The 57,671-nt window shown below is 53.4% G+C and carries 55 protein-coding genes, 1 tRNA gene and 2 pseudogenes (2 of these 58 cut by a window edge); 28 read left to right on the top strand and 30 right to left on the bottom strand.

Features of this window, described 5'->3' with window-relative positions:
- From REH59_RS10040 to REH59_RS10020, 5 genes are all read right to left on the bottom strand, one after another.
- Positions 1–977, bottom strand: partial view of a restriction endonuclease gene (locus tag REH59_RS10040; protein ID WP_320450499.1) — the 5' portion only. Its footprint begins 199 nt before the window's first position; only the first 977 of its 1,176 coding nucleotides appear in the window; its start codon is at positions 975–977; its stop codon lies beyond the left edge, outside the window.
- Positions 978–997: 20 nt separating this feature from the next.
- A complete protein-coding gene (locus tag REH59_RS10035; RefSeq protein ID WP_320450498.1) occupies positions 998–2,356 on the bottom strand; it encodes a DUF4041 domain-containing protein in 1,359 nt (452 codons plus the stop codon).
- A 100-nt stretch (positions 2,357–2,456) separates the two neighbouring features.
- A complete protein-coding gene (locus REH59_RS10030) occupies positions 2,457–2,732 on the bottom strand; it encodes a hypothetical protein (protein ID WP_320450497.1) in 276 nt (91 codons plus the stop codon).
- Between the two features lie 1,669 nt (positions 2,733–4,401).
- Positions 4,402–4,767 (bottom strand): histone-like nucleoid-structuring protein, MvaT/MvaU family, encoded by a 366-nt coding sequence (locus REH59_RS10025; RefSeq protein WP_121161486.1) that lies wholly within the window; start codon positions 4,765–4,767, stop codon positions 4,402–4,404.
- A gap of 112 nt (positions 4,768–4,879) precedes the next feature.
- Complete coding sequence (locus REH59_RS10020) at positions 4,880–5,368, bottom strand: hypothetical protein (RefSeq protein ID WP_181097923.1); 489 nt, start codon at positions 5,366–5,368, stop codon at positions 4,880–4,882.
- Between the two features lie 9 nt (positions 5,369–5,377).
- Here REH59_RS10020 and REH59_RS10015 point away from each other — a divergent pair.
- Together REH59_RS10015 and REH59_RS10010 are read left to right on the top strand one after the other, a co-directional pair.
- Positions 5,378–5,800, top strand: a pseudogene (locus REH59_RS10015) (IS66 family transposase); the annotation flags it as partial.
- Between the two features lie 139 nt (positions 5,801–5,939).
- Positions 5,940–7,043, top strand: coding sequence for an alkene reductase (locus REH59_RS10010; protein ID WP_320450590.1), 1,104 nt, complete (start codon positions 5,940–5,942; stop codon positions 7,041–7,043).
- 42 nt (positions 7,044–7,085) lie between these two features.
- Here the strand turns inward: REH59_RS10010 and REH59_RS10005 are convergent, their stop codons facing one another.
- Positions 7,086–7,400 (bottom strand): LysR substrate-binding domain-containing protein, encoded by a 315-nt coding sequence (locus tag REH59_RS10005; RefSeq protein ID WP_320450496.1) that lies wholly within the window; start codon positions 7,398–7,400, stop codon positions 7,086–7,088.
- Between the two features lie 370 nt (positions 7,401–7,770).
- Between REH59_RS10005 and REH59_RS10000 the strand changes: the two genes are divergently transcribed.
- A complete protein-coding gene (locus REH59_RS10000) occupies positions 7,771–8,232 on the top strand; it encodes a MaoC/PaaZ C-terminal domain-containing protein (RefSeq protein WP_181097921.1) in 462 nt (153 codons plus the stop codon).
- Positions 8,233–8,376: 144 nt separating this feature from the next.
- Here REH59_RS10000 and REH59_RS09995 read toward each other — a convergent pair whose 3' ends face one another.
- From REH59_RS09995 to REH59_RS09975, 5 genes are all read right to left on the bottom strand, one after another.
- On the bottom strand, positions 8,377–9,315 hold the full coding sequence (locus tag REH59_RS09995) for a SphA family protein (RefSeq protein ID WP_181097920.1): 939 nt from the start codon (positions 9,313–9,315) through the stop codon (positions 8,377–8,379).
- Positions 9,316–9,376: 61 nt separating this feature from the next.
- Complete coding sequence (locus REH59_RS09990; RefSeq protein WP_181097919.1) at positions 9,377–10,570, bottom strand: acetyl-CoA C-acyltransferase; 1,194 nt, start codon at positions 10,568–10,570, stop codon at positions 9,377–9,379.
- Positions 10,571–10,612: 42 nt separating this feature from the next.
- Positions 10,613–11,383, bottom strand: coding sequence for a crotonase/enoyl-CoA hydratase family protein (locus REH59_RS09985; RefSeq protein WP_181097918.1), 771 nt, complete (start codon positions 11,381–11,383; stop codon positions 10,613–10,615).
- Between the two features lies 1 nt (position 11,384).
- Positions 11,385–13,034, bottom strand: a complete 1,650-nt coding sequence (locus REH59_RS09980; RefSeq protein WP_181097917.1) for a (2,3-dihydroxybenzoyl)adenylate synthase — start codon at positions 13,032–13,034, stop codon at positions 11,385–11,387.
- 79 nt (positions 13,035–13,113) lie between these two features.
- On the bottom strand, positions 13,114–13,878 hold the full coding sequence (locus REH59_RS09975; protein WP_181097916.1) for an SDR family NAD(P)-dependent oxidoreductase: 765 nt from the start codon (positions 13,876–13,878) through the stop codon (positions 13,114–13,116).
- Between the two features lie 133 nt (positions 13,879–14,011).
- Between REH59_RS09975 and REH59_RS09970 the strand changes: the two genes are divergently transcribed.
- Positions 14,012–14,641 (top strand): TetR/AcrR family transcriptional regulator, encoded by a 630-nt coding sequence (locus tag REH59_RS09970; RefSeq protein WP_181097915.1) that lies wholly within the window; start codon positions 14,012–14,014, stop codon positions 14,639–14,641.
- On the opposite strand, the gene REH59_RS09965 is transcribed toward REH59_RS09970, so the two are convergent.
- The 3 genes from REH59_RS09965 to REH59_RS09955 all read right to left on the bottom strand — a co-directional run bounded on the left by REH59_RS09965 (position 14,586) and on the right by REH59_RS09955 (position 17,618).
- Positions 14,586–15,890 (bottom strand): MFS transporter, encoded by a 1,305-nt coding sequence (locus REH59_RS09965; protein WP_181097914.1) that lies wholly within the window; start codon positions 15,888–15,890, stop codon positions 14,586–14,588. The two genes, REH59_RS09970 and REH59_RS09965, sit on opposite strands and share 56 nt — an antisense overlap.
- Before the next feature lie 83 nt (positions 15,891–15,973).
- Complete coding sequence (locus tag REH59_RS09960) at positions 15,974–16,777, bottom strand: enoyl-CoA hydratase-related protein (RefSeq protein WP_219859628.1); 804 nt, start codon at positions 16,775–16,777, stop codon at positions 15,974–15,976.
- A gap of 1 nt (position 16,778) precedes the next feature.
- Complete coding sequence (locus REH59_RS09955; RefSeq protein WP_181097912.1) at positions 16,779–17,618, bottom strand: amidohydrolase family protein; 840 nt, start codon at positions 17,616–17,618, stop codon at positions 16,779–16,781.
- Positions 17,619–18,611: 993 nt separating this feature from the next.
- Here REH59_RS09955 and REH59_RS09950 point away from each other — a divergent pair.
- Positions 18,612–19,361 carry an SIR2 family NAD-dependent protein deacylase gene (locus REH59_RS09950; RefSeq protein WP_181097911.1) on the top strand — a complete coding sequence of 250 codons (750 nt, stop codon included), beginning with the start codon at positions 18,612–18,614 and terminating at the stop codon, positions 19,359–19,361.
- A 258-nt stretch (positions 19,362–19,619) separates the two neighbouring features.
- On the opposite strand, the gene REH59_RS09945 is transcribed toward REH59_RS09950, so the two are convergent.
- Positions 19,620–19,829, bottom strand: coding sequence for a hypothetical protein (locus REH59_RS09945; protein WP_320450495.1), 210 nt, complete (start codon positions 19,827–19,829; stop codon positions 19,620–19,622).
- 160 nt (positions 19,830–19,989) lie between these two features.
- Positions 19,990–20,541, bottom strand: a pseudogene (locus REH59_RS09940) (PAS domain-containing protein); the annotation flags it as partial.
- A 1,042-nt stretch (positions 20,542–21,583) separates the two neighbouring features.
- Between REH59_RS09940 and REH59_RS09935 the strand changes: the two are divergent.
- From REH59_RS09935 to REH59_RS09915, 6 genes are all read left to right on the top strand, one after another.
- Positions 21,584–22,336, top strand: coding sequence for an alpha/beta hydrolase family protein (locus REH59_RS09935; RefSeq protein ID WP_121161193.1), 753 nt, complete (start codon positions 21,584–21,586; stop codon positions 22,334–22,336).
- Between the two features lie 683 nt (positions 22,337–23,019).
- Entirely contained in the window at positions 23,020–23,352 is a 333-nt protein-coding gene (locus REH59_RS09930) for a carboxymuconolactone decarboxylase family protein (protein ID WP_014860742.1), read from the top strand.
- 94 nt (positions 23,353–23,446) lie between these two features.
- Positions 23,447–24,142 carry a DsbA family oxidoreductase gene (locus tag REH59_RS09925; protein ID WP_181097909.1) on the top strand — a complete coding sequence of 232 codons (696 nt, stop codon included), beginning with the start codon at positions 23,447–23,449 and terminating at the stop codon, positions 24,140–24,142.
- A gap of 51 nt (positions 24,143–24,193) precedes the next feature.
- The gene (locus REH59_RS09920; RefSeq protein ID WP_181097908.1) at positions 24,194–24,742 is read left to right on the top strand and encodes an OsmC family protein; all 549 of its coding nucleotides are present in this window, start codon (positions 24,194–24,196) and stop codon (positions 24,740–24,742) included.
- 81 nt (positions 24,743–24,823) lie between these two features.
- Complete coding sequence (locus REH59_RS28745; RefSeq protein WP_420715407.1) at positions 24,824–25,159, top strand: thioredoxin family protein; 336 nt, start codon at positions 24,824–24,826, stop codon at positions 25,157–25,159.
- 149 nt (positions 25,160–25,308) lie between these two features.
- Positions 25,309–26,130, top strand: coding sequence for a DMT family transporter (locus REH59_RS09915; protein WP_320450589.1), 822 nt, complete (start codon positions 25,309–25,311; stop codon positions 26,128–26,130).
- Positions 26,131–26,221: 91 nt separating this feature from the next.
- On the opposite strand, the gene REH59_RS09910 is transcribed toward REH59_RS09915, so the two are convergent.
- Positions 26,222–26,680, bottom strand: a complete 459-nt coding sequence (locus tag REH59_RS09910; protein ID WP_099429028.1) for an Lrp/AsnC family transcriptional regulator — start codon at positions 26,678–26,680, stop codon at positions 26,222–26,224.
- Positions 26,681–26,832: 152 nt separating this feature from the next.
- Between REH59_RS09910 and metC (REH59_RS09905) the strand changes: the two genes are divergently transcribed.
- The 4 genes from metC (REH59_RS09905) to REH59_RS09890 all read left to right on the top strand — a co-directional run bounded on the left by metC (REH59_RS09905) (position 26,833) and on the right by REH59_RS09890 (position 31,342).
- Positions 26,833–28,041 (top strand): cystathionine beta-lyase, encoded by a 1,209-nt coding sequence (metC, locus tag REH59_RS09905; RefSeq protein WP_420715406.1) that lies wholly within the window; start codon positions 26,833–26,835, stop codon positions 28,039–28,041.
- A 122-nt stretch (positions 28,042–28,163) separates the two neighbouring features.
- Entirely contained in the window at positions 28,164–29,594 is a 1,431-nt protein-coding gene (locus tag REH59_RS09900; protein WP_320450493.1) for an amino acid permease, read from the top strand.
- Positions 29,595–29,671: 77 nt separating this feature from the next.
- Positions 29,672–30,862 (top strand): NAD(P)/FAD-dependent oxidoreductase, encoded by a 1,191-nt coding sequence (locus tag REH59_RS09895; RefSeq protein ID WP_121161181.1) that lies wholly within the window; start codon positions 29,672–29,674, stop codon positions 30,860–30,862.
- A 30-nt stretch (positions 30,863–30,892) separates the two neighbouring features.
- Complete coding sequence (locus REH59_RS09890) at positions 30,893–31,342, top strand: DUF1641 domain-containing protein (protein ID WP_181097904.1); 450 nt, start codon at positions 30,893–30,895, stop codon at positions 31,340–31,342.
- 83 nt (positions 31,343–31,425) lie between these two features.
- Here REH59_RS09890 and REH59_RS09885 read toward each other — a convergent pair whose 3' ends face one another.
- Both REH59_RS09885 and REH59_RS09880 read right to left on the bottom strand, forming a co-directional pair.
- Positions 31,426–31,626, bottom strand: coding sequence for a YbdD/YjiX family protein (locus tag REH59_RS09885; protein WP_014860748.1), 201 nt, complete (start codon positions 31,624–31,626; stop codon positions 31,426–31,428).
- 14 nt (positions 31,627–31,640) lie between these two features.
- Positions 31,641–33,698, bottom strand: a complete 2,058-nt coding sequence (locus REH59_RS09880; protein WP_121161176.1) for a carbon starvation CstA family protein — start codon at positions 33,696–33,698, stop codon at positions 31,641–31,643.
- Between the two features lie 295 nt (positions 33,699–33,993).
- Here REH59_RS09880 and REH59_RS09875 point away from each other — a divergent pair, with 295 nt between their 5' ends.
- The 7 genes from REH59_RS09875 to REH59_RS09845 all read left to right on the top strand — a co-directional run bounded on the left by REH59_RS09875 (position 33,994) and on the right by REH59_RS09845 (position 40,169).
- Positions 33,994–35,355 (top strand): cache domain-containing protein, encoded by a 1,362-nt coding sequence (locus REH59_RS09875; RefSeq protein WP_181097902.1) that lies wholly within the window; start codon positions 33,994–33,996, stop codon positions 35,353–35,355.
- 31 nt (positions 35,356–35,386) lie between these two features.
- Positions 35,387–36,037, top strand: a complete 651-nt coding sequence (locus REH59_RS09870) for a response regulator transcription factor (RefSeq protein ID WP_320450492.1) — start codon at positions 35,387–35,389, stop codon at positions 36,035–36,037.
- Between the two features lie 934 nt (positions 36,038–36,971).
- Positions 36,972–37,526, top strand: a complete 555-nt coding sequence (locus tag REH59_RS09865; protein WP_014860752.1) for an OsmC family protein — start codon at positions 36,972–36,974, stop codon at positions 37,524–37,526.
- 91 nt (positions 37,527–37,617) lie between these two features.
- Positions 37,618–38,391, top strand: coding sequence for an SDR family NAD(P)-dependent oxidoreductase (locus REH59_RS09860; protein WP_063427211.1), 774 nt, complete (start codon positions 37,618–37,620; stop codon positions 38,389–38,391).
- 92 nt (positions 38,392–38,483) lie between these two features.
- On the top strand, positions 38,484–39,074 hold the full coding sequence (locus REH59_RS09855) for a TetR/AcrR family transcriptional regulator (RefSeq protein ID WP_181097900.1): 591 nt from the start codon (positions 38,484–38,486) through the stop codon (positions 39,072–39,074).
- A gap of 3 nt (positions 39,075–39,077) precedes the next feature.
- Positions 39,078–39,776, top strand: a complete 699-nt coding sequence (locus REH59_RS09850; RefSeq protein WP_181097899.1) for a DsbA family oxidoreductase — start codon at positions 39,078–39,080, stop codon at positions 39,774–39,776.
- 63 nt (positions 39,777–39,839) lie between these two features.
- Positions 39,840–40,169: a thioredoxin family protein gene (locus REH59_RS09845; RefSeq protein ID WP_063427272.1), complete on the top strand. Its 330-nt coding sequence runs from the start codon at positions 39,840–39,842 to the stop codon at positions 40,167–40,169.
- Between the two features lie 21 nt (positions 40,170–40,190).
- Here REH59_RS09845 and kefC read toward each other — a convergent pair whose 3' ends face one another.
- From kefC to REH59_RS09810, 7 genes are all read right to left on the bottom strand, one after another.
- Positions 40,191–42,026 (bottom strand): glutathione-regulated potassium-efflux system protein KefC, encoded by a 1,836-nt coding sequence (gene kefC / locus REH59_RS09840; RefSeq protein ID WP_014860755.1) that lies wholly within the window; start codon positions 42,024–42,026, stop codon positions 40,191–40,193.
- Complete coding sequence (kefF, locus tag REH59_RS09835; RefSeq protein ID WP_121161166.1) at positions 42,027–42,548, bottom strand: glutathione-regulated potassium-efflux system oxidoreductase KefF; 522 nt, start codon at positions 42,546–42,548, stop codon at positions 42,027–42,029.
- A gap of 109 nt (positions 42,549–42,657) precedes the next feature.
- Positions 42,658–42,876, bottom strand: a complete 219-nt coding sequence (locus REH59_RS09830) for a tautomerase family protein (RefSeq protein WP_014860756.1) — start codon at positions 42,874–42,876, stop codon at positions 42,658–42,660.
- Positions 42,877–42,906: 30 nt separating this feature from the next.
- The gene (locus REH59_RS09825; protein ID WP_320450491.1) at positions 42,907–44,013 is read right to left on the bottom strand and encodes an alkene reductase; all 1,107 of its coding nucleotides are present in this window, start codon (positions 44,011–44,013) and stop codon (positions 42,907–42,909) included.
- A gap of 43 nt (positions 44,014–44,056) precedes the next feature.
- The gene (locus REH59_RS09820) at positions 44,057–44,389 is read right to left on the bottom strand and encodes a carboxymuconolactone decarboxylase family protein (RefSeq protein ID WP_014860758.1); all 333 of its coding nucleotides are present in this window, start codon (positions 44,387–44,389) and stop codon (positions 44,057–44,059) included.
- 721 nt (positions 44,390–45,110) lie between these two features.
- Complete coding sequence (locus REH59_RS09815) at positions 45,111–45,671, bottom strand: TetR/AcrR family transcriptional regulator (protein WP_063427219.1); 561 nt, start codon at positions 45,669–45,671, stop codon at positions 45,111–45,113.
- A 113-nt stretch (positions 45,672–45,784) separates the two neighbouring features.
- Entirely contained in the window at positions 45,785–47,263 is a 1,479-nt protein-coding gene (locus REH59_RS09810) for an amino acid permease (RefSeq protein WP_063427221.1), read from the bottom strand.
- 348 nt (positions 47,264–47,611) lie between these two features.
- On the opposite strand from REH59_RS09810, the gene metC (REH59_RS09805) reads away from it, so the two are divergent.
- Positions 47,612–48,781: a cystathionine beta-lyase gene (gene metC / locus REH59_RS09805; protein WP_014860761.1), complete on the top strand. Its 1,170-nt coding sequence runs from the start codon at positions 47,612–47,614 to the stop codon at positions 48,779–48,781.
- 1,858 nt (positions 48,782–50,639) lie between these two features.
- Here the strand turns inward: metC (REH59_RS09805) and REH59_RS09800 are convergent.
- A complete protein-coding gene (locus REH59_RS09800) occupies positions 50,640–51,191 on the bottom strand; it encodes an HAD domain-containing protein (RefSeq protein WP_320450490.1) in 552 nt (183 codons plus the stop codon).
- 148 nt (positions 51,192–51,339) lie between these two features.
- Positions 51,340–51,762, bottom strand: a complete 423-nt coding sequence (locus REH59_RS09795; protein ID WP_320450489.1) for a hypothetical protein — start codon at positions 51,760–51,762, stop codon at positions 51,340–51,342.
- A 310-nt stretch (positions 51,763–52,072) separates the two neighbouring features.
- Here REH59_RS09795 and REH59_RS09790 point away from each other — a divergent pair, with 310 nt between their 5' ends.
- Positions 52,073–52,537 carry a winged helix-turn-helix transcriptional regulator gene (locus REH59_RS09790; protein ID WP_320450488.1) on the top strand — a complete coding sequence of 155 codons (465 nt, stop codon included), beginning with the start codon at positions 52,073–52,075 and terminating at the stop codon, positions 52,535–52,537.
- Positions 52,538–53,303: 766 nt separating this feature from the next.
- Here REH59_RS09790 and REH59_RS09785 read toward each other — a convergent pair.
- Positions 53,304–53,393 (bottom strand) — tRNA-Ser (locus REH59_RS09785).
- A 254-nt stretch (positions 53,394–53,647) separates the two neighbouring features.
- Between REH59_RS09785 and REH59_RS09780 the strand changes: the two genes are divergently transcribed.
- Positions 53,648–54,319 carry a Bax inhibitor-1/YccA family protein gene (locus tag REH59_RS09780; RefSeq protein ID WP_003251184.1) on the top strand — a complete coding sequence of 224 codons (672 nt, stop codon included), beginning with the start codon at positions 53,648–53,650 and terminating at the stop codon, positions 54,317–54,319.
- A gap of 105 nt (positions 54,320–54,424) precedes the next feature.
- Positions 54,425–55,644 (top strand): IS3 family transposase gene (locus REH59_RS09775; RefSeq protein ID WP_143496094.1). Its coding sequence is split into 2 segments (ribosomal slippage): positions 54,425–54,773 and positions 54,773–55,644, totalling 1,221 coding nucleotides; the frame shifts between segments, so codons are not numbered across the junction.
- Between the two features lie 148 nt (positions 55,645–55,792).
- Here the strand turns inward: REH59_RS09775 and REH59_RS09770 are convergent.
- Entirely contained in the window at positions 55,793–55,969 is a 177-nt protein-coding gene (locus REH59_RS09770; RefSeq protein WP_162996115.1) for a hypothetical protein, read from the bottom strand.
- Here REH59_RS09770 and REH59_RS09765 point away from each other — a divergent pair.
- Both REH59_RS09765 and tusD read left to right on the top strand, forming a co-directional pair.
- A complete protein-coding gene (locus REH59_RS09765; RefSeq protein ID WP_014859306.1) occupies positions 55,960–57,339 on the top strand; it encodes a nucleobase:cation symporter-2 family protein in 1,380 nt (459 codons plus the stop codon). The two genes, REH59_RS09770 and REH59_RS09765, sit on opposite strands and share 10 nt — an antisense overlap.
- 95 nt (positions 57,340–57,434) lie before the next feature.
- Positions 57,435–57,671 carry the 5' portion of a sulfurtransferase complex subunit TusD gene (tusD, locus tag REH59_RS09760; RefSeq protein ID WP_003251188.1) on the top strand. 156 nt of this gene lie beyond the right edge of the window, so the window shows 237 of its 393 coding nt (coding positions 1–237); it begins with the start codon at positions 57,435–57,437; the stop codon falls past the right edge of the window.

Genomic DNA, 57,671 nt, shown 5'->3' with positions numbered 1-57,671 from the left:
GCTTGCTGCACAGCAGCGTTGCCCACCGAGCCGCTGTAGTTTTTGGCTTGGATTACCATCGTCTTACCGAAACGACTAACGAACAGATCCGCGCCTTGATCAGCGGTCTTCTGTGTCTCCCGGACGTCGTATCCGATAGTCTGGAAAATCTCGACTAGGAACGCTTCAAACTGGAATCCATCCATCGCATCGACCAGATACATGGTGATGAAGCGATTCGGGTTGAAGTGCTCAAGCTGGCTTCCCAAGCGCTCAACCAGGATGTCGAAGTAGATTTCTTCGCACAACCCCAACCCGGACTGGAAAGTCTGAAGCGGCAGCAAAGGAACGCCGGTCGTGCTGGCAGCCTGAGGGTTGAATTGCAGTCCCGGGAAGGAAGCATCGCTCTCCCACAGGTAGTAGTAAAACAACGCTAGGTCAGCCCGGAATGTAGTACCAGCCTCTTCGATCCACGACCTCAGTGAGCTGGCCAGGTCGGATCGGATGTGGCGTGTGACCTCGCGAGAAAAGCCTGCATACACAGAGTTGAATGCAGTCGTGAGGAGTAGCTTGTCTAGCAAGGTAGGCAGCTGCTCAAGCTCGTCAAAGCCCCTGCGAATCAGTACCTCCCTGAAAAGCTCACGTTCGGAGTAAACGCCATTCATCCGTGCGCCTGGCACCGCTGCATCATCCCCACCTCCCCCTACAGGATCGCGGGTGGTATGAATGAAGTTGGTGAAATACGGCTGCTTCAGCTCTGCGTACTTTCTGAGAACGCTGTTCAGCAGCTCATTGAGCTGAGCCTGTTCCTTCTTCTTGCCCCATATGTCTTTCAGAAACCCCTTCGACTGGTACTGAAAATCGGGATAGAAGGATGGGTCAAGCGGCGTCATACCTTGCTGAACAAGCTGAGCCTGGGAGGCAGGCTCTGAAGCCCCGCACTGAGGGCAATGGGTCTCAAAGGTCGAGCGATGACAATGATTACATTGATAGATCACGGTATGTCGTCCCTGTGTCTTTAGCCTCGCGCGGCCACTCGCTCTGCTTGCTGAATTGCTAGTTTGGGCAATGCCATACGAAGGCTTTCACGATACTGCTCCGCCGGCGCCTCATGGGTGACCTCGACGACCGCATCATAATTTTCCCGGATGATTCTCTCGATCTCAGCAATGTCAGCTCGGAAGAATTCTTTGCGCCCGTTGACCTTGTTGAGGCGACCAGAAGCGAAGTGGTCGTGGAGCTTTGCTTCCAACGCAGGCGCATTGTTCGAGAAGACCATGGCATGCACGTCGAACCAGAATGGCACTGATGCATCACCCAGCTCGTCTACTCGATCCATTGGCTCCAGGCGGCGCGTCATGCCGATCTTGTAAATGCCCTCACCGAATGCGCCGAGATTAGAGATCACATACACATACCCGGCTTTGGCATTCTGCTCGCGATAATCAATGAGCTTTTCTTCGCTCTCGAGCTCGGCTCGACCTGCCTCAACTTCGGCTAGCTTCACCAACAGCGCCGAGCGCTCCTCATCAGATTGCACTTGCTCAAGGCGAGCCTGCAGGTCACGCATAGCAGTCGTGAAGTGCTTCCGCTCCTTGGCAATTTTCTCTCGCGCCGCACGAATTTCCTGCTCGAGCTTCTGCTGCTCTCGAAGCTCCTCTCGGGCGCGTTTTGCCTCTTCCTTTTCTTCTTGCTTCTTGATCTGGAATTCATGAGCAAGGTGCAGTTCATCGAGCTTGAGATCCAGGTAGATACCGGAAATCTCTACGCTCATAACCTTGCCCAGTCGATTGCAGGCTTCGTACGATTTGAGGATTCGTTTCTCGCCGAGCTCGACGTTGTCGAATTTCACATTGGCTACGCAAGCATCGGCCTCGTTGTTGAACGAGCGGATCACCAGCTTGATCATGTCGTTCACAAGCTTGCGGCCTTGGGCCTGGCTGTTGTTGACCGTCCAGTGCATGTTGCCGGTTGCGGCCTGCCCATTCTTGATCAGGATTTTCTGACGATCACGGACGTGATCCAGTCGAGCCTTGTACTCCTGGCTGCTGGTTAGTTTGAACTTGGGCTCATAGAGGGCGAAGCTTTCCAGGAGCAACGTCTCTTCCCAGACCAATATCTGTCCCTGCAGATCAGTCGAGCGCTGTGCGAGAACAGCCAACTCCCTCTGCGCACGTTGGGTCTCCTCGCGTATGCCCGAGAGCCTGGATTGCTCTTGCGCAATCAGCTGCTGGATATTCACTACGTCCATGGCGCCGATCTTCGTAATGAGCTCTTGCAGTTGCGAATGCTGCAGCTGAAGCTCCGCAAGCTGTGCTTCAAGAGCTTCAGCGCGCTGTCGGTGAGCTGGGCCTTTCAGATAGTCACTAAACGACATGGGTTCCTTCCTCGTTATGAGTCGAATGCATAGCGCGGCTAGCTCATTGCATCTCTTCCCTGCTGCGAATGAGCGTAACCGGAGTGAAATCAGAAAGCCATCACGAGGGCAGCAAGGGTGAAAGGGTTAACAAGCGTCCGGTGGTGCTGGTATCAAGCTGATGCCTTGCCTGCCGCAACTCCAACTCTGCCTGGCGAAGCTCGTTTTTGATGCCCGTCCACATCAAAACCAATGTCGCGATTTTTTCGCGAGAGGCTGACAACTCCTCCCCCATCACGACTAGCTCGTTTTCAAGCAAAACACACTGCTGCTCCAGCAGTTCCACCCGCGAAAAGAAAGCGAAGCGGTCGTCGACGGTCTCATCTGAGTGATTCATCACGCTTGTCACCACCAAGAGTACAAATGTTCTCAGACCGAGCTTAGCTAGCTATACTGTACGCATCAACAGTATTTCGACGGAGTGGAGCCCACCCACCCGCCGCCTAGCCCAGCTTGATAGCGCAGCTTTTGAGGTGGACAGCGGTTGCAGTGTCGAGGTCACTGAGGAAAGTCATACGGAGGAGCCGTACATGTCACTGAAGTCATCATTCGCCATCGTCCTTCGGGCGCTTCGCTGTAAGCGGAATCTGTCGCAGCGTGACTTTGGTGATACGAGTCGGACTTTCCTCTCCAAATTGGAAGGCGCTCGATCAAGCCTCACGTTGGACAAGCTCGAACAGGTGAGCCAGCGTCTTGAGTTGAGCCCCTTGACGTTGCTGACTTTCACTTTGAGCCAGGAGTCCGGCAAATCAGTAGTCGAACTCATCGATGACCTCCGCTCGGAGATTGAAGGCCTAGAGTGCGATGGGGGTATACCGGGTTTGGAGCAGACCACCCATTGCATAACTGCTCGTAAGCCTCGCAAACACCAGGCGTCGCTAGCCCTCTAAACCCAGCTCTGCTTTCAAGCTTCCTGAACTACAGACAGCATTCGAGCAGCCGCTCGTTGGAAGTGACATGAGCTTAATCGAGCTCGGGCTTCGATGGTGATGAGATCGTTGGCCACGGTTCATCGCCGCTCCAGGTTTCTTCCAGAATGGTTCTGAACACACCGCTGAGCCCGGGGTGCTTACCCGTTGCTTGGAGCTCTTGAACAAGCGCCTGCAGATCCCTGGCCTCTTGAGCTGTCAGGATCAAGTCACAGTAGTGCAGCCCTTCTGTGGCTTTTGTGAGCTGAGCTTTGTAGTCGTCCTGCTTGAAAAGGCCTCTATATGCGCCGGCGGCTACCCGTTTGCATGCTGGGTAGAAGAACCTCAAAGCTGTTCAGGATCTATGCGAGTAACCGACTTGTGTTCGTGCGACCCACTTCTTTTCAGCGCCGCCTGCATATCGCAACCTGCCTGGTCTCAGCTCAAAAAAATTGGGGGCAGCTCTAAATTTGTTCACGAGGGCAAAGCTAGCCGGCCTGACGGCCGAAGAAAGCGACTTTTTCACCAAGCATCCTACCCAAAGTCAGGTGATCAACGCGTGCTGATGGTCAAAAAATAGACAGGATTTTCAGAGCGTAAAGGAATGGCAACAGCGGAAGCGGTAGGAGTGAAGCCTGATTTGGCGAGGGAGCCCGAGAGCTCGCTGCTTTTTGTTGATTACAAAATATATACTCCGTCTCGCAAAAAAAATTTCAAGGGGGTGTTTTGAAATTATTTTTCGTGATCCCTTTTCTAATCCCCTGTCATCCACGCAAAAATGTCTGCTCTGCTGGGCGAACCAGCTCTAGCCGCACACGATCAGGCATCGCTCACATCCCGCCTTGGCGGGCTCAAAAGGCTCTGAACTGATGGCGCTTTCGAAACCGGCATCGAGTCAGTACGTCCATCCACTTGAAGAGGGTGGAGTCATTGATCGTCTGGAGCCTCTTCTATTCGCCCTACCGAAAGCAGACTCGCGATCCTGCATAGCAGCGGGGCTACGCATGTGGTGCCGTTACTGATGGGCTCAGCAGATAAGACCTCGTTCTCAAGCCATAAAAAACCTCCGAAAGCGGAGGTTTCTTCAGTCCTTACGACTTACTTAGAGAGCCAGCTTTCTACTTCATCAGAACCGTATTCAGCTTTCCAGGATTTCAACTTCGAGTGGTTGCCGCCTTTAGTCTCAATAACTTCGCCCGTGTGGGGGTTCTTATATTGCTTGACCTGGCGAGCGCGACGCGGAGCTTTCTCAACCACTGCAGGCGCAGCACGGCGACCAGATTGCGGATCCAGTAGGTTGATGATGTCACGCAAGCTGAAGCCGTACTTGGCCAGCAAATCGCGCAGTTTAGTCTCAAACTCGATTTCTTTCTGAAGCTCGCTGCTGCCCTTCATAGCTTCCAGCTCAGCCAATTGGGCTGCCAATTTTTGCTCAAGCTGACGAAATTCGGCCAATCGCGACATGTGCATCACTCCGTAATGTGTAGTTGGTCTTAAGAGAATCCTAACGCAGGTTAAGTTCAAACCCAAGTGAAAATCAGGGCCACCAGTCCTCGACTCACTTACTGCTGCTCCATTAGCCGCATTCTGAGCTCGGCAAGTCCACGGATAGGTCTATAACTTCACGGATATCTACTTTTAATGGATCAAGCAGCTCGATTTGTTGTCTAGCCCAGCTAACCCACATTCCCATTGCCATTTGAGTTGCTTCATCCTTATGAAAAGCTTCGACTGTCGCCTGGATGAATGCTCGCAGCCGCTTAGCGCGCTCCCAGCTTTCCAGATTTCTCATCAGATTTTGACGCAGCTTGTCCAACCGACGCTGCTGGTCAATTCTCTCTGTGCGCACTCGCTCCTCCTCTTCTCGTCGACGGCGACTAGCCTCATCGGATGATCGTTGGGCCTTCACGGAAACGGCAATACGAACAAAGCCCGTAAGGATCTGACCAAGCTTCGATTCGAGCTTCCCTATTTTGCTGTCAGTCCATGTTTTTTTAATCAGTGCTTCTGATCGTGCGTCAAGCAAGCTACCTTGGTCAGGGCTTAGCTGTTCGCTGAACGTCAAGCTTAGGACATGAGCGATGAGGATCGTTGGCGAATACGGCCGGAAAAGGCAGCCCCGATCATCAACACGCTGCATGACTGGATGCTGGCCCAGCGTGATCTGGTGCCCAACGGATCGGCAACAGCCCGAGCCCTGGATTACAGCCTTAAACGCTGGGTAGCGCTGATGCATTACCTAGACGAAGGGGCTGTGCCCATTGACAACAACCAGGTCGAGAACCAGATCCGGCCGTGGGCACTAGGACGCTCAAACTGGTTGTCTGCTGGATCATTGCGCAGCGGTAAACGCGCGGCGGCGATCATGAGTTTGATCCAGTCGGTGCGGCTCAACGGGCATTCTTATGCCGATCTAAAGGATGTGCTGACTCGTCTATCGACACAACGCGCGGGTAAAGTTCATGAACTGTTGCCTCACGTATGGCGGCCTGCTTAATCTGAAGCCAAAGTTGACCACCTAACTCTTGGATTGTCCGGATCGACCGTAATATGTTTTCCGTTTCTGGCTGATTTTCAGAAATCCTCGTCAGGCTACTCTGTGCCCAGAAGATTCACTGACGCTATACGAGGAGATGCTGATGTCCACATTGTTTACCCCGGGTTCCGTTGGCAAATTGAACACCCCTAACCGTGTGGTCATGGCGCCAATGACGCGTTCGCGCAGTACACAACCTGGCGATGTCCCGAACGCCATGAACGCGGTGTATTACGCACAGCGCGCATCGGCTGCGTTTATCGTCACCGAAGCCACGCAGATCTCCCCGCAGGGTAAGGGCTATTCCTATACCCCTGGCATTTACAGCGACGAACAGGTCGCTGGCTGGCGTTTGGTGACCGATGCGGTACACGCCGCTGGTGGTCGTATTTTTCTGCAACTGTGGCACGTGGGTCGGATGTCGCATCCGGACTTCCACAATGGGGAGTTACCCGTTGCGCCGTCTGCAATCTCGTTTGACGGCAGCATCTGGAAAGTAGATCCATCAACGGGTGTGGGGAGCATGGTCAAATGCCCGACACCGCTTGCATTGAGCCGTGACCAAATACACGACGTCATGAACGACTTTTGCAAAGCAGCGCGTAACGCCATGGCGGCAGGTTTCGATGGCGTGGAAGTGCATGGTGCCAACGGTTACCTCATTGACCAATTCATGCGCACCACCTCTAACGTGCGCACGGATAAATACGGCGGCTCGCGGGAAAACCGCCTGCGTTTTCTTAAAGAGGTCATGGATGCCGTGATCGATGAAGTGGGTGCCGACCGCACAGCGATTCGTGTTGCTCCATTTCTGACCGCGCGTGGCATGGCTTGCCCGGACATTCTGCCGACAATTCTGGAAGCGGCTACCTACTTGCAGGAGAAAGGAATTGCGTACCTGCATCTGGTCGAGGCGGACTGGGATGATGCCCCCAAATTTCCAGAAGAGTTTCGTCAGGCTGTGCGTGAGCGCTTTCGCAACCCCATTGTGGTTGCCGGCAAATATGACCTGGAATTGGCAGACTGGGTGCTGAGGAAAGGCTATGCCGACTTTGTCGCTTTCGGTCGAAAATTCGTTGCCAACCCAGATCTGCCCCTGAGGCTGGAGAAGGGCTACCCATTAGCCGGCCTGGAAGGTGCTGAGTTGTTTGGTGGTACCGAGCGCGGTTACTCCGATTTTCCTGCCTGGTCTAAGCAGGGCTGAAGCATCACGCTCGGCGACTCGGATAAATCTCCTTGAAGCGGCTCAAACCTGCAGCTTCGAGGAGATGTCGTCCATCAGCAGTTTGACGCGTCGCGGCAGCGCATGGCCGGACGGGTAAACAATTTGCAAGTCCACACCTTGTAAAGAGTAGGTCTCCAGCACCTCTATCAGTCGACCCGCTTCCAAGTCATCGCGCACATCGATATACGACTTGATGCAAATACCATGACCTGCCAGACACCACTGGCGCACCTGATCGCCGTCATTGGCGATACGTCTACCCGAAACCAAAACCTTGAAAGAGCGACCATCAGCGCGGAACTGCCATTCACGATGGATGTTGACGCCGAAGCGCATCAGAATGCATTGCTGCTGGGCCAGCTCAGATGGATGTTGCGGCGTTCCATGAACACTCAGATACCCCTCTCACAGAAATGCGCGTTGGCTACTGTCATCGCGGATGGGCGGATCATTAAACGCAACGGGCGGGTCTTGAGTGTCGATCTCATGGCGTTATCTGCCAAAGCATCTGAAGGGGCTCGGGAGCTACTAGGCTGATTCCCTAACATACGGTGATCTATTGACTCCGCTTAAAGTGGCGTAGAAGGTAATTTTGACCGTCCGGGGGAGGCTCTAGCGCGATCGCGCCAGCTTCGCCAACGGGACGGTCGCGGCGACGTTATCCAGAGTTCAAAAGCGTTGATCATCAAGGAAGGCTCAGCCCCTCATGAACGATAAAATTTATGGCTGGGAAGACTTTTCGAACGGTCAGACTTGGCAGAATCAGCGGTCAATGGCTCTCCAGCAAGATGAGATCATTGCGTTTGCCAAGAAGTTTGACCCTCTGATAGTTCACACAGACCCTGAACTTGCCTTGAACGAGCCATTGGGTATGCACTGCGCGAGCGGTGTTCACACTTTCGCCCTTTCGCAGCGGATGCTGTGCGACGCTTTGTTCACAAGAACGAAGGTCGTAGCCGGACACAGGATAGATTGTTTCGTTATGCGAAAGCCCGTGGTGGCGGGTGATGTACTGAGCATTACTGCCGAGGTCTTGGAAACAAAAGCCCATCATCGTCGAGAGGACTGCGGCTGGGTGACGTTCACGGTAAAGGTGTACGTGGAGGGGGTAACGGTGCTGAGTTACGACGTCACAGTCCTAATCGGACGTAGGCATCGAGCAGGCTAGTTTCTCCAGGGCCTGTGCTTCAAGGAGTGCAAGATCTAACCGAGCCATTGCTCGGCTAGATCTGACCTCACGAGAGAGACTACATCATCTAACTGCCGCGGCCCTTGTTGTGTTTGAGCCGCCGAGGTGTGGCGCGATCATGGCTCAGAATGGCAGTCGAGCTTGCAGCCAGATGCGTGTACCTTCAGCCTTGTTCTTTGCCCCGAACTCTTCCTGCAGCTTGGCCACTACAGCGAAGTCCTTGGTGAAACGGTACATCGCATACGGCCCGAGGGCGTTGACCGAGCCGCGATTGCCGTTGCCATTGACTGCATCGCCATTAAGCTTGTCGTCGGTGGTCTGTCGGTACAGATAGCCGTTGATGCCCGCACTGAACGCCTGGCTGAAGCGATACCCTCCGCTGAACTCCAATGTCAACTCATCCCCAGAGCGGTAGTCCGTTTGTTCATTCCGGGTGTTGATCCCGTAGCGCAGTTTAGCGCTGGCTTCCCACTTCTCCGACGGTAGCCACGTGACGGCGTAGAAAGGTGCAAACTGGTAGTAGTTGCGCCCCGTGTTCACCGGCTCGTCCTTGTCGTAGTCGCCGGTGGGCAAGAATGTTTCGATGCCTGCTGTTTGGTGCAAGGTTTTGGCATGCCAACCAAGCAGAACTGGAGCGAAGCTGAGGTCGCCCAGGTTTGTAGACGTGCCGCCTTTGTCCAATGGGGCCAAGGGCGCTGGACGCGCGACGTCCAAGGTCAAGTCGATTGTTGGTACAGCGAGCGCCGCTCGGGTTTCGACGTTTGCGCCCAACCATTTCACCCCGGGCCATACATAGCTCAGGCGCAAGGACACGACGTCTGACTTAAGGCGATATCGAGCAATATTGGGATTGTCACGACCGTCGTTGGCTTTGACGTGTGTGGCTTCGTAGTGGGTGTAATACAACAGGGTATTGAGGCCTTCAGGCAGCATCATCCCAGACATGTTGGTCTCCACACCCAACGGGTAGGAGTTGCCATTTCCCTCGGTTGCGCTGGCAGTGCCTTGTAGACAGATCAGCAAACCGGCGGCCTGCATAACACGAACGTGTACAGCATTCATTGGTAGTCCCTCTTTTTGTTGTTGTAGAGACACAGCGATGAGTGATGCCTATTGTTAGCCGTCAGTCATGACACACCTCAAAGAGCGCTGCGGCACCCTGCCCGCCTCCGACGCACATGGTCACCACGACGTACCGAGACCCGCGCCGGCGCCCCTCGAGCAGCAGATGCCCCGCCATGCGCGCACCCGACATGCCGTATGGATGTCCCAGCGCGATGGCACCGCCGTTGACGTTTAGCCGCTCCAATGGAATGCCCAACTGGCGCTGGCAATACAGCACCTGAGACGCAAACGCTTCGTTCAACTCCCATAAGTCGATGTCGCCGATACCCAGCCCATGACGAGCCAACAGCCGGGGTACGGCTAAGACCGGGCCTATCCCCATCTCATTCGGGGCGCAGCCAGCGCTGGCAAATCCCCTGAAGATTCCCAACGGCTTGAGGCCGCGGTCGCGTGCGTGATCGGCGCTCATCAATGCGCACCCTGCAACGCCATCACTGAGTTGTGACGCATTGCCAGCTGTGACCGAGCGTTGTGCGCCGTCAAACACCGGCGCCAGCGCAGCCAACTGATCCGCCTGCGTTCCTGGGCGGTTGCATTCGTCTTTGTCCATACGCACAGGCTTGTCGTAATACTCGTATGAGGCCTTGTCCAAGGCGCGAGTGACCACATCCAACGGCACGATTTCCTGCGCAAATAGGTCATCACGCTGTGCCTGGGCGACCCTTTGCTGGCTGATCAGTGCGTATTCATCCTGGTCAGCACGCGTTACGCCGTAGCGCAGAGCGACTCGCTCTGCCGTCTCAAGCATGCTGATGTACGCGTCAGACCTGTGCTGCAACAACCAAGGATCTTGGCCGTAGTGCTCATTGGTATGCGCGTTCTGCACCAGACTGATGGATTCGCCACCCAGCGCCAGCATGATTGAGCACTCGCCGAGCTGAATGCGCTGGGCTGCACTGGCGATCGCCTGAAGACCAGACGCGCAATGTCGACTGACTGTCTGCGCGGCCACGCTGTCCGGCAATCCAGCACGCAGCGCACTGAGCCGCGCAACGTTCTTGCCCTGGGTGCCCTCGGGTCGACCGCAGCCCATCACCAGCTCTTCCACCTCGTCACCCTTCAACTGAGAACGTTCGAGAATGGCTTGGATGATCGGCGCGGCCAGGCTGGGCATTGGCGTGTGATTGAAAGCACCTCGATACGCCTTGCCGATGGCAGACCGGGCGTATGCAACGATTACCGCGTCTTGCATGGGGTTCTCCTGCCGGGTGCTGTTGCCAACACCCGGCCATGATCAAAGCGCCTGGACGATAGCCTGGTGAGCTTCGGTGTGATGAGAAAGTGCCTGATAGGCTGCCGACAGTTCGAGTAAGGGTTCCAGGCGAGTGTGTTGCCCTTCACGCAGCAGCTTCTTGGTCAACCTCAAGGCATGGCCAGGATTGGCGGCAATGCGTCGGGCAAGATCGAGTGCGGTGGCCGTCAGAGCGTCCGGTTCGACTACTCGCGACACCAAGCCGTACTCGAACGCCTGCTGCGCCGAGATCGTCTCGCCGGTGAACGACAGTTCGTAAGCGCGGGAAAGGTTGTTCAGCGCTCGGGGTAGCAGCCAGGCGCCACCGTCACCGGGAACGATGCCAAGGCGGACGAAGCTTTCGGCAAAGCGGGCCTGCTGCGAAGCGATTCGGATATCGCACATCAGGGCCAGATCGCAACCGGCACCGATCGCGGCACCGTTCACCGCCGCGATGGTCGGCACCTCCAGGTGATAGACCGCCAGAGGAATCTGCTGGATGCCATGCCGATAGCCGTCGCGCAGCTCGTAAGGACTGCCAGCGAAGAGCCCCGTTCGCGCCTTCATGTCCTTGACGTTGCCGCCGGCGCAGAACGATTTGCCGGCGCCGGTGAGTATGACCACTGAAACGCGAGGGTCGCGATTGATCCGCCCACATACGTCAGCGAAAGCATCGAACTGCGTCTGATGGCTCAATGCGTTGTGCTGATCAGGCGCGGACAGGGTCAAGGTGACAATGCCCTCGTCGAAGCTGTACTCAATAAAGTCGCTCATATCAGGCAGCCTCTTCCTTGAGTTTTGCACTGACGCGCTCCACCAAGTCTTTCTTGGACACCTTGCCGAAGGTCGACAAAGGGAAACTGTCTACCAGCTCGAGGCGTTCAGGGAGCTTGAAACGGGCAATTTCCTGGGTCTGCAGATAGCTGACCAGCTCCTCAAGGTTGAGCTTCGCTGCCGGTTTGAGGATGACAAAGGCGCACATTTTCTCGCCCAGCACCGGGTCAGGCATGGCCACGCAGGCAACATTGGTCACCGCAGGGTGCGCTAGCACCAGGTTTTCGATCTCCTCGGCAGAGATCTTCTCACCCCCTCGGTTGATCAGATCCTTCTTGCGGCCCTCGACCACGTAGTTGCCGGAGGGCAGTTCACGCATCATGTCGCCGGATCGGTAGAACCCATCCGGGGTGAAGGCCCGTGCGTTATGCTCGGGCGCATTGAAATAGCCGCGCAGGGTGTAAGGGCCGCGACAGCACAGCTCTCCAGGCATTCCCAACGGCACGGGTTGGTCGTCCTCCCCCAGCAACATGATCTCATCGTCTTCGCACACCGGTCGCCCCACCGATTCACGACGCACATCCAGCGGGTCATCAAGTCGGACGAACATCAGAAGCCCTTCGGCCATGCCGAAGTTCTCCTGCACTGTGCAATTGCGCAGCACATGCTCGGTCAGCGCGCGTGTTTCTGGTTGCAGTCGCTGACCACCGGACTGGATCACCCGAACGCTGTCCAGGTTGAATTCGTTTACCTGTGGGTCGTTCATCCACATGATCAGCAGCGCTGGCACGACATGGATGTGCGTCACCTTGAATCGCTCGATCAGTGCGAACACCTCGCCGGCGCGGGTACTGCCATGCAGCACTACCTTGGCGCCACAGAGCATGAAGCCCTGCAGGCCCGGGCAGGCCAGCGGCAGGTTGTGGGCGATAGGCAATACGTCGAGCAGTACGGAGTTCTCGGTGATGCCTGTGTAGCGCGAAGCCAATCGCGAGTTGCAGGCGTAGTCATTGTGCGAACGAGGGATCATCTTCGGGATACCGGTGGTGCCTCCCGAAAGCAGGAACAGCGCTGGACTACAAGGGTCAATCGCCGCCTGAATGGCATCGATCTCAGCGGCATCACGCTCAGGTTCACGCGCCAGCAGCTCACTCAGTGAGACAAATCCTGGGGCAACGTCACCTAGCACGAACTTGCTACGAATGCTGCCAGTGTCGGCTTCGACGCGATTGATGATGTCGATGAAGTCGCAGTCCTTGGAGCGATCTGCAGTAATGGTTGCAGTGGCACCGGACAGCTCGACGAACTGGCGTAGCTCGCGATAACGATGTGTGTGCAACGCCAGAATGGGGCGCACGCCAATCTTCTGCAGGGCGAGGTAAACGAAAACAAACTCCAGCACGTTCCCTAATTGAAGCACCACGATGTCGCCTGGTACCAGGCCGGCATCCAGCAGGTTCAGGCCTAGACGCGTAGCGATCCGATCGAGTTCGGCGTAGCTGACTTCCCGACTTGCGTCACATACAGCAATGCGGTCGGCGTACTGACGGCACACTTCGCTAAACACGTCGGCCAGGGTCTGGTCTTGCCAGTAACCTTTTGAGCGGTAGTGTGCAGCGAAGCTTTCTGGAAACGGCACGAATCCCATCATGGAGAAATCCTCGATATTGTCGTTATTGTTGGAAGGATCACGCGAGGCCGGCGCGCAGCGACGGCCTTGAAGGCAGAGGTCAGGTGGTCTTGGCGAAGCCGCCATCGATTACGATGGTTTCACCTGTCACGAAGTGCATGTGCTCGATCAGCGTCAGCACCACTTCGGCGACGTCAGGCATGGTTACGCAGCGTTGCAACGGTGTGGCACGAGCACGGCGGGTCATCAGCTTGTCGTAGTTGTCGCCAAGCATCCATTCCATCCACGCCCCTTCCATCCAGCCTGGCGCGATCGCATTGACCCGCACCTTCGGCCCCATGGCATTGGCGAGAGTCTGAGTCATGCTGATCACCGCCGCTTTGGAAGCGGAGTACGGCAGCGGTTGAGCACCGGGGCGCATGCCAACAATCGAGGCGGTATTAACCATGCAAGGGCGTGGTGCTTCAAACAACAGGGCTTTGGTGTGCTTGGCAATGAGGAACAGCCCACGCACGTTCACAGCAAACACGCGATCCCAATCTTCAACATCGATCAGATCGAATTTCTTTGGCGGCGTGTCGACCGATACGCCGGCATTGCTGCACACCACATCCAGGTGGCTGTAGCGTTCACTGATTGCCGCCACCATAGCTTTGACACTGGCTTCGTCCGACACATCGCACTGCAGGAGCATGGTCTGCGCCCCAGCTGCTTCGCAGGCCTCGACAGTGGCCCTGGCCGAGGCTTCGCTGCGGCTGTAATTGATGATCACGTCGTAGCCGGCGTTGGCCAGCGCCACGGCAACCGTAGCGCCTATGCCAGAGGCGGAGCCGGTGACCAGTGCGACTTTTTGAGCTGTGGACATGTTCTACCTCGTTTTTGTTTTTAAAAGAACGTGTTCATTTTTAGACCTGATCAGAATGTTTGTCAACATGGGGTGCATCACTTAAGATGAGACCTACAAAGCGCAAGAAAACCAGAACAATCAAAGGTCTGATATGAACGAGAAACCGCCTGCGCCGTTGGGTTTGCGTGAACGCAACAAGCTCGACAAATTTTTGCGGATCCGTGCCGCCTCAAAAAAACTCTTCACCGAAAATGGTTTCGAACCGACGACGACGCGGCAGATTGCTCAGGAAGCAGACGTGGGCCTGTCGACCCTGTTCCTCTATGCAACCGACAAGCGCGACCTGCTGTTTCTGGTGTTCAACGACGACCTGGACGACCTTACTACCCGCGCCTTCGCTGATTGCCGGGCCGATGCCCCACTCCTGGACAACCTGCGCCAGGCCCTGCGGCATTTCTTCGTGTTTTACGGGCAGGACAAAGTGATCGCGCGCGACCTGACTCGCGAGATCACCTTCTATACGACCGGGATGCAGAGCGAACGCTTTCAGGCGACCCGAGCACGTACCATCGACTCTATCGCCACCCTCCTCGCCTACGCGCGCGCCCAAGGAGAGGTACGCTGCCAGGAGGACGATGCCATGATCGCAAAGACCATGTTCTACCTGCTGGCAGCGGAGATCCGGATGTGGTTGGCCAGTGACTCTGAGTCACCGGAAGATGGCGTCAATGAGTTGATGATGCGCCTGAACCTGATAATGCATGGTCTGCAGGCGGGTTGACCTCAGGCGCCTTCCCCTGTGCAAACAGGTTCGGATAGCGCCCCACCCCCAGCATCAGAACGCATGCCAGCACCATGCACCCAGCGAACAACAGCAGCACGCTGTCATAGCTGCCCTGTAAGGTTTGACCTACACCCATGAGCAGTGGGCCGAAGGCCGTACCCAAGCAGAACAACCCGAACAGGTAACCATAGATCTCACCAAATGCTCGCAAGCCGAAGTACCGTGCAATCAAGTAGGCGATCAAATCTACTTCCGCACCGACACCAAGGCCGATCAGCGCCGCACAGAACATCGCTGTGGTACCCGTGGCGCCACTGTAGAGCAGGAGGATGCCAATCACTGGGCCGATAAAGAAGAAGACCGTCACGAACGGCGCAAACAGATAGTCAAGCAGGTAGCCTGCCCCCACTCGCCCAACGATCAACGCAATCCCGATGATAGATGCAATCTGCGCTGCTTCAGCGGCTGGTACTCCCCGGTCGGTTAGCAAGGGCACAAAGTGCACTGAGCAGCCGTTGATGGCCAAGGCTGCCAGGAAGAATGCGCTGCCTATCAACCAGAACGACCGGCTCCGTATGGCTTGGCTAACGCTCATGCCGATCCTGTCTGGAGAATGCGGCAGACCATCAGCAGTAGGCTGGTTATCGGGGAAAAGTCCAAGATCTGAAGGCTTGTTCTTGAGTCGCATCGCCACAATCGCCGCGCCCAGCACAATTACCAGGCCCATCACTACATAGGCCCAACGCCAGCCCAAGGACGCCACGGCATGCTGCGCCAGCATGGGCATCAAGGCCGCCCCCACGCCGATCCCGGCCATGCTCAAGCCCAACGCCAATCCACGACGACGTACAAACCAGCAACTCACTGCCATGGCGTAAGCCGTCGGGGTGCCACCGGTCGACAGTAATCCAATCACACAGAACGCCAGGTAAAACAGCACGAGGTTGGCAGGTAAAAGCCCTAACGCCATGACCCCCACACCAAAGAGCAGCAGCGCTGGAATCGCCACCTGCCGAGCACCTTTACGATCAATGAGTCGACCTATCCAGGGCGTGCATAGCGCCGCAGATAGGATTGCAACGGTCAGTCCGAGCGACACCTGAGAACGGCTCCAGCCAAACTCGGCAGTCAGCGGCTTCATGAAGATGCCGAATGTAAATACCAGGACAGGGCCTTGGCTAACGATCATTCCAACGATCGAAGCCAACACGACCCACCAGCCGTAAAACATGCGCGACGTATTCATTGCCTGTTACCTGTGATTATTTTTATTCAGGTACCGGTACCCGTTGTGAGGGTACCGTATCGGGTGAAAGCCGGTGTAGCGGTTCAACATCCTCGCCAATGGGGGCGCCGTTTCTCAGCGAAGGCTCGGGGCCCCTCAAGGCTGTCCGCGCTGAGCTTGCGACGTTCTTCAGCCTCGTAGCGTTGGCTGACCGCCTGGGCAAGTGGCAAGCCCAGGCCTTGCATGGCACAGGCCTTGGTGGCGCGCACCGCTAGCGGTGCGCAGGCGAGGATATCTGCCACCCACTGCTCCACGGTCTCATCAAGCAGATGCGCAGGCACTACTTCATTGATCAGCCCCAACTCGTAGCCGCGCTGTGCAGTCATCGCTCGTCCAGTCAGCAGATAGCCCATTGCAGCCTTCAGACCGATCTGCCGAGGCAGACGATGTACTCCGCCCGCAGTCGCTATAAGCCCGCGACGGGGTTCTGGCAGACTCAATTGAGCATGCTCGGCGGCAACGATGATGTCGCACGCCAAGGCAAGCTCCAGCCCTCCTCCGTGAGCGGAGCCGTTGAGACGCGCAATCAAAGGCTTGGTGAAGTTAAAACGGTCAGTCAGGCGCGTGGTGCGCTGCCATAATGCGGCCTCGGCATCCAGCTCTTCTTGTGATGCCGTGCTGGTTGCAGCCAGTTGCTTAAGATCGCGACCGGCGCTGAACGCATGCTCGCCTTCACCTGTTAAGACCCCGAGCCAGAGCTCTGGGTCAGCTTCGAGCTCATCGCAGGCCAGGCTCAACTGATGGTAAGCCAAGGGATCGAGCGCGTTACGCACCTCGGGGCGGTTGATTCGTATATGGAGCACATGCCCGCGCCGCTCTGTCAGCACATGCTTCTGCTCGCGGCCCACGTCAGAGCCCCAGCACACGTTCGGCGTTTTTGTGGAAGAACAGTTCGAGGACTTCTTCGGAGTAACCCAACTCGTTCCATTCCTTGAATAGCCGCTCATGGGGGATGCTGGGGTAGTCACTGCCGAACATCACCTTGTGCTTGAGACGACCTCTGATATCACGCTTCAGTGCTTCGGGCAGGTATTTGGGTGCCCAGCCGGACATCTCCCAGAACACATTGCCCTTATGCAGCGCGCAGACGGTGGTTTCGTCAATCCATGGATAACCTGGGTGGGCCATGATGATCGTCAGGTCAGGAAAATCTGCCGCCAGGTTATCGATGGAAGAAGGATGTGCATGGCGAGTCTTGGCACCCATTCCACCTGGCATGCCGGCCCCCATACCAGTCATACCAACATCGATCATCACCGGGACTTTGAGCGCGTTGATCTCCTCCCACAGTGGGTAGTAACGCTGATCGTCGACGCTGAAGTGCTGCATGATGGGATGGAAGTGGAAGCCGAGCATGTCCAGGTCTCGGATCGCATGTTTCGCTTCATCGATTGCGACCTGCCCCAGTGCCGGCTCGACAGCGCCCCACGCCTGAATGATGCAGTCATGACGGTCGCGCATCCCGGCAACGTAGTCGTTGTCACATGGCACGGTGTTGATAGTGGTACGAAGATCCAATGCTACCAACACCGCTTCGATGCCAGCGCTTTGAAACTCACGCACTACTTCTTCTTCGGTCTTGGCCTTCCACTCACGATGCCAGTACTTGGCCAAAGCCTCTACATAGGGGCCCTGGCAGTCGATCCAACGCTGAGTGTTCGGGTAGCAGTGCAAGTCTATACGTCGCATATGATCATAGCCTTTTTGTTGTTGATCATTTATGAACATGTTCTTTATAGGGGCGTTTATGACTGCTGTCAAATGCTCGGCTTTGATCGGCGTGAGTGAGGGGGGTCAATGGTTGGAGGTGGGCAAGCAGGAATCTGTACGGGGCATACATGGATTCCGCGGCTTCTGAGGTTAGGCAACGCGCTGGCGCTGGATGTCACCGGCGGCGCCGACGGTTCGCTGGCCATCTACAGCATTCAGGAAGACAGAATCTTCATTGGTAGTGTTGCTACGTCGATCGACAGGCTGAGTGCTTGAGCGAGCAACTCCAGGAGCTTGAGCACCGTGCAGTTGCTCTCAAGACGACAGTGAACATTAATAAGCTCATCGAAACACAGGCTCTGGCTGCGGAGCTGGAGTCAGTTGCGCGCTCCGCTTGCTCGCGGTACCCCTGTTGGGTTCAAGGATTACTATCTAGACTGGATTGCTGTATATCCATACAGACAATGCTTTGATATCGGCAACTTCAGTACCCACAGCAGACCCCAGTCCCATAACTGTCCAGAAAAGGCAGCCTGACTAGCCTGGAAGGCACGTAATTCGGGGCTTCGTAGAAATGCATGGCTCTAAAGGATCATCCGATCCGTACTGCCCCGTCAGCGCCAGCGGAGCGAAATTTGCCCCAAGGGGTATGCGTTTCTCCGCAGTGAATTTGGTAACTGTATGGATGCACAGCTATCTGTACCGCCTTTCGACTTGGGAGGAGGCCTGGATGCACTCCATGACATCAGCGCTTTGATCTCTTGAGGTCTCTGCAGGCAGCGTACGCATTTTGCGATTAATGGAGTGTGCCGCCCCCTTTTCGCGCTATGGCCGCGTTCATAGCGCCAGCTTCGTTTTCTTGACAGTTATGTGACTCTTCCTGAGCGCTGCTGCTCGCCCCCTCACTGCCGCGCGATGACCAAACAGGCGGGCTCAGGTAACCTCAAGGGAACGAAAATCCAGGACATCTCAATGCCCCTCACTACCATCGCTAAGCTGTTGCAGGAGGCAAGGCACGTTGTCGTTTTCACCGGCGCCGGCGTATCCGCCGAGAGTGGAATCCCAACGTTCAGAGATGCATTGACTGGTCTCTGGTCTCGGTTCGATCCTGCCAAACTGGCAACTGCCGAAGCACTCCGAGAGGATCCCAGCCTGTGCTGGGGGTGGTATGAGTCTCGTAGGCAGAAAGTGCTGCAATCGCAGCCGAATGCAGCTCATCTTGCGATCGCAGAACTCGCTAAGCGCGTTTCTAAGCTGACAGTCGTGACCCAGAACGTGGATGACCTGCACGAGCGAGCTGGTAGCCAAGACGTGATCCACCTTCACGGCAGCCTTCACTCACCTAGGTGCATTGACTGCGGCAATGCTCACATGATGCCCTTTCCTTCTGATCAATTACCCGTGGAAGGTTGCCGTCTTGAGCCACCTCGGTGCGATGAATGTAATGGGTGCATCAGGGCTGGAGTCGTTTGGTTCGGAGAAATGCTTCCGGAAGCAGCCTGGAGCGCAGGCCTTACGGCTGCGGGTGACTGTGACCTATTTTTCTCGATCGGTACGTCCGGTGTCGTTTATCCAGCCGCGGAACTGCCCTTGCGTGCCCTAGGGGCTGGTGCCACAGTTGTTCATGTCAACCCGGTACGGTTTGAGGTCAGCAGCCAGGAGAAATTTTTGCAGGGGCCTGCCTCTGTCATGCAAGCACTTGTCAGAAAAGCTTTCAGCTGATTCACCAGGGCGCAAATGCGGGCGCCAGGTCGACTACATGCCCAAGTCATCTCAAGCCTTAAGCCTCTCAACTCTCTGGGAGGCCGCTTCGTAAGTACGATTGGGAAATGTTTTGTGAACTCGCGTACAAGGAAGGTAAGTGGCTGCAAAACGTGTATCCGTCGCCCACCAACGCGCTCACCCTCGAGCCGCAGAACGACGGATCAGACCTCCCTCATCATGCCTTGCTAGATGCTCGGATTATCGCAGGTATGTTTGTCACTTAGGCTGCTGAGTGGGCGCCAGCAATGTCTCGTCATCCAAAGCCGTTGGCATGCCGCTGCCGATTTTGATCAGGTCGCCAGCATGGTCGCGGGCAATGGAATCAAGCATTTCCTGATTCAAGAAAGCTGGGCGCTCACGAGCCATTTTGAGTTCGTAAGCATCGGGTGTTGGATTCTGCTCTTCAGCAGGCTTTTCGGGTGTCATTCAGATTGCCAATGGCTTGATTAGATCGATGCTACCGGTGCAGTAGCCTCTGAGTGCCGGAACTATACCCTACGACAGAAGCGAAGCAATCTACCCTGGTGATCGCGCAATAACCATTAAAAAAACGAGGCTATTTACATGTTTTTTGGAGGCAAAAAATAACCACACTCGCAAATTTCACGACCTTAGCTAGCTTGCCCTCGGTGTCATGCACAGGGTTGTAGGTTGCCTCCAGCCAAATATCGTTGCCATGCCCGTCGACTCGCTTGAAGCGATTCGCGACGTACTCACCACGGTTGAGTGTCTTCCAGAAATTTACGTACTCATCGGATGCCGCTTCTTGCGCGGAACAGAACATGCGATGGTGTTTGCCTACGATCTGGCCCAGTGAGTAGCCCATGGCATCAAGGAACTGTTTGTTCGCCGTGATTACGGTGCCATCCAGTTTAAATTCAATGACAGCCGTTGACCTAACCAGCGCTTCAATCAGAGCCTGGTTCTCCTTGGCCTCCTCAACGGTACGAGTAATCTCACTGCCGTAGCCCTGGACATGAGCCAAGCTCCCGTCTTGGTTTCGAACAGGAAGCCAGTAGATTTTCAACCATGCAAGAGTACCGTCAGCCCGGAGGTAGCGATATTCGTCATTGACAGGTTCGAATCGCGCCACAGCTTGATTGAAGGCGTGGAAGCAAGGGAGATTTTTGACGTAAGGTCGTCAACTCCCCCCCATTACGACAAGCTCGCTTTCAAGAAGGAGGCACTGCTGCTCCAACAGCTCCTTAACGCGAAACAAAGCGAAGCGGTCGTCGACGGTCTCATATGAGTTCTTCATAACGCTCGTCACAGCCAAGAGTACAAATGTTCTCCAATCGAACTTAGCGAGATATACTGTACGCATCAACAGTGTTTGGGCGGAGTGGCTTGCCCCCACCAACAACCTAGCTCAGCTAGTCGCGAAGCTCAGGGGGAGCAGCGGTTGCTGCGTGAAGGTCACTGAGGAAAGGCGTATTCGAAGGAGCCGCACATGTCATTGAAATCATCATTCGCCATCGTCCTTCGAGCGCTTCGCTGCAAGCGCAAACTCTCGCAACGCGACTTTGGTGATACGAGTCGGACGTTCCTTTCCAAATTGGAGGGCGCTCGATCTAGCCTGACGCTGGATAAGCTCGAACAAGTGAGCCAACGGCTTGAGCTGAGCCCTTTGACGTTGCTGACTCTCACTCTGAGCCAAGAGTCAGGCAGACCAGCTGCCGAGCTTATCCACGACCTTCGTTCAGAAATTGAGGGCCTGGGATGCGATGGGGGCGTGCCGGGATTGGAAAACGCCATCCATTGCATCGCTGCTCGCAAGCCTCGCAAACCCCAATCCTCCCAGGCTCTGTGCCCCCCTACTTTCTAGTGCCTTGACTACAAAGAGCATTCGGCCGATCCGCCCGCTGGAAAATTGGCATCAGCTCAATCGAGCCTAGGCTTCGATCCTGATTTGGTTGTTGGCCACGGTTCATCACTGCTCCAGGTCTCTTCCAGGATCGTACTAACACGTCACTGAGCACTGGGTGTTTACCCGTTCACTCCCGTCCTAACCGCTATATGCATTGCATAGGGCTTAGTCACCAAAGACGATGCAGAGCAGCCAAGATTGCCAGCATACCTACTAGGTGGTAGGCTTCTGATGCCTCACGGTTTGGAGCTTGCATTGCTATGCAGCCACAGTGAGAACCTAACGCCAGTTAATGCTTCCCATGGAATTCATCATGAGCAAACAGAAGATCACGTTCCTAAACGCTGAGGGTACGAGCCTTTCAGGACTGCTTGAAGCCCCTGAGTCACCCAGTGCTTACGCATTGTTCGCACATTGCTTCACCTGTGGCAAAGATATTAAAGCAGCTGCGCGTATTGCGAAAGCGCTGGTCGACAACAATATCGCTGTACTTCGTTTTGATTTCACGGGTCTGGGCGGGAGTGGCGGAGACTTCTCCAATACCAATTTTTCATCAAACGTTGCTGACTTGGTATCTGCGGCGGATTATTTACGCAACACGTATCAGGCTCCATCCCTTTTGATTGGCCACAGCTTGGGGGGCGCTGCAGTCATCGCAGCAGCTAAGCACATCCCTGAGGGAAAAGGCGTTGTGACAATCGGAGCTCCTGCTGATGCGACCCATGTTATGAAGCAGTTCAAGGGTCAAGTAGAAGCTATCAGAGACATTGGTGAATATAGAGTTACGCTTGGAGGAAGGGAGTTCACTATAAAAAATCAGTTCCTCGAGGATATTGAAAGTCAGCAGCAGGATAAAAGCATCGCGAACCTCCGACGCGCACTGCTTGTTTTTCACTCACCTACCGACAATGTTGTATCCATAGAACAAGCACAGAAGATTTACCAGACAGCTAAACACCCGAAGAGCTTCATATCGCTGGACTCTGCCGACCATTTACTTACAAACAGCCGAGACGCAGAGTATGTTGCCTCATGCATTACCGCCTGGAGTTCCAGATACTTATAGCCTTATAGAATCATCACATAAAGGAATACCTATATGAGGTACTGCTCAATTTTGATCCTAAAGCAGGCGAGAGAAAAAAGAAGAGTATGTCCTACTTTTTGCGACAGTGAGTCGGCAAAGCGACAAGAAAAAGCAAATGCCGGAAGTAGCTCTCTATCAATAATACTCTTGATAATTTTGGTGACATTTTTCGCGCTAGCTCTAATCGGAGCTAGCTAATTCCTGCGGAAGCTGGATACGAGAAGCTGGCGCACCGGCTACTAATATTGCGTCCATTCATTATAAGCCCAGCCCCGAAGTCTAATCGTGAAGCCCTAGTGCTCTACTGCTGGCCACTCACCTACCCGTCAGACCAACCGCAACAGCCTAAGCGCTTACCTGAAATGCCGGCTCCACTCACATCCGTTACAGGAGCCGCCTAACCTACCGACAGAGCTGAGAGCAAAGATAGCTTGATCCCAGGGGAGCAGCTACGCACCTGAAATGCATTGAAATCGAGATGTGGAGCCGCTTGCAGATCTCAGGCTCAGCGTCGCATGGGCTGCTCCTGCCTGCTGACCGGACGAATGCAGGTTGAAAAGGGCATTGCGACTTCTACCTACTAGTTGGTAGGCTAAGCCTGCACGCAAGAATCCATACTCAACATTTTCATTTCTACGCCTTGGCGTAGCTGCGAGGATCACATGCAAGACTGGAAAAAAGCACGACAAGACATTAATGCTCGCGTTATGCAGCTCGGCTCGCTTTCACCGGAAACCATCAAGGGCGTGATGGCGCTGGGCGGGGCCGGCGCGAAAACCAACCACCTCGATGCGAAGACCCGCGAACTGATTTCACTTGCAGTGGCGGTAACCACTCGCTGCGACGGCTGCATTGCTTTCCACGTCGCCGAAGCCAAGAAGCTTGGTGTCACAGTTGAGGAGGTCTCAGAAGCTCTCGGAGTCGCAATCAACATGAACGCAGGCGCAGCCTTGGTTTATAGCACTCACGTGCTAGACGCCTTCGACAAGGAATGACCTGAGGAGGCTGCTCCCCTAACGAGCAGCCCATTTTTTCGAGTTCGTCCCGCACACTCATAGCGAGAGTGCTGAGCATCTTAAGGTGATACAAATGAGCGCAGAATCCAAATTAATCACGATTGACGTTTGGTCGGACTTCGTCTGCCCTTGGTGCTGGATTGCGAAGCGCCGGTTCGAAAGTGCTCTCGCCGATTTTGAACACAAAGACGTGGTTCAGGTTAACTACAAGGCCTTTCGGCTCGCTGTTGGCCAAAAAGCCGCACCGATAAAGCAAGTTCTTGTGCAAAAGTTTGGCAATGAACAATCTGCAAACGGGATGATCGAAGCTGTCACTTCTAATGCCAGAGAAGTCGGCCTTGTTTACAGCTTTGACACGATGCTATTTGGAGACACTACTAAGGCACACGCTCTTGTCAAAGCGGTCGACGATAACGATATCAAGAAGGCTCTCAGCGAACGCCTTTATGAGGCCTGCACCACAGATGGACGCTCCATCTTCGAAGAGAACTCGTTGTCGGAAATTGCGGCAGAAGTGGGTATCTCAGCAAGCTTCGTACAGCACGCTTGGAATGATCAGACGCTGCCCAATCTAATTGCTAAGGATGAGAAAGAGGCTCGCGAGGTCGCGAACGGCGTTCCTCTGTTTGTCTTCAACAACGGTTTCTACATCTCGGGAGCTCAAACCGTTGACGCGTTCAAACTGGCGCTACAACGAATGTATTCGAGTGCCACCGAAGGTGAGTCCTTCCAAGGGCAAACCTGCGGCCTTAACGGATGCGACAGCTGATCAACATGTCCGCACGTTAACGATAAGTATTAATTTCTGTAGGCCGTCAGTATGAGCAACATTGTGAATGGTATCAACGTTACTAATCTAGAAAACTTCGCTCGCGACGTAGCAGCGGATCACACAAACGCTGAAGTCCGCTTCAATGTCCAGACTAAATGGATGGGCCAAACCAAAAGCGTTACAAATGTTACTCAATGCAGTCTCGCCGGTCGGCAAATGGAGCGAAACTTCCAGATAGTCTCGGACGAGCCTGTTGAGCTACTAGGTGAAAATACAGCGCCTGGCCCAATGGAGTTGTTACTTGCTGCCTTGAATGCATGTATGTCGGTAGGCTACGTAACAGGCGCTGCGGCGAGGGGCATCAAGATTAAAGGTCTTGAGATTGAAACGGACACTGATCTCGACCTGGCTGGTTTCTTAGGACTTGATGAAAATCTTAATCCTGGGGTCAACGAAGTACGTTACAATGTAAAAATTTGCGCAGACGCCTCACAGGATCAAATCGAAGAGCTTCATGCACACGTCATGAAAACCTCACCAAACTTCCATAATATGGCGAGAGAAATTAAAGTATCGCCAAAACTGGAGATCATATAAATCTGGCAGCATCACAGATGAAGGGTCGCCGAAGCTCTGGCGACCTTGCGCTGCACTTTGAAAAAACTGGTACATATATCCATGAATGAAAGTTACGAATTAGACACTAATGGACTCCATAGAGAACTCAGTGCACCCAATAGAATTCATCTTATTTGCTTTTCTTCCCCTTGGTGCGGCCCTTGCACCGGGATGAGGCCAGTTTTCGAAAAACTCGCTGATGCATACTCTCAACTCGCGACATTTAGACACGTTGATGTCTCACAGTGTCCGACGGTCGCGAAAGCAATGAATATCAATGGTGTTCCGTCAATCGCAGTATTTAGAGACGGGATTCTCTCTAAGCTGATCATGGGTGCGAGCTCATACAGCGAACTGCAGAAAACTCTGGAAATCGAACTAAAGCACATAGATTGAGTCGTCCTGAAAGTTCTGAGGCACGTTCAACGGATGCTCATTTAGGAAATCTCACCCTACCCAGTGGAAGAATTCTCTTGAATACCCCTCTATCTCCAGCTTTGACCACCAAACAAGTACATCGCGTTGTGTTCCTGACGGCCATCGCGATGATAGCGTTTGCAGCGAACTCAGTTCTGTGTCGGGTCGCATTGCGGCACAGCGCCATCGATCCGATTAGCTTCAGTGTCATACGTTTGGTGAGTGGTGCACTGATCCTATGGATGATTCTCAAATTTCAGCGACCAGCAAAAAAGAGCGCAGGCTCTTGGGGAGGCGCCGTATCACTCTATGTCTATGCCTTCGCTTTTTCCTACGCGTATTTGAAATTGGATACCGGTACCGGCGCGCTTGTTCTGTTCGGCGCGGTGCAGCTAACCATGCTTGGGTACGGATTTCTCCAGGGAGAGCGCATGGGCGCCTTGGCATTGCTAGGCTTACTGCTGGCGATTGCAGGCCTTGTCATACTCCTTCTTCCAGGATCCAGCGCCCCGCCCCTGGCAAGCGCAGTGATGATGCTCGCGTCAGGGGTGGCATGGGGAGTCTACTCAATCCTAGGAAAAGCCTTAGCTGATCCGTTAGCGGCTACAGGTGGCAACTTCATGATGTCTGTTCCGCTAATCGTGCTTACCGCACTGCCCTTCATGTCCTCTTTCCATGCAGACGTTGTCGGTATTACTTATGCCATCGCATCAGGCACCATCGCATCAGGCGCGGGGTACGCTATCTGGTACGCGGCGGTTCGACATCTCTCATCTTTCCGAGCAGCCACTGTGCAGCTTACAGTCCCAGTGATTGCCTCCATTGCCGGAGTTCTACTGCTGGGGGAAACCTTCACCACTCGCCTTGGCCTGAGCTCACTGACAGTACTAGGTGGCATAGCTCTGGTATTGTCGGCTAAGCAAACACCTTCGCTAAAGCCGCGAGACTGAAAGCATCGAAACGTGCAACTCATTCGATTTTGAGCTGCACGCACTGCATCAATTGCTGGGACAAGTTACACACTGCGCGTCACATTGGCACTTACAAAGGAAGCGTCGGACATCTTTTTATCTCTTTGAGAGAAAAGCCCGTATACATCTCCTTAATATTCCCCAAACGGCGTATCTTGTACATAGCCAGCTGATGGAAATCGTCCATATCTTTAACCACCACCTGCAGTAAATAGTCATACTTCCCAGATATATTATGACAAGAAAGCACACTCGGCAGGGAATTTATCCCCTTCTCAAAGTTATCCATCGCCTCCTCTGAGTGTGTATCCAACGTAATACTGATGAAAGCAAAAACATTCAAACCAATAGCTTTTCGGTTAAGCGAAGCGTGATACCCCTCGATCACCTCCTCTTCAAGTCGCTTCAATCGCTTCCAGCTTGCCGGGGCGGAAAGCGAGACGCGAGCTGCGATCTCAGCGTTGGTGAGACGACCGTTCAACTGAACGATCTCAAGGATCATACGATCCACCTTATCCAGCTCAATCATCGGGATGTCTCGGGCAATGGCAGAAAAATCTGGGTTAATGGGACAAGAAGCCACACTAGAAACGCCTAATAATATTCACCAAAAAACCGCTTAGCAAGAAATATACGAAAGAAAATTTCTCTATAGAACAAATATAATTAGCTGATCTAATCATGTATCGATCAGAGAGAAAAGCCTTGAATAACAATAAGTTAACTGCATCAAGCGCGACGGTCATTGCTCACGCAGGTAGCCACCCCGAAGACCACTATGGGTTCGTCAACCCTCCTATCTACCGAGGTTCGACAGTCGTATTCCCAAACGTCGACTGTATGCAGAATGGCGACCAGCGCTATCAGTACGGGCGGTGGAACAATCCATCGACCGAGGCCCTTTGTGAAGCTATATCAGCGCTAGAAGGCGCTACTGGGACTGTTCTGTGCCCTTCCGGCCTGTCCGCATGCGTTACCGCGATACTGTCCGTGGTGGGATCAGGCGAACATATCCTGGTACCTGACAGCGTTTACGCCCCGACACGCCATTTCTTGGATACCGCAGGAAAACGGCTGGGCATTCAGACAACCTACTACGACCCTCAAATTGGAGCAGGCATTTCTGAGCTTTTCCAATTTAATACTGAGGCAGTGTTTACTGAGTCGCCTGGCTCACATACCTTCGAGATTCAAGACATCCCAGCAATCGCCAAGGCCGCACACGCCCATGGCGCGCTGGTTCTGCTCGATAACACCTGGGCGACACCGCTGTATTTCAAAGCGATCGATCATGGCGTTGATCTCTCGATTATGGCCGCCACCAAGTATATCGTAGGTCACTCTGATGCTCTTATCGGCACTATCGCAGCATCATCACGCGCATGGCCTCAACTAAAAGCCTACCATTTCCAATCGGGCACATATGTAAGCCCAGACGACGCGAATCTGGCTCTACGAGGACTCCGGACATTGGACGTCCGTCTGGAGCGCCATCAACGCAGTGCGCTATGTGTGGCCAAGTGGCTGGAAGAACAAGACCAAGTTTCTCGCGTCATTTACCCTGGTCTGCCATCCCACAAAAATCACTCGCTATGGCGCCGAGATTTTACCGGAGCAACCGGCCTCTTATCGTTTGTTACCAAATCCGCCCCCATTGAAGCAGTCAAAGCCCTTCTTGATGATCTGAATCTTTTCGGACTCGGCTATTCATGGGGTGGCTTTGAAAGCCTAGCGATGACAGTAGATCCACGAAAAATTCGTACTACAACGCTTTGGGAGGAAGAAGGTCACCTCATTAGACTTCATGTCGGTTTGGAGAGCCCAGAAGATCTTATCGCCGACCTAAAACTTGGCTTTGATAGATTCGACCTAATTCGCCATCAGTCTTAAGAATGATCTATCACTAGTTAAACGGGCATGAGAACGAACCTTGGCACATATTACGACCAGGGACGCCGGCAGTTTACACCCGTCATCACGCACTGCCGCAAATAATAAAACTGGAGGCAAATGTGAGCATTTTTAGAACAAAAAGCTTAGAAGAAATAAGCAAATTACAGCACTCCAAAGCATCTCTGAAAAAAGTACTCGGGCCAGTCGATTTGATTTTTATCGGTGTGGGCGCCATTGTAGGAACAGGTATTTTTGTGTTAACGGGCACAGGAGCTCTAACAGCTGGGCCCGCATTAACAATTTCATTTATCATCGCTGCTTTAGCATGTGGGCTTGCAGCACTCTGCTATTCAGAGTTTGCATCAAGCATTCCAGTAGCAGGCTCCGTCTATACGTACAGCTATTTCACACTTGGGGAGATTGTTGCATGGATGATCGGCTGGGATCTTATGCTCGAATACGGCCTGGCGAGCGCAGCAGTCTCTGTTGGTTGGTCTGGTTACTTTCAATCCCTGCTAAGCGGGTTCGGATTATCGTTACCCACTGCGTTGACTGCAGCACCTGGGGCGCTACCGGACGTTAGCACATTCTTCAATCTGCCTGCGTTTATCATCATGATGGTAATCACCTGGCTGCTTTCTATTGGAATACGTGAATCTATTAAAATCAACAACATTATGGTGGCACTCAAAATTGCAGTAGTGCTTTTGTTCATTATCGTCGGCGCCCGACACATAAAGCCCGAGAACTGGCAGCCCTTCGCGCCTTTTGGGTTCAATGGAATTATGAGCGCAGCAGCGTTAGTGTTCTTTGCGTTCATTGGTTTTGACGCAGTATCTTCTGCAGCTGAGGAAGTCAAAAGACCTGGGCGTGATTTGCCTATCGGGATTATCGGTTCACTGGGCATATGCGCGATATTGTACGTAGTTGTATCCATGATCATGACAGGTATCGTTCCATTCCGGGAGTTCCTCGGCATCGACCATCCCGTCTCGCTCGCCCTCCAGTATGCAGGTGAGAACTGGGTAGCGGGCTTCGTCGACCTAGGTGCTATTTTGGGTATGACAACGGGTGTGCTTGTAATGCTCTATGGGCAATCCAGAATTATCTTCGCTATGTCTCGCGATGGACTGGCACCCTCTAAGTTCTCCGAAGTACATCCTAAATATGGCACACCATTCTTCACTACTTGGGCGATCGGCATCATTTTTGGTCTTATCGCAGCAGTAGTCCCACTGAATGTACTTGCCGAACTTATGAATATAGGCACGCTAGCTGCATTCTGCCTAGTTTCGTTTGCTGTAATCGTGCTTAGGAAGAAGCGCCCCGATCTGCCACGCGCCTTCAAGTGCCCGCTCGTACCGCTCGTACCAGCACTCGCAATTATTGCCTGCATTACGCTGATGTCGTATCTAAAACTGCACACATGGATTGCATTCGGCGCATGGCTGCTCGTTGGAGCCGCAATTTACTTCCTATATTCCAAAAAACACTCAAAGCTCAATACTTCTGCGGACGGCGCATTGAAAGGAGGCATTCGCTCGATCTAATTCACTAGCGCCCCATTTTGGCCAGTCTCGTTGAATACGCGACTGGCCCTTCATTTAGCTCAGACTATGGAGAGCACATGCCACATCGGATAATTATTGTCGGCGGCGGTATTGGCGGCACAATGACTGCTAATCATCTTGCCACCAAACTCTACCCTGAGATACGCAGTGGCAAGGTGGAAATCTTGATGCTGTCCAACTCTCCCTGGCACTATTACAAACCTGCGTTCATGTACATTGCCTTTGACAGTTTCTTCAAAAATGAGCTCCGGCGGCCTCAGCGCAGCCTACTCCGCCCTGAGATCGACTTCCTTATAGAAGAGGTCGAGGAATTCCAATACAACCAGAACCGCGTGAAATGTAAAAGCGGAAAAGTATACGGATATGACCAACTCGTCATCTCCACAGGCTGTGTACCAAGCCCCGAGCGAATCGATGGCCTAAAAGAAGGCGGTGATCATTTTTATCAATATGAGCCTGCGCGGCAGCTTGCAGATAAATTGAAGTCCATAGAAAAAGGCAGAATTCTAGTCACCGTAACATTCCCCAAGACCCCCAATGTACCTCACCAATGTGGTATTGCACCCATTGAGACTACGCTAATGCTTGACGACCTGCTACGTAAACGCGGCGTTAGAGACAAAGTGGAAATCGTCTATACATACCCTACCGTAGCTCAACTGTTACGAAACTGTCTTTTTTTGCAGAAGGACACCTGCGAAGTATTACCCAGTATATTTGAACAGAGGGGCATTAAGCACCAGAGAAGCTTTACGCTTAACCGAGTTGATCCGGGAAGCAATATCGCGTTTTCAGAAGAAGGCGGAGCGGAAGATTTCGACATTCTTATGGCCACTCCACCTATCCGCGCAGTAGACGCAGTTAGAAACTCCGGACTGTCGCAAGCTCAAGATGATGAAGGGTGGCTCCCTACAAACTATCAAACCATGAAAGTATATGGGTTAGAGAACGTATATGTTCTGGGCGATACCGTTGATCTTCCCGTGAGCAAGGCCGGGGGCGCGTGCCATAGCCAGTCCCCTGTTGTAGTAAATAACATAGCCTCCGAGCTTCGTTTCGGGCGGACTTGCGACAGTTATGAGGGTAAGGTTGCTGCAATTGCGCAAATGGGATTAGAGGCAGGAATGCCGCTCTGGTACGACTATGAAAATGATGTAAAGCCTACGCCCCCCACCAAGATTGGCGGACTTATGAGGAAAAGCTTCAATAGAGGCATATATTGGGCGGTCGCGCGCGGCCTGGTGTAACACGATCAATAATTTTACAGGACACCTCAGATGAGCTCACTCCCTGAACAAGGAAGCCTCTCGAAAAATAAACCGGGAGCGCCCTCGATTTCGGAATCGTTGGAACTTAGCGAGGCTGCGCTCGAAGGGCTCAGGTCGCTTGTCGTAAAGCTTGAGCCCCTCTTGGCCGGAGATCGACTCTCAAGACTGGTCGACCTAATGTCAGTTGCGACCGACATCGTCGACATGAGCGATTCTTACATGGTCGAAAAGCTAGCAAATGTCTTCGAAGAAGGCTCGTCTGCTGCATGGTTAGCGGGTAACGCGGCTCGCGTTGCGAGCGCCCAGGTAAGCAAGCTTTCGGAACCCCCCTCTTTAGTCCGTTTGCTTCGAATGACCTCTGATCCGGATGTCAGACGGGGACTAGCATTTGCGTTGGAATTTTCGGGAGCACTCGGAAAGCAACTCAACCATGGCGTTACTAACCATCTAGAAGACTGACACCGTTTTCGCAGACCAAGACGCAAAGCGCCCGATGCATTGCATCGGGCGCGATTGACTACGCAGAAAAATACCTCAAGGTACTAACAGCAACGTGGCTGACCGTTGCCGCCGCCGTATCGAGCTTCCTGTCTCTCCCGAAAGAATTCCTCATATGACATCAGAGGTTTGTCAGGGTGCTTGTTTTGCATGTGCTCGACGTAAGTGTCGTAGTCAGGCATGCCCACCATCAGACGCGCTGCCTGACCCAGGTATTTACCGAGGCGACTCAGGTCATTGAACACGTTACACCCCTCCTTTACGCATCAGGCAGTGCTAGGTAAGGCGACTCTTTATCCGTACGCTCCTTGCTACCCCACGCTGCAATCCCGACCTTGAGCGCGTAGAACAAAATGCTAAACATAACAAGCAAGAACAGGGCTGTGAGCGTAGCGTTCGTATAGGCGTTGAAGATCACATGCTGCATCTGCGAAATGTCCTTCGCCGGCGCCAAAATCTGACCATTGGCCTGCGCATCACTGTACTTACGCGCCAACGCCAGGAAGCCCATAGCAGGGTTAGCATCGAACAGTTTGATGAATCCTGCAGCTGTAGTGCAAATCAGCAGCCAGATCGCTGGTAGCAGGGTCACCCAGACATACCGATGACGCTTCATTTTGATAAGCACGACGGTACTGAGCATCAAAGCGATGCCTGCCAACATCTGGTTGGAAATGCCGAACAGCGGCCAAAGCGTATTAATACCACCCAACGGATCGATCACGCCCTGATAGAGCAGATAGCCCCACAATGCCACGCAGCCAGCGGTGGCAATAAGGTTTGCAGTCCAGGACTCTGTACGGCGCAGGGCAGGCACAAAGGAACCTAACAAATCCTGCAGCATGAAGCGGCCTGCCCTGGTGCCAGCATCCACAGCGGTCAAGATGAATAACGCTTCGAACAAGATTGCAAAGTGGTACCAGAACGCCATGGTGTTCTCGCCCGGCAGGACGTGGTGCAAAATTTGGGCAATGCCCACAGCCAGCGTTGGTGCCCCTCCTGCGCGAGCGAGGATGGTAGTTTCACCTATATCTTTAGCTACCGACTCTAGCTGATCTGGGGAAATGGTGAACCCCCAACTGCTAACCGTCTGCGCTACGGACACTGCATCACCACCAACGATAGCTGCAGGGCTGTTCATGGCGAAGTACACACCAGGCTCAATCACCGACGCAGCCACCATAGCCATGATTGCTACGAAGGACTCCATCAACATGCCACCGTAGCCGATGTAACGGGCGTGGCCTTCGCTCGCAAGCAATTTAGGTGTTGTGCCCGAGGCTATCAGCGCATGGAATCCCGAGACGGCACCGCAGGCAATGGTAATAAAGAGGAACGGAAACAAGCCGCCTTTCCACACCGGCCCTGTACCATCGGTGAACTGAGTCAACGCCGGCATTTTCAGCTCGGGCATAGTGACGAGAATTCCGACAGCAAGCGCGAGAATCGTGCCAATTTTGAGGAACGTGGACAGGTAGTCACGCGGAGCCAAGATGAGCCAGACGGGTAGCACCGCAGCAACGAAGCCGTAGCCAATGAGCATCCAGGTGATTTGAATACCGGTGAAGGTAAAAGCCTTGGCCCAAACTGGATCGGCAGCAATCTGCCCCCCCAACCAAATCGAGCCCAACAGCAGCAACACCCCAATTACCGAGATCTCTCCGATGCGCCCAGGACGAACATAGCGCATGTAGACGCCCATAAACATGGCGATCGGAATGGTGGCCATGACGGTGAAGATACCCCAAGGGCTCTCGGCCAGCGCCTTGACCACGATCAGCGCTAATACGGCAAGGATGATGATCATGATCAGGAAGCAGCCGAACAGCGCAATCGTTCCTGGAACTCTGCCCATCTCCTCTCGCACTATGTCCCCCAAAGAGCGACCGTTGCGGCGGGTAGACAGAAATAGCACCATGAAGTCTTGTACCGCGCCGGCAAGCACCACGCCGGCTATCAGCCAAAGCGTTCCAGGCAAATAGCCCATCTGGGCAGCGAGTACCGGCCCAACCAAAGGCCCCGCACCAGCGATGGCAGCGAAGTGATGCCCGAAGAGCACGTGTTTGTTGGTCGGCACATAATCCAGGCCGTCGTTGTTGACTACGGCGGGAGTGGCTCGACGAGGGTCTAGCTGCATCACTTTCTGGGCGATGAACAGACTGTAGTATCGGTATGCGACAAGATAGATGGCGACTGCTGCGACTACGATCCAGAGAGCATTGATAGCTTCGCCGCGGCGCAAGGCCACGACGCTAAGCGCGAATGCTCCCAGAACAGCCACGGCAAACCAGGCAATGTGTTTGGCCATATGGGTCATTACGTGTCTCCTGTCGACAGCCTGTAGGTCGTCGACCGTGATTTTTATATTTGTGTCCGCTTCGCGGCAGCGGCCAATATCCGCGTATACCCACTACAAATAAATCCGCAGAACTACGCCCACAAGCCTACGTAGTTCTACTGAGCTACCGGCTATGCGATCGGGTCTTTCGACCGCTAGCCGCTTTCGGCTACTCGGTGCATCGGGGATTGACATAAGATGCTGAAGTCCCAGTGGCCTCTGATCGCAGCGTCCAAGACTGCTGGTCGCGTACAAGGTCTGGACAGGAGTAGGAATGCAGCTCAAACACAAAATTGTCGCCCTGGGGATCTTGCCACTTGTACTGGCTATTGCCGCTATCTGCGCGCTTGTCATCTCCCTGAACAACCAGCTGGGTGACCAGCAAGCACAACTGATCGAAGACAGTATTTTGGTCAGTAAGCGCGCAGAGCTTGAAAACTACGTAGCGATGGCGAGGAGCTTGATCGCCCCCCTCTACAACGATGGCCATGGCGATGACCATGCTAAGCAAAAAGTCCTAGACGAGCTGAGGAAGCTGAGCTTTGGCATCAATGGTTATTTTTTCGTCTACGATCGCCAAGGCCGTAGTCTCATGCATGCACGGCAGGCAGAGCTGGTCGGCAAAGACCTCATGGATATGAGGGATCCACACGGTCTCCTAGTGATTCAAGCGTTGCTCCAGAGTGCCAAGTCTGGTGAGGGCTTCCAACGCTATGCGTGGAGCAAGCCTTCCTCCGGGAGAGTGACCGAAAAGCTCGCCTACGTCGTAATGTTGGAACAATGGGGGTGGATGATCGGTACGGGCATCTACCTTGAAGACGTTGAAAAAGCCACTCAGCAAGCTCGTGATGAAGTGGCTCATGGCATCCGCAAAACGATGTTGTCAATTGCTGTCGTAGCCCTTGTGGCAGTCTTGTTAGTATTTGCAAGCGGAATGACGTTGAACCTGAGTGAGCATCGGCTAGCCGACACCAAGCTACAACGCTTGAACCAGCGAATTGTGAGCCTTCAGGAAGAGGAGCGTTCGCGCGTTTCTCGCGAGCTGCATGATGGAATTAGCCAAGTCCTCGTGTCCATAAAATACAAACTTGAGCTAGCAAGCTTTCTGCTCGAAAACGGAGAAAGCCCAGGTGCAGTTATCTTGAAAGAGGCTACCGAGCGGCTTGGAGAGGCCATTGGTGAGGTTCGGAGCATCTCACACGACCTTCGCTCTTCGCTCTTGGACACCCTGGGGCTTCCTGCCGCGATTGGACAATTGTCTGAGGAGTTTGAGCAACGCAGTGGACTGCGGGTAACGTTTGAGACTAATGAGTTTGAGTGCCTGCTGGACGATGGGGTGCCCGTCTCGCTTTTTCGAATTGTTCAGGAGGCGTTATCCAACATCGAGCGACACGCTCAAGCTCACGATGTTGCCATTACGCTGTATGGAACCGAGCAATCTGTTCGCTTGAGAATAAGCGACGATGGAATTGGCTTTAATGTTGATGAAGTTGAGCGTCGCCACGCTGGGATCGGGCTCAGAAATATACGGGAACGCGTCGAACACCTGGGTGGTCGACTACATCTGGCCTCTGCACCAGGCCGAAGTGAGGTCGATATTGAGATTCCAATGAGTATTCCCTGTAAAAAAGTTTGACTCACCTAATTCGATAACAATGGACACCCCCATGAGCCTAACAGCACAAATTCGTTTAGCCCTGGTCGATGACCACTCGCTCGTTCGCGACGGGATTAAGGCGCTGCTTTCGGTAGTACCCAACGTGGCTGTTGTGGGTGAAGCTGAATGTGGCGCACACGCCATGGAAATGGTTGATCAGTGCAAGCCTGATCTACTTCTAGTAGACATCAACCTACCGGACATAAACGGTCTTGTACTCACACGAAAATTACGCGAAAGGTATCCTTTACTGCGGGTTCTAGTACTCAGCATGCATGACAGCAAGGAATATGTCAGCGAATCACTGCGTGCGGGTGCAAGCGGCTATGTGTTAAAAAACTCACCCTCAAGAGAAATCGTCGCTGCAATTGAAGCAATCGCAAATGGAGGTACTTTCTATAGTGCAGAAATAGCGCAAAAACTTCTCCTTGATGACGGCAACTCAAGCGAACTAACACCGAGGGAAAGCGAAGTTCTCTATAAAATGGCTCAGGGACTGAATAACAAAGAAATGGCCCGAGAACTTAACATAAGCGTCAGGACTGTAGAGACTCACCGCCTGAGTATTCGACGAAAACTAAAAATCGACAAACCTGTAGCGCTGGTAAAATATGCCATCGACCATGGAATAATTTCCAGCCAACCAGCGGCGAAGACCTGAATAATTAGCTAACACACCCGACTACACTGAAATCAAACCGATTAACATGCAATATGAAACAGCTCAGCATCACCGAAATTATCATAGCCCGCGATAATAATTGTAGATTTCGTTTTGAGGGTTGACGCGACTATGTTATCAGCAGTCGCGGATAACAGCGCGTAGGGTTCGCCGACTGAGTTTTTTACTAATGCATAGCGCAGCCTTGCACGAAAAACTCTCACTATCATGTACAGAATCTCTTCTACAAGGGCATACACCATGCCTTTTGCCTCGGTCAAACGCTCAACGGCCTAGGTGAGGGCCTCCCTTGATGGGCAGTTCCACCTTCGATAGGTGTGCTTTGTGCGAACTTCGCGCATCGAATCGCATACGAGGAGGGCTAGGCTGATAGCCGGTAAGCAGGTGTGTTGGCGTCTTCATGATACCGCTCCGACCTCAATGGATGCCCAGGCAACCTGGGGCTGCACACCCTTGTACTTTCTCCATGCCTGCATCCATTTCCTATCCTGGTACGCTTCTCATATTCATAAGCCCCTGCTGGGCGAAGACAAAAGTGCTGCCAGCCTCAAGCATTTACCACCTCGCTAATTTTAATAATAAAAACAGTAACTTGGAATTTTTTTCCTTGAACCGCTACCGCCTCATCCTAAGGGATCACCTCGATACCCGCTGCTGACCTTGGAAGGATGCGGCCTGCTGATCCTGCGTTGATCTAGATGATGCGAAAGAAAGGGTTTGCAGTCGCCTACCCGGCTCGGGAGCCATTATCCCGCGCGCCCGCCAGGTACGAAGCGCTAAGGATGGAAAGGTCGTCACATGGGGACATGGCGCCTTGTTTGAAATAATTCCTTGCAAGCCACCCTACCAGTTGGTAGAGTGATTCCTCAGCGAACACCCCACCCATAAATGTGTTGCACATAGGACTTATCAAATGACAAACAACCTGAACGGTATTGACGTAGCAGCCCTGCAACAGTTTGCCCAAGGCGTTGCTGAGGATGCGAGCAAGCGTCACGCCAGTTTCAACGTTAAGACCGCGTGGAAAGGCCAGACCCGCACTGTGGCCAAAGTCAGCCGTTACAGCCTGGCCGGTGAAACCTACTCGCGTGATTTTGAAATCGCCGCCGATGAGCCAAATGAATTGCTGGGCCAAAACACCGCACCTAACCCTCAGGAGCTGCTGATGGCTGCTCTCAACGCCTGCATGTCGGTCGGGTATGCCGCCAATGCCGCGATGATGGGCATCAAGATCCACAGCCTGGAAATTGAGACTGACGGCACTCTCGATCTCCGTGGCTTCTTGGGCATCGATGAAAGCGTTAACCCAGGTTACGACGAGGTAAGTGTCGTAATCCGCCTGCACACCGATGCCTCCCGTGAGCGTGTGGAAGAGCTGCACAAGGTGGTGCTTAAGACTTCGGTGAACTACGCGAACTTCTCCAAAGCCATTCGTATGGTGCCTACCCTCGAAGTGCGCGAGGGCTGATCCTTAGCCGCGTCACATCCAAGCCTAGCGTGCATCAGCAGAAAACCTGCTGGTGCCGCTCTTAACGAAGTCGGGATAACCGGAGTCTGCAATGATTGATTTTTTTAATGGCAAAAAACTGTTGGTCGTCGGCGGCACGAGCGGCATGGGCCTGGAAACGGCGCGCCTGTTTTTGAAGGCTGGTGGCAGCGTGGTACTCACTGGCAGCAAGCAGGACAAAGCCGACGCTGTTCGCGCTGAACTGAGTTCATTGGGGAACGTATCGGTGATCGTTGCGAACCTGATGACCGAAGAAGGAATGAATTTCGTACGCAACGAAATCAATGCAAACCACAGCGACATTGGCTTCATGGTGAACTCTGCAGGCATATTCATTCCGAAGCCTTTCATCGAGCACGATGAGGCTGACTACGACATGTATCTGGATTTGAACCGCGCCACATTCTTTATCACTCAGGCCGTGGTCAAGAATATGCTTGCCGCCAAGCGCGAAGGTTCCATTGTCAACGTCGGTTCGATTGGCGCACAAGCTGCACTGGCCGGCTCTCCAGCGACTGCTTATTCGATGGCCAAGGCGGGCCTGCACGCAGTCACCCGAAATTTGGCAATTGAACTGGCGCACTCTGGCATCAGAGTAAATGCGGTGTCGCCTGGCATCGTCCATACCTCAATCTATGAAGGTTTCATGGACAAGGACGCGATCCCCGATGCGATGAAGTCTCTTAACGATTTCCACCCGCTGGGGCGAGTCGGTGTTCCCGAAGACGTGGCCAACACCATCCTCTTCTTGCTCTCGGATAAAACTTCCTGGGTGACAGGTGCTATCTGGGACGTTGATGCAGGAGTGATGGCAGTACGCGCCTAATACCCTAGCAAGCCCTGCGTATGGCGCCTCCTGTTGAGGCGCTTTCTCAGTGCGCTGACTCCGGTGAAAGGTGCTGGCTGTAGGAGTTTCAAATGTCTATTACGACAAAAGCTGCGCTTATGAGTTACGCGGAAACCCAGATGCGTTCAAAGGGTTACTCAGCATTCAGTTACGCTGATCTCGCTGCGAAGATCGGTATCAGAAAAGCCAGCATTCACCATCATTTTCCTACGAAGGAGTGCTTGGGCGCAGAACTGATCAGCGATTATATCTCCCGGTTCAATGAAACGCTGGCATCAATCGAAGCCTTGCATCCCGAGCCATTGCAGCGCTTACAGGCCTTTTCCCGACTATTCGTGATCAGCGCGAATGAGGGGCTGCTGCCTTTATGCGGCGCATTGGCTGCGGAAATGGCTGCGTTGCCATTGTCGCTCCAAGGGCTCACGCGGGACTTCTTCAACTCTCAGCTCGCCTGGCTCCAAAGCACTCTGAATGACGCAGTCCGCCAGCACGGATGGTCGCTGGGAACAACGACTGAGAACTTCGCCTTCATGCTGTTGAGCATGCTGGAGGGGGCAAGCCTTATTGATTGGACACTCGGTCGATCAACCGACCCTCTGGCTGGCTTTAACCATTTGCTTGAAATGGCGGCAATGCAGGCTTCCCTCCTTCGCGCAGGCTAAATTATGCAAAACTCATCGAAAAAATATGTAGTCGACATCTGGTCTGATTATGTGTGCCCTTGGTGCTGGATAGCCAAGCGCCGCTTTGAGAAAGCACTTGAAAGCTTCTCAGAGAAGGACGACGTGCAAGTCAACGTTCGGGCCTATCGGCTGGCTGCTAACCACACTCCTGAGCCGATGATCCCGGCCCTGAAACGTAAGCTCGGCAACGCAAACTCCGCTTTGGCGATGATGGGTACAGTCAGTAACTATGGCAAGGTCGACGGGTTGGATTACTGCTTTGACACCATGATGTTTGGCGATACCACTGACGCTCATGTGCTAGTGAAAGCTGTTGAAGATTCGGCAGTAAAAACGCGGCTCGTAGAGGCGCTGTACGAGCAAAGTACCAGTCACGGCAAATCCCTCTTTGATCGCACCAGCTTGGCAGCGATTGCTAAAGACGCAGGTGTGTCGGACGAGTCAATCCAACTGGCTTGGTCATCTGCAGAGCTGCGCGCTGAAATGGAGGCGGATGAGCAGTTTTCCGCCCAATTGGGCGCTGGCGTACCGCTTTTCGTGTTCAACAATGAATTTTCAGTGGTAGGTGCGCAGCCTGAAGCTACGTTTCTTAAAGCACTTAATCACATGGTTGAGAGCATGCAAGTCGACGACAGCTCACCCACTGGACAGGTCTGCGGCATCGATGGCTGCAAGATTTGATTGGCAATGAATGGAGGCACTCTGAAGGTGCCGCCTGCCCTTAATACAGAACGAGAAATCCAGATGAGTCGTATCGTTGAGTTGAGCGCTCCCCAATTTGCTCGCTTCGTAGCCAAAGGGAGCAGTGTCGTAATGTTCTCAGCCTCCTGGTGCAAACCTTGTAAAGAAATGAAGCCGATCTTCTTGGAGCTGGAGGGGAAACTCCATTCATTAGCGGTATTCGGAAAGATTGATATTGCGGTGTCTCCGACAATTGCGCCGATGTATGGCATCCGCTCTGTGCCATCCTTGGCGGTTTTTCACGAAGGCCGATTACTGAAAATCTTCGCAGGGTCTAAGTCAGTTTCATCCTTGAAGAAAGCGATTATTGCTGAGCTGGAAGATGCTTGCTGACCGAGCATCCTCCGTAACTCGTCAATCTGTTCGGTCATTATTCTCGCGGTTTCTTAGACCATTTTCTCCTGGGCCTGTGTCAATTGGGTGAGCACGATCTTCGTTGAAAATTTCCGTCAGTAAAGCGTTCGCTCGTTTGTAAGCGTCGTACTTGAATTCGGTGTCATCAACAGGTTGAGCGGCCATTTCTTCCAGCATTTCCAAATTCAGGCGACGGAACCGATCCGCACGCTCACGAGCCTCGTAGCGCCCTACACCCAGTTGCTCCAAGGCTCTTCGCCCAAGAGACAACGCGCTTTCAAAGGTTTCCCGTTCCACGGCCTCTATGCCCATCTGGCGCAAGGTAATGCTGTGCCCCATATCACGAGCGCGCACCACCAGTTTTAGGGATGGAAAATGCTCTTGGGCCAGCTCCGTCAGTGCCAGGTTATCGTCCTGATTGTCGATAGCGTTGATCAGCACCACGGCTTTCGCGGCACCCGCAGCGTGAAGTAGATCGAGACGTGTAGCATCCCCGTAAAACACCTTCACCCCGAACTTTCGCAGTGTCTCAATGTGGTCGGGATCATGATCCAAGACCACTACCTCAAAGCCACAGGACATCAGCAGACGCCCAGCGATTTGACCGAACCGACCGAAGCCAGCAATGATGACCCGAGGATTGCTCTGATCAATGATGTCTGATTCCTTGCTGCCCTGTTTGCCCGACGAGTCCAAGTGATTGAGCAAGAGGATCAGCAGAGGCGTTACACACATGGACAGCGCAACCGCCAATGTCAGACTTTTACCCCAGGGGTCGACCAGGATGCCGGCGACTGTCGCTGCGCCAAATACTACAAAGGCAAACTCACTGCCTTGGCCCAGGAACACCGCCTGCCATGAGCGCTGATCACTGGGGACACTCAGGAAGCGCCCCAGAAGCTTGATCACGAGCAGTTTGATCAGGATAAAGCCCAACGTCAGAGTGATGACCTTCAAAGGGGCATCGATCAGCGTTCCGAAGTCAATCGACATGCCTACGCCGATGAAGAACAGACCCAGCAAGAGTCCCTTGAAAGGTTCGATATCGCTCTCCAGGGCGTGACGGTATTCCGAACTGGCCAATAGAACGCCCGCTAAGAAAGCCCCCATGGCCATGGATAAGCCTGCCCCTTCCAATAAGAGGCCGAACCCGAATACCAGGAAAAGGGCGACAGCACTAAAGATCTCCCTCAGGCCAGAGCGCGCTACAAAGCGAAGGACGGGTCTAGATACGTACTGACCCAAGAGAACAACTGCGACAATTGCACCAACGATTTTGGCGATGGACAGGGCCAGCTCCGAACCCGAGGGCGTACCGCCATTTGCGGCCAGCAGTGGAATCATCGCCACGAGGGGAATCGCCGCGATGTCTTGGAAAAGCAACACGGCAAAGCTGCTTCGACCCACCGCAGTCGAGGTCACGTTCCGCTCATTCATGGCCTGCATGGCGATGGCTGTAGACGAGAGGCTCAGCGTCAGTCCCACAAGCAGCGCAGCTGTCCAGCTCAAGCCTAGTGCAGCGCAAAATATTGCGATGGCTGCACCACATGCAAGCATCTGCAGCGCACCTCCACCGAACACCATTCGACGCATAGACCAAAGACGCTTGGGGTCGAGTTCAAGACCGATGATGAACAGCATCAACACCACGCCAATTTCAGCAAAGTGCAGTATGGACTCAACATCGGTTACAAGCTTCAAGCCCCACGGGCCAATTAAGCAGCCGGCAATCAGATACCCCAGAACCGGGCCTAAACCTAACCGAACGGCAATTGGGACTATCAAGGCAGCTGAGCCCAGATAGATAAGCATTTCAATCAGGCTGTGAGTGTCCATTTAATCTTCCTTCCACGAGGCCAAAAGCTCGCCGTAATGACGGATCTGCCTGAGCAGTCCGGCTTGATCTGCTCTGTATGTGCCGTGAACTGCTACTGGACTTAACCAACGCATTCCACAGTAATTTGCGGTTGCTTGAAGGGGCTGGGACAGCACGGCGAAACCTGGGTGGTCGCCGCCTTCAAAATGATCATGGTCTCCGCCCGTGGTCACGACCCACAGTAGATTTTTATTTTTTAAAGCAGTAGCACCATTGCCGTATGCCCAGCCCCGTGTGAAGACCTTGTCAATCCACAACTTCAAAAGTGGCGGGTAGCTATACCAATACAAGGGATGCTGCAGAACCAGCAGATCTGCTTGTTCAACGGCCTCCTGTTCAGCTTCAACGTTGATATTGAAATCTGGGTATAAATCGTACAGGGAGCGGATTACAACATCGGGTCTATTTGCTGCGAACCTGAGCATCAACTTGTTTACGTTGGATTTCTCAGGATAAGGATGGGCGTAAATGATCAGAATCATGGCGTGATACCCCACCAACCTGGCATTCTACAATAACGGAAAAAGCCCCCTGGTCGTTGAGCGTAAATGCACTCAACGATCAGGGAGCTATTGGTTCAGCGATGAAGCTTTACTGGCCTGCTTGCAGCTTCAACACATCCTGGGCAGTGACTGGATTGCCAGCAATGCCCCAGTCTCCGCTCTTGACCTCTTCGAAAATTACCCAGGTCAGGGCACGCATATTTTCCCCTTCCACCGACACCATGGCGTCAGTCACTTTGCGAATGACCTCAGCTTTTTGCTCGTCAGAAAAAACCCCTTCAATACCCTTGATAGTTACGAGTGGCATGGTGTTCTCCTAAATGTTTGGGATGGAATATCAGGCTTTTGCTGCTGCGTATTCCGGGTAGTCGGTGTAACCCTTGTCAATCGAATCGCTTACGCCGTAGTAGGTCGCACGATCACCCTCGGCTAGAGGCCAATCGTTCTGCATACGCTCTACAAGATCAGGGTTAGCGATATAGGCGGTGCCGAAGGCAATCAGGTCTAGCTCGCCTTTAGCCAGCTCAGACTCTGCGATTTCCTTGGTGAAGCCGCCCGCAGCCATCAAGGTGCCTTTGTAAGCCTCGCGGAACGCAGCACCGAAGCCTGGTGGCGTTTGCGCGGCCAAGATGGTTGGTTGGTAGTTCAGGTGAACAAATGCCAGCTCTCGTTCATTGAGGGCAGCCGCCATGCTCATCCAGGTTTCTTCTTCGCCTTCGTAAACACCGAAGTCGTACAGGCGACCAAACGGCGAGAAGCGAACGCCAATCTTCGAACCACCGATCTCAGCAGCAATGGCGTCAATCGTTTCCAGCAGGAAGCGCTGGCGGTTGGCAATAGAGCCACCGTACTGATCAGTCCGAGTGTTCAGGGCGCTGCTCAGGAATTGATCGAACAGGAAGCCGTTGGCTGCCATGATCTCAATACCGTCAAAACCTGCATCCATCGCCATCCGCGCGGATTTAACGAAATCCGCAATGACGCGTTTCACTTCTTCAGTTTCCAGGGCGCGTGGTTCGCTTGGTTGAACAGGCCCAGATTTGCCCGGTTCGACCCAGGCATACACCGTGGTATCCACCGCAGGCACCGTACCGGAGGATACAGGCACCATGCCATGTACCGAAACGTGGGACATGCGGCCCACGTGCCAGAGCTGTGCAAAAATCTTCCCGCCCTTGGCGTGCACCGCGTCAGTGACTTTGCGCCAGCCTGGTAGGTGCACATCTTCGTAAATGCCAGGGGTGTACAGATAGCCACGAGCCTCATCGGAGATAGGCAGGCCTTCGGTGATCAGCAAGCCGGCAGAAGCACGTTGCGCGTAGTACAGCGCGTTGGACTCATTTGGAATGTTGTTCAGAGTTCGGGTGCGAGTCATGGGCGCCATGACAACGCGGTTTTTCAGGGGAATGCCAGCCAGATCGTAAGGTGTGAAAAGCTTATTCATGATTACTCTCGAAATCGTCTAGGAAGGAAAGTCGGCGTTATGCTTAGGACTTATCGAAAGCGTCGAGTACATGGGTGCTGTACACCAAAGCGGCACCGGCGTTCATGTTGATGGCTACACCCAGTGCTTCGGCGACTTCTTCACTTGTAACGCCGAGCTTCTTAGCCTCAGCAGCGTGGAAGGCGATGCACCCGTCGCAGCGAGTGGTCACAGCTACAGCCAAAGAAATCAGCTCGCGGGTTTTGGCATCCAGATGATTCGTCTTCCCACCAGCAGCGCCTAGCGCAGCCATGCCTTTCATGGTTTCAGGGGACAGGCCATTGAGCTCTACGAGGCGAGTGTTGATGTCTTTGCGGGTTTGCTTCCAATCTTGCATGAGGCTCTCACATGGGCGTTAACGCCCGGCAGGTTCGCGGGTTTGTTTCGACAATGGACATACGCTACCATCTAGTTGGTAGGCTTGCAACGCCTCATGCGAAATTCACGTCATTACGCATGATTGAGGTGACAGTATCGATACGTGGCCAGCGAAACGTGGGACGAAGGCGCCTGTCCATGACTGCGCGCCTACCTACAGGTAGCTCACTGTAAGCATTGAATGGACGCTGGACTGCACACCCAAGGTGTATCGAGTGACTACAGCTCGGGAGCGGGTTCGGTGCCCCTATCGGGTCGACGAAGCTCACGATGCCCTCGCTAGCGTCTCCAGAAACAGCTTGAGCAAATTACTGCCGGGCACCTACGCCAATGCCGATGAGACTGTTGTTCTCATCTGCGGGTGGAAAACGGTGGGAAACACACAAATACCGACCGATAGGTAGCTTTTCGACCGGTATCGTTAAATCACCTGATTTAGGTCTGCTCAGCGACGTCGTCTCTGCTCTGAGCATTGGTTATACGCGCGGGGTATGCACCGCTCGTCCGGATGGGCAGCAGGTGATAAAGAATCGTAGGAACAAATGGCCGTAAGGCTGGGAGAACGGAGGCAGGCAGAAGGAGAACGGGCTACAAAGGAGATCTACATGGGTGACGCCCACCCTGGCAGGTGGGCAATCAGGTACGAATTACGATGCATTGATAGGTGTGAATCGCACCGATCAGACAATGATACTTCTCATAATCAAGCTGAAGCCGGATTGCGAGCCTACTTTATCGCTCATCGCCCAAGAAACAAAACTGTCACCTTCTAGAATGTTCAAAATCGCTCTTGAAATTTCATTTGGATTGAGATCGCCGCGTATCAGATTTTCAGCTTGACCTTTGATCAAATTGCTTTCTAACCACAGGAGATGAATTTGGAAAAACTTTTGAGTAAGCTCTTTGAGACTTTCTGGCAAGGCGGACAACTCTGCTGCAAGCGCACCACAGAGAGGTAGCATTCCATTTTCCGAGCTATCAACAAACAATGAGGCGAAAGCCTCTAAGCGGTCTAGCGCATCAGCGTTTTGTTCATTGATTAAAGCTAGATTTTTCTCAAATCTAAAGAGATAGCTCTCAATCACCGCGATCCCGAGCCCTTCTTTCGTCGGAAAGTGGTGATGAATGCTTGCTTTCTTAATACCAATTTCATCCGCTAAATCTGCATAGCTAAATGCTGCGTAACCCTTGGTACGCAATAGTAATTCAGCAGTAATGAGGAGATCGGAACGCGTGCTCATGACTTTACCTTGATTTTCTGATAGAGCCATATTAACTGCATTAGGGCAGTGATTCAACTCATAGAGCGATAAGGGGACACCATGAAACGCCCCCTAATCGCCCAAAACCGTTTTTACGTGGCCTGTACGGCTTTCACCTCTTCATCAGCCCTGACTTTCGCACGAACGACTCTCGACCACCCAATGAGTAGGACAACTGCTATCACCGGAATCGAAAGGACAGTATACGTACCATTAGGGTAGTCAAAGCCCAATAGAACTAGTACAGCAAGCAGGAAAGCAAGGGTCAACCATGAAGTGAACGGCGCGCCTGGCATTTTGAAATCCACCATTGCGACCTCCCCTTTTTTTACTGCACGCCGATACCTTAACTGCGACAGAACAATAAAGGCCCATGTAGAAAGTATACCCAAGGAAACCATATTCAACAGCAATTCGAACAATTGTGATGGAATCAAGTAATTCAGAAATACACCAAATACGTTAATACCCATGGTCACTAGGATTCCCATGTAAGGTACCCCTTGTGAATTCATACGCTTAAAGATTTTTGGTGCAGAGCCACCCATCGCAAGCGACCTCAAAACCCGCCCAGTTGCATACAGCCCTGAATTCAAGCTTGAGAGCGCGGCTGTCATCACGACAATATTCATGATGGAACCAATACCTGGAACCCCGAGCATTTCAAAAAAAGTTACGAAAGGGCTAACATTCGCACTATAGGCAGTCCATGGAAGAACAGTAACCAACAAAAATACAGAGCCAACGTAAAATAGGCTTATCCGCCAAATCACGCCATTGATTGCTTTGGGAATAACACTCTTGGGATCCGCCGTCTCGCCAGCCGCGGTTCCAACCAACTCTATACTCGCATATGCGAATATAACACCCTGCACGATTATTACAGCCGGCAGTAAACCATGGGGAAATATACCACCGTTGTCTGTAATTAGGTGCAACCCAGGGATAGTCCCACCTACCTCATGACCCGTAGCAAAAAAGTACGAGCCCACAATCAAAAAGATGCTAATTGCGGCAACCTTTATCACCGCAAACCAAAACTCCATCTCCCCGAACCACTTCACACCCACCATATTCATCAATGTGACCACGCCCAATGCGCTTAGTGCAGACACCCACTGGGGCACATCTGCGAACACACCCCAATACTTCATGTAAATCGCAATTGCGGTTATATCGACAACACCTGTCAGTGCCCAGACTAGAAAATACATCCAACCTGCGACGAAGGAAGCACGCTCACCCATAAACTCACGAGTGTAAGAAACAAAGCTCCCACTACTCGGTCTGTGCATTACTAATTCACCAAGCGCCCTGAGTATGAAAAAAGCGAAAACCCCGCACACCAAGTACACAACAGCGAGTGCGGGCCCTGCGATCTGCAACCTGGCACCGGCCCCCAAAAACAAGCCAGTACCAATTGCCCCTCCAAGCGCCATCATCTGCACATGCCGCTTCTTTAAGTGCTTTGAATATCCGCTCTCGTGAGATTCGAGCCATTCTGACTGACTTTTTAGATCGCCACTTTTAGCTTTGAATGCGGACTGCGATGTTTCAATTTGGCTTTTCATGTGTCACCTAAGCGATGAATTTGCAGTTTTTGTATTATTTCTTGCAAACCTAAACTTGCGGCAGATCCCAACACAACTATGAAGCATTATTATTTTTAAATGTCGCAACACCGGAGCATCGAATGAAAAACCCGCTCAACCCCAGGCGAGAATGACGACACAACAAAAACCTACCATCCAAATGGATGGCTTTCAACAAAAAATTACAAATTAGCCTATGTCATTGAATTAACTGGGTAATTCAACAGATCCCAACCACATGATAGACATTTATCAAAGGAATGAATAACCTTGAACCTGCCGGTGGCGCTCTCGCCCACACCCTAAGCCAACGTTCTGGAAGGTAAGATGAACAAATACAATAACGTACAAACGTTACTTGCTCAGGCCTCCGTCCAACCTGAGCAACACCATGGGTTTGTCAACACGCCAATTTATCGGGGCTCTACGGTGGCGTTCCCCACCTGTGAGTCGATGCGTGAGGGGCGCCAGAAATACGTATACGGTCGCTGGAATAACCCCACTACGGAGGCTTTGAGTCAGGCATTGCGCCAACTTGAGGGAGCGGAAGGCACAGTGATATGCCCATCAGGCCTCTCGGCCTGTACTACCGCCATTCTTGCGGTGGTCGGCGCTGGCGATCATTTGCTCGTGGCCGACAATGTATATGCCCCTATAAGGACATTCTGTGAAAGCGAAGGTCGGCGCCTAGGAATCGAAGTCTCGTTTTATGACCCCACAATAGGGTCAGGCATCATTGACTTCTTGAGGCCAAATACTAAAGCTATCTATACAGAGTCACCTGGCTCTTTAACTTTGGAAATTCAAGACATTCCAGCAATTGCCAAGATCGCTCATGCGCACGACATACTCGTAATTGCTGACAATACTTGGGGCACACCACTTTACTTTCCGTCAATAGATCTCGGTGTCGACTTGTCCATCATGGCAGCGACAAAGTATATTGTCGGCCATTCCGACGCTGTCATCGGAACGGTATCGGCATCCAAGCGAGCCTGGGATCGCTTGAAGCGCTATCACTTCAACATGGGGCTGTTCGCAAGCCCTGATGACGTGGCCCTCGCGCTCAGAGGACTGCGAACATTAGATGTCCGGCTTGAACGACACTTCAAGAACGCAACTATTGTGGCTAAGTGGCTGGATAATCACCCTGATGTTGAATCAGTCTATTACCCTGCCTTAGAGTCCCACCCTCAACACCACCTATGGAAGCGAGATTTTAAGGGTGCTTCAGGCTTGCTTTCATTTGTCCTCAAGCCGTCAACGCAAGCAGCGGCAGATGCGCTGCTAGATAACTTGTCATTGTTCTCTATTGGCTACTCCTGGGGTGGCTATGAAAGCTTGGCAATGATAGCAAACCCGAGTCTGGTAAGAAGCGAAACCGCCTGGGAGGTAGAGGGACACCTAGTTAGGCTTCACATTGGACTTGAAAGCCCACATGATCTTATTGAAGACCTAGAGTTAGGCTTTTCCAAGTACAACTCGCTAAAACCTTAAGCTCGCGAAATATTTTAAGCGCAGCCTGAAATATCAGGCTGCGCCTTACAGCTTAGTTATAATTTGAAGAGCATGGCAACCACTAAAACACCCAAACTTGACAAGGCGCCTACCTAGTGATAGGCTTAATTTTCGCCTTGTACCAACCGACATAATTTGATGAGGAAGAGTATTATGGACAAAAACGGCAGCCCACCCAATCGGCCAACTTTTCGAGTTAGCATCAACCGATCATCCGCCAACAGAAGAGTTCGTTATATAGAAGGAACCCAGATTGATCCTAATGAGTGCATATTTTGTGTGCCAGATCTGGATGATGACGTCGTTGACATAGCTGACCGCGTGCCTGACGACAAACTGAACCAAAGTCCAAGCTAAGGTGAACCCTCACCACCATTTACTGTGATGGAGGGTTTGTATTGCACATTGTCTCAGAAAATTCGTCAGTGCATTGCACGTATTAAAGCAACAGGCCAACGTACCCTTATGGGACGCCATACCACGCTGAGCGCGGGAATACAGCACCGCACCGAGATGTTGACTTAGCCCCAAGTTTCTTACAGTAGCCGAGAAAGTTGGTTGAAATAAGCGGGTGTAGTTTAATGGTACAACTATAGCTTCCCCAGTTACCGGTGAGGGATCGATTCCTCTACCCACTCCAACCCTTGACCTAGAGCCTCACAGCTACTCCCCCCGAGATTTCATCTTCCTCGCATTTGGCCTCAATTGGGCGCGATTCGCTCCTCAGAACATACCCTCCTGGTGCGCCATTTCGGATGACCTGCGCTAACCCCACCTGCTCCACTGAACGCGTTGGGAAAGTGATCGCATACTGGGTAATGTGTTTATTTTGTGCAGGTAACCAGTCCCTGACGGCGATCAGGTCAGCCACACTGCCCCCCCCCCCCGCGAAGCATACTTCAGGCTGCGCCCCCTGGATGGTTTCAATCCCATTCCTGATGCCGAAGGTGAGCCAGAGGTGGTGGAAGCGAACTGCTATTCTGAGCAGACAATTTGCAGGCCAAAATGCATCGGTTACTTAGCAGTTAGTCGAAAAATACTCCGCCATAAAAACGCGCAGTGAAGATGGAAGCGCGTAGGGTCAAGATAGAACACAGTTCAGCTTACTTCACTACAGACGAACCGCAAGGCCACGCAACAGCGTTTAAAATGGATCAGTGATTAGAAATTTTAGTGTCAGAAAATCTTCCACCGAGCCAATCGGTAACCACATAAATGCTACTCAACGTCTGTACAACCAAGAAGCCTTGAACAGTCGAACTATGCATGATGATTGACGTGCGTATAGTGTCACCGTCATCGAAACGTCCTCCTCGATCGGCGAAGACCACTCCCTCTAGGTAGAGATCCCCTGGCCCATAAGCAGCCGCCGAAATATACGCTGTAACCGGCACCCCGAAATCTCTCCGCATAGCGTTGACAACAGTAGTTGGCAAAGCGGCAGCCACATTCCGACCAGCATGACACGTCGACAACGGAGCTCGGTTCTTAGCCATGTAGCACCTCTGATAGCTTATTGATTAAGACAGACGACGACACTCACTTTTCATCCTTCGCATCATCCCTGCTCGCCTTCCAAACCCGACCGTACGACTCATCCTGCAGAAGCGAATCACCGGCATCTTCAAACATGCACCCGAGCCACCTCAAACGCTTCATACCTGCTACTTGAATGAAAAAGCATCTCTCACAAAGGTGCAACTCGTAGTCTTCACCACTGTGTTCTGAACCCTCTCTCCAGGATGCCTGCAAGGTAGCGAACTGAAGCCGACCTCCTACACGCACCGAACCTCCACAAACATCGCATGCGACCTCCGGAACCGCGCCTGGCTCTGACTCACAGCTGATGGTCATCACAACCTCCCCCTTTAAAAAGAAGTTGCAGTTTGGCCCGCAGTTCGAGCTGCGTATGCTCACTACCAAGCCCGAGATTCGGGTCACATCTCACAAGCCTATCGTCATGATCCGGCCAGCTAAAATCGGGATCGTCATCAATCGCAATCCATTGGGTGATTCCAGCGCGAGTCACCGCACCGCAAATTTGCTCATAGCGAGTGAAAAGGTCATAACCCTCCCTTGCTGTACTTCGCATGCGGGAATGCCAAGTCGCTGACACTGTGCGATCTTGCAAACTTGCCGGCAATGCTGCACGCGACCTTTGATACCCGAGCATGCGAACCCAAGACGTCGACAAAGATATCTTCAAATGGGGAAAATCTCGCAAAATGTTCTGCAATATCTCCGCGTGCATCATCAGCTTGCCAGGCGCCCTCAGTTCAATCCCTCGCCTGGTTCGAAAAGCGGCATCAGGATGCAGTACACCGTCAAAGTCTAAAAACAAGATCGTGTCATCTGGTCGTATGACGCGAGGGCGAACAGATTTGATCATCATAGGCTCCCGGCCATGGCCCTACCCATACACGCCTCCTCGTGAACACGCCCTACCTAAACCTCGGAAATTCACGCGAGTTTGCGAAGCGTGGCTTCTGTTTAACGCTAGAGATCAACCCAAAGAAGCCAGCTATTTTATAGAAGACTTAAATCAGAACCTTAAAACCTTCCTCTTCTAGCGTATCAATCTTCCCACCTGCCGGTGATGTATAAACAACACCCTCTGCAACCTTATGCATCGATACTTTACCGCCTCCCTCTCCCTGCCCAACGATTAAACTTAAGACCTTATTCATAGCCCAACCCCCGCCTCCGTTCATCCAAGCAGGACTCATCAGTAGAACCTCAGCAACTTTAAAATCTTCAGACTGTTTTTCAAGAACATCTTCAAGCACATCCACGTCACTTAAGAAATACTGACGCGCTATCATTTTTTCATTCTGCTTTTCCTCAACTATCACTTGATAGAAGTGATAGCAGCTTTGCCATTCCACAATTCTCATGCACGTGTGACCCTCACCTAACAGTGCAGATGCATCCGAACTCCATGACTCATGGGTGACAAACATTTTTCGATCCTTTCATTTTTTACTCGCACACGAGGGCTTGACCGAAAACCGACACCTTGCAGTGAAGTGCCGCCGAACACATATTCAGACTTGCCAAACTGCCACCATATGGGCTGAAGGGATCTGTACCACCACCCCAACTTTTGTCAATTTATGGCATATATTGAAACCGCCTGAATTTAGGGTGCCGCACTACCCCGCATGATTTCTGCGCATAGAGAATAGAGGCTATCGATCCTTAATGGCTATTATATGGCGTGTTATGGATCGGCGCAATGTGGCTTCATCCTGTCTTTTACGGGTGAAGAACATGTCTCTTAGCGAGGCGATGGCGGCGGTTGTCAGAGCATTGAGACAAAACCGGAAAATGACTCAGGACGATCTGACCTTGATCGGTCGAAGGGGAAGAAGCCGCATTGAGGGCGGGAAGGCTAACGTGACGATAGACACGCTTTCTAACGTTGCCTCGATGCTCGAAGTAGACCCCGCTCTCCTTCTCCTGCTCGCCCACTCAGCTCACTCCGGTGAACCTGTCGATGTCGCGCTGAAGCGCATCTCGTCCAAGCTCAACGCTCTCAAGCAGGATGGTGTCCTCGAGAACATCGCTGCACAGCCCGAGCGACCAATTGGTAGACCTGCTTCCCGCGACATCCAGAAAGCACTCCAACGCGCTCCCCTGTTGAAGGAAGCCGGCATGTCGAACGCTGAGATAGCCCAAGAATTGGGCGTGTCAAAAACGACTGTGCAGCGCTATCTTACCAAGCCGTTGAGCTAAACGAGGGTTAGGCTCCAACCAAAACCTGCTCGCCCTGAAATAACCTATCTGCTTGAATGCTGCACACTAAAACCTGGCCTTAGCTGCAAGAAACGCAGCAGGATAGCTCGTGAATCACACGAATTCGTAGGTCATCACGAGCAGAGTACTATGCCAGTACCCAACGCTGCTTCGGACGCCTGCCGATGAGCGCGCCTCAGGTGGGATCGGTCAAGCCTCCCCACCTCTGACACCGCCTTCACCCTGACCAACGGCCGATAGATAAGACACTTGAAGAGCTCATCGGACAATACAGACGATGATTGGGCCACGCACCGGAATGTCCGTCTGCCCCCGCCTGCATCCGCCACACATGAACTGCAGGCGCAATCCTGATCAGATCGCCACCTCATTAGCTCTAAAAGACAGAGGTAGTTTGGAACGCTTCTTCGTGGCGTAACCACAGGGAAGCCGGCCAGGGGTTTAGCTACGCAGTGTAAATCCATGCCGCGTAGCCACAGAAGCTATGCGCCCCTTGATGGAATGGACATGAACCTCCCCCCACCACCACCTATTTCTGCGTGCCCCAAGCTGGCCTGATAATACGTTTACCACCCACAAGTATGCATCTGGGCAACCTGGCATTTCTTCAGGAGTTCAAATGCGCAGTAATGTGCATTTGCTTTACTGAATCGGGGAGCATGCCTCAAACCACTCCACTCTACGCCAAAAATTACAGACACAAAAAAAGGGCTTAGATTTCTCTAGCCCTTGATTTGTCTATGTTTGGCGGGGAACCAGGGATTCGAACCCTGGGAACGCTCTCACGTTCGCCGGTTTTCAAGACCGGTGCATTCAACCACTCTGCCAATTCCCCGGTGCGATGGCTTGACTAACTTGAAGTATGCATCTAAGGACTACCTGAGATAAGAACTCTAGGATAGTTGCCCATCGACGGTTTTCAAGACCGTTGCCTTAAACCACTCGGCCACGCTTCCAGCTCGTTTTGCGGCCGCCATAATACCTTAATGAAACACGCTGTCAAACTCTCTGTGTCGCGGGTTGCAGGAGCAATGGTAGACTCCTAGCATCTGAACGTCCGAAACCACAGGTTTACCAAGGAGTATCGCCATGCGCGAACAGGATTACGCCGTCCACCACGGCCAGCAGGTCGAGCAGCAGGAGATCAGCAAGGTCCTGCGCAACACGTACAGCCTGCTGGCTCTTACTCTCGCCTTCAGCGGTGTCATGGCTTTCGTTGCCCAGCAGATGCGCGTCGGCTACCCGAACGTGTTCGTGGTGCTGATCGGCTTCTACGGGCTGTTCTTCCTTACCAACAAACTGCGTGATTCGGCCTGGGGCCTGGTGTCCACCTTCGCGCTTACCGGCTTCATGGGCTTCATCCTCGGCCCGATCCTCAACCGTTACCTGGGCATGGCCGGTGGCGCCGAGGTAGTGAGCTCCGCGTTCGCCATGACTGCGCTGGTATTTGGTGGTCTGTCGGCCTACGTGCTGATCACCCGCAAGGACATGAGCTTCCTCAGCGGCTTCATCACTGCAGGTTTCTTCGTTCTGCTGGGTGCTGTCGTTGCCAGCTTCTTCTTCCAGATCAGCGGCCTGCAACTGGCAATCAGCGCTGGCTTCGTGCTGTTCTCGTCGGTCTGCATCCTGTTCCAGACCAGCGCGATCATTCATGGCGGCGAGCGTAACTACATCATGGCGACCATCAGCCTGTATGTGTCGATCTACAACCTGTTTGTCAGCCTGCTGCAGTTGTTTGGCATCATGGGTCGTGATGACTGATTGATTGCTGTGCCGCAAGAAGCCCGCTTAGGCGGGCTTTTTTGTAGGCGCTGTCCCGTCCTGAATAAGGTTTACACCTCCCATCCCGAATTTCCGGAGAGTCTGATGGAGCAAGGTGTAAAGCGCACACAGCGTGATTACTCACTGTCTTTTAAATTGGCGGTGGTTGATCAGATAGAAAAAGGCGAACTGACCTACAAGCAGGCCCAGGTGCGGTATGGCATCCAGGGTCGCTCGACGGTTCTGGTATGGTTGCGTAAGCACGGTCGGCAGGATTGGAGCCAGGGGGCCTCGATCCGCGACGAGAGGAGCTGCGCGATGTCTGACCCAAAAACGCTCACTCCAGAGCAGCGGATCAAAGAGCTTGAGCAGCAGCTTGAGCTGATGAGCCAGAAGGCCCAATTCTTTGAGACGGTCGTTGATGTTCTGAAAAATGACTATGGTGTCTCGGTCGTAAAAAAGCGATCCGGCAAGTCCTCACGCAAGGTCAAGTCGCAGGACTGAGCATTGCCAGGGCTTGTCAGTTTCTAGGCATCAGTCGACAGGCTTACTACAAACGCAATCGAGTTGCTGATGGCAAAGAACGCCAGGCAGACCGGGTGGTTGAGTTTGTACAGCAGATCCGGATACGCCAGCCTCGTCTGGGCACACGCAAGCTGCACTATCTGCTGCATTGCCAACCTGACAGACGATTCCAGGTCGGCCGAGATAGGCTGTTCCAGGTCTTGGGAGAGCGCCGTTTGCTAGTGCTGCCTAAGCGGGCCTATCACAAGACAACACAAAGCTTTCATCGCTTCTACCGCCATCCCAATTTACTCAAACCCGGCCCAAGTCAGATCGTTCCGACAAGGCCGGAGCACGTCTGGGTTGCCGACATTACTTACCTGCCGGCACGCAAGGGCCCGCTGTACCTGAGCCTGGTAACGGATGCGTACTCCAGGAAGATTGTTGGCCACCACGTCCATGAAAGCCTGCATGCCGAGTCAGTGGCGCAAGCCTTCAAGCAGGCATTACGCAAGCGCCGTCGTCGCCAGCCATTAGTCCACCATTCGGATCGAGGAATCCAATATTGCTCGGCGCTATACCAGTCACTACATCAACGGCACGGCGTTCAGTGCTCCATGACTGATGGGTATGACTGCTACCAGAACGCGCTGGCCGAGCGAATCAACGGAATCCTCAAGATGGAGCTGCTGTTGAGTAGCCCTGAAGATCTGGAACAAGCGAGGCAGATGGTTGACGAGGCAGTGCAGATTTACAATACAGAACGGCCTCATATGGCCCTGAAAAACAAAACGCCCGATGCGGTGCATCGGGCGTTTTGAGGCCTGTCGGCCTACCTGAACAGGTGTAAACCTATTTCAGGACTAGACACGCTGGAAATGGGGCGGGCTGCGGGATGTTCGTCGGAAGAGGTTCAGCGCCTGATAGATCGAGCGGCGCCCGCGCAGCGCATCGCGAGCAAGCTCGCTCCTACATCAGTTTCGAGCCAACTATTCCTGCAATCACAATAACTGACCAAAAAGTCAGATAACCAGGCAAATGGTCGCCGATCATGCCGCCATCCTGCTTTTCTCTACCGCTATCTTTCATCACCCCGTAGAATGCGCTCCTTTTTTCTTCCGGGGCGGCTTTCAGCAATGAGCTCACACGAACACAGCCCAGGCGCAGCGGCGCCTGCCAATGAACTGGTGCTTGGTCTGGAGGACAAGCCACGGCTGTTGATCGGCCTGTTGGCAGCCCTGCAGCACCTGCTGGCGATCATCGTACCTATCGTCACCCCTGGCCTGCTGATCTGCCAGGCGTTGGGTGTATCTGCACGTGATACCAATTTGATCGTTTCGATGTCGCTGGTGATCTCGGGTATCGCCACCTTCGTCCAGTGCAAACGCTTCGGCCCATTTGGCGCGGGGCTGCTGATCGTTCAGGGCACCAGCTTCAACTTCGTCGGCCCGCTGATTGCCGGCGGTGCGCTGATGGTCAAGCAAGGTACGCCGGTTGAGGGCGTAATGGCGGCCATTTTTGGTGTGGTAATCGCAGGCTCGTTCGTCGAGATGGGCGTGTCGCGCATCCTGCCCTTCGTCAAACGCCTGATCACCCCGCTGGTGACTGGCATCGTGGTGTTGATGATCGGCCTGACGCTGATCAAGGTCGGCCTGATCAGCATGGGCGGTGGCTTTGGTGCCATGGCCAATGGCACCTTTGCCAATGGCGAAAACCTGCTGATGTCGGGCGTGGTACTGGCGATCATCGTCGTTCTCAACCGTATCCCGGTGGTGTGGATGCGCAGCTGCGCCATCGTCATCGCCCTCGCGGTCGGCTATGCGCTGGCCGGTTTCCTGGGCCGCCTGGACTTTACCGGAATGCACGAGGCCGCGCTGTTCCAGGTGCCGACACCGCTGCACTTTGGCTTGGGCTTCTCGTGGGCGCTGTTCATTCCGATGCTGGTGATCTACCTGGTCACTTCGCTGGAAGCCATCGGTGACGTTACCGCCACCAGCAAGGTGTCGCGCCAGCCGGTCGAAGGGCCGGTGTGGATGCAGCGGATCAAGGGGGGCGTGCTGGTCAACGGCGCCAACTCGCTGCTGGCCGGTCTGTTCAACACCTTCCCTAGCTCGATCTTTGCCCAGAACAACGGGGTGATTCAGCTGACCGGAATTGCCAGCCGTCATATCGGTATGTGGATTGCCGTAATGCTGGTGTTGCTGGGTCTGTTCCCGAGTGTTGCCGGGGTGATTCAGGCCGTGCCGGAGCCGGTGCTGGGCGGCGCGGCGATGGTCATGTTTGGCGCGGTTGCGGCGTCGGGGATCAATATTCTGGCCAGCACCCGGCTGGACCGTCGGGCGCTGCTGATTATTGCGGTGTCGTTGGCGCTGGGGCTGGGCGTAGCGCAGGTGCCGGAATTCCTGGCGCACATGCCGGCGGCGATTCGCAATGTGCTGGAGTCGGGTGTGGCTACCGGGGGGATTTGTGCGCTGGTGCTGAACTGGTTCTTGCCGGAGAGCAAGGAGCAGGCTTGAACCTGGCGTTTGAATGAAAAGCCCGCGCCCGCTTGCACAAGCGGGCGCGGGCTTTTTTGCTTTATCATGGCACCATTCCTTTGCATGAGTTAGCCATGAAATTCGCTATCGCGGTGTTCTCCCCGGCCCATGCGCCCTCTTCGCGACGCGCCCTGCGCTTCGCCGAGGCGGTGCTGGCCGGCGGGCATGAGATTGCCCGGCTGTTCTTCTATCAGGACGGGGTGCACAGTGCCTCGGCCAACGTCGTCGCCCCCCAGGACGAACTGGACGTGGCTGGCCAGTGGCGCACGTTCATACAGACCCATCAGCTGGACGCCGTGGTGTGTATCGCC

The organism is Pseudomonas sp. BO3-4 (assembly GCF_034044115.1).
Classification (GTDB): Bacteria; Pseudomonadota; Gammaproteobacteria; order Pseudomonadales; family Pseudomonadaceae; genus Aquipseudomonas; species Aquipseudomonas alloputida.
This window is presented reverse-complemented; position numbering and strand designations above follow the sequence as displayed.

Excerpts from the sequence above, each read along its gene's own strand:
- REH59_RS10035 (WP_320450498.1), bottom strand. The coding sequence starts at position 2,356 with ATGTCGTTTAGTGACTATCTGAAAGGCCCAGCTCACCGACAGCGCGCT.
- REH59_RS10030 (WP_320450497.1), bottom strand. The coding sequence starts at position 2,732 with ATGAATCACTCAGATGAGACCGTCGACGACCGCTTCGCTTTCTTTTCG.
- REH59_RS10025 (WP_121161486.1), bottom strand. The coding sequence starts at position 4,767 with ATGTCGCGATTGGCCGAATTTCGTCAGCTTGAGCAAAAATTGGCAGCC.
- REH59_RS10005 (WP_320450496.1), bottom strand. The coding sequence starts at position 7,400 with ATGCGCTTCGGCGTCAACATCCATCGTGAATGGCAGTTCCGCGCTGAT.
- REH59_RS10000 (WP_181097921.1), top strand. The coding sequence starts at position 7,771 with ATGAACGATAAAATTTATGGCTGGGAAGACTTTTCGAACGGTCAGACT.
- REH59_RS09995 (WP_181097920.1), bottom strand. The coding sequence starts at position 9,315 with ATGAATGCTGTACACGTTCGTGTTATGCAGGCCGCCGGTTTGCTGATC.
- REH59_RS09990 (WP_181097919.1), bottom strand. The coding sequence starts at position 10,570 with ATGCAAGACGCGGTAATCGTTGCATACGCCCGGTCTGCCATCGGCAAG.
- REH59_RS09985 (WP_181097918.1), bottom strand. The coding sequence starts at position 11,383 with ATGAGCGACTTTATTGAGTACAGCTTCGACGAGGGCATTGTCACCTTG.
- REH59_RS09980 (WP_181097917.1), bottom strand. The coding sequence starts at position 13,034 with ATGATGGGATTCGTGCCGTTTCCAGAAAGCTTCGCTGCACACTACCGC.
- REH59_RS09975 (WP_181097916.1), bottom strand. The coding sequence starts at position 13,878 with ATGTCCACAGCTCAAAAAGTCGCACTGGTCACCGGCTCCGCCTCTGGC.
- REH59_RS09970 (WP_181097915.1), top strand. The coding sequence starts at position 14,012 with ATGAACGAGAAACCGCCTGCGCCGTTGGGTTTGCGTGAACGCAACAAG.
- REH59_RS09965 (WP_181097914.1), bottom strand. The coding sequence starts at position 15,890 with ATGAATACGTCGCGCATGTTTTACGGCTGGTGGGTCGTGTTGGCTTCG.
- REH59_RS09955 (WP_181097912.1), bottom strand. The coding sequence starts at position 17,618 with ATGCGACGTATAGACTTGCACTGCTACCCGAACACTCAGCGTTGGATC.
- REH59_RS09950 (WP_181097911.1), top strand. The coding sequence starts at position 18,612 with ATGCCCCTCACTACCATCGCTAAGCTGTTGCAGGAGGCAAGGCACGTT.
- REH59_RS09945 (WP_320450495.1), bottom strand. The coding sequence starts at position 19,829 with ATGACACCCGAAAAGCCTGCTGAAGAGCAGAATCCAACACCCGATGCT.
- REH59_RS09935 (WP_121161193.1), top strand. The coding sequence starts at position 21,584 with ATGAGCAAACAGAAGATCACGTTCCTAAACGCTGAGGGTACGAGCCTT.
- REH59_RS09930 (WP_014860742.1), top strand. The coding sequence starts at position 23,020 with ATGCAAGACTGGAAAAAAGCACGACAAGACATTAATGCTCGCGTTATG.
- REH59_RS09925 (WP_181097909.1), top strand. The coding sequence starts at position 23,447 with ATGAGCGCAGAATCCAAATTAATCACGATTGACGTTTGGTCGGACTTC.
- REH59_RS09920 (WP_181097908.1), top strand. The coding sequence starts at position 24,194 with ATGAGCAACATTGTGAATGGTATCAACGTTACTAATCTAGAAAACTTC.
- REH59_RS28745 (WP_420715407.1), top strand. The coding sequence starts at position 24,824 with ATGAATGAAAGTTACGAATTAGACACTAATGGACTCCATAGAGAACTC.
- REH59_RS09915 (WP_320450589.1), top strand. The coding sequence starts at position 25,309 with ATGATAGCGTTTGCAGCGAACTCAGTTCTGTGTCGGGTCGCATTGCGG.
- REH59_RS09910 (WP_099429028.1), bottom strand. The coding sequence starts at position 26,680 with ATGATTGAGCTGGATAAGGTGGATCGTATGATCCTTGAGATCGTTCAG.
- metC (WP_420715406.1), top strand. The coding sequence starts at position 26,833 with ATGTATCGATCAGAGAGAAAAGCCTTGAATAACAATAAGTTAACTGCA.
- REH59_RS09895 (WP_121161181.1), top strand. The coding sequence starts at position 29,672 with ATGCCACATCGGATAATTATTGTCGGCGGCGGTATTGGCGGCACAATG.
- REH59_RS09890 (WP_181097904.1), top strand. The coding sequence starts at position 30,893 with ATGAGCTCACTCCCTGAACAAGGAAGCCTCTCGAAAAATAAACCGGGA.
- REH59_RS09880 (WP_121161176.1), bottom strand. The coding sequence starts at position 33,698 with ATGACCCATATGGCCAAACACATTGCCTGGTTTGCCGTGGCTGTTCTG.
- REH59_RS09875 (WP_181097902.1), top strand. The coding sequence starts at position 33,994 with ATGCAGCTCAAACACAAAATTGTCGCCCTGGGGATCTTGCCACTTGTA.
- REH59_RS09870 (WP_320450492.1), top strand. The coding sequence starts at position 35,387 with ATGAGCCTAACAGCACAAATTCGTTTAGCCCTGGTCGATGACCACTCG.
- REH59_RS09865 (WP_014860752.1), top strand. The coding sequence starts at position 36,972 with ATGACAAACAACCTGAACGGTATTGACGTAGCAGCCCTGCAACAGTTT.
- REH59_RS09860 (WP_063427211.1), top strand. The coding sequence starts at position 37,618 with ATGATTGATTTTTTTAATGGCAAAAAACTGTTGGTCGTCGGCGGCACG.
- REH59_RS09855 (WP_181097900.1), top strand. The coding sequence starts at position 38,484 with ATGTCTATTACGACAAAAGCTGCGCTTATGAGTTACGCGGAAACCCAG.
- REH59_RS09850 (WP_181097899.1), top strand. The coding sequence starts at position 39,078 with ATGCAAAACTCATCGAAAAAATATGTAGTCGACATCTGGTCTGATTAT.
- REH59_RS09845 (WP_063427272.1), top strand. The coding sequence starts at position 39,840 with ATGAGTCGTATCGTTGAGTTGAGCGCTCCCCAATTTGCTCGCTTCGTA.
- kefC (WP_014860755.1), bottom strand. The coding sequence starts at position 42,026 with ATGGACACTCACAGCCTGATTGAAATGCTTATCTATCTGGGCTCAGCT.
- kefF (WP_121161166.1), bottom strand. The coding sequence starts at position 42,548 with ATGATTCTGATCATTTACGCCCATCCTTATCCTGAGAAATCCAACGTA.
- REH59_RS09830 (WP_014860756.1), bottom strand. The coding sequence starts at position 42,876 with ATGCCACTCGTAACTATCAAGGGTATTGAAGGGGTTTTTTCTGACGAG.
- REH59_RS09825 (WP_320450491.1), bottom strand. The coding sequence starts at position 44,013 with ATGAATAAGCTTTTCACACCTTACGATCTGGCTGGCATTCCCCTGAAA.
- REH59_RS09820 (WP_014860758.1), bottom strand. The coding sequence starts at position 44,389 with ATGCAAGATTGGAAGCAAACCCGCAAAGACATCAACACTCGCCTCGTA.
- REH59_RS09815 (WP_063427219.1), bottom strand. The coding sequence starts at position 45,671 with ATGAGCACGCGTTCCGATCTCCTCATTACTGCTGAATTACTATTGCGT.
- REH59_RS09810 (WP_063427221.1), bottom strand. The coding sequence starts at position 47,263 with ATGAAAAGCCAAATTGAAACATCGCAGTCCGCATTCAAAGCTAAAAGT.
- metC (WP_014860761.1), top strand. The coding sequence starts at position 47,612 with ATGAACAAATACAATAACGTACAAACGTTACTTGCTCAGGCCTCCGTC.
- REH59_RS09800 (WP_320450490.1), bottom strand. The coding sequence starts at position 51,191 with ATGATCAAATCTGTTCGCCCTCGCGTCATACGACCAGATGACACGATC.
- REH59_RS09795 (WP_320450489.1), bottom strand. The coding sequence starts at position 51,762 with ATGTTTGTCACCCATGAGTCATGGAGTTCGGATGCATCTGCACTGTTA.
- REH59_RS09790 (WP_320450488.1), top strand. The coding sequence starts at position 52,073 with ATGTCTCTTAGCGAGGCGATGGCGGCGGTTGTCAGAGCATTGAGACAA.
- REH59_RS09780 (WP_003251184.1), top strand. The coding sequence starts at position 53,648 with ATGCGCGAACAGGATTACGCCGTCCACCACGGCCAGCAGGTCGAGCAG.
- REH59_RS09765 (WP_014859306.1), top strand. The coding sequence starts at position 55,960 with ATGAGCTCACACGAACACAGCCCAGGCGCAGCGGCGCCTGCCAATGAA.